The organism is Vreelandella sp. 2A-K22, assembly GCF_054065485.1.
The window spans coordinates 281,362-321,896 of sequence record NZ_JBSUGC010000004.1 but is presented as its reverse complement, the minus strand read 5'-3'; the positions used below and the strand labels follow the sequence as shown (position 1 = coordinate 321,896).

Sequence of the window (40,535 nt, the reverse complement as noted above, 5' to 3'; positions counted from 1 at the left end):
TGTTAATCAGCGTCAGCACCTTCTTCGCCCCCAAACGCTTGGCGAGCAGCGACGACATGATATTGACTTCGTCGTCGTTGGTCAGCGCGCAGAAGATATCGCACTCTTCGATATTCTCCTCTTCCAGCAGACGCTTGCTGGTGGCACTGCCATGGAGCACCACGGTGCGATCCAGCCGCTCAGAGAGGGTAGTGCAGCGCTCCAGGCTGTGCTCGATGATCTTGACCTGGTGGCTATGCTCCAGGTGTTCGGCCAGCCGCTCGCCGATATTGCCACCCCCGGCGATCACTACCCGGCGGAAGTCCCGCTCGACCCGGCGTAGCTCGCTCATTACCGCGCGAATATCCCGGCGGGCGGCAAGGAAGAACACCTCGTCGTCAGCCTCGATGACCGTATCGCCACGGGGGATAATTGGTCGGTTACGACGGTAAATGGCGGCTACGCGGGTATCCACGTTGGGCATATGGCGGCGCAAAAAGGCCAAGTCCTGACCCACCAGCGGGCCACCGTAGAACGCCTTCACCGCCACCAGCTGTACCAGGCCACCGGCAAACTCCAGCACCTGCAGGGCACCGGGATGCTCAATCAGGCGACGTACATGATCGGTGACCACCTGCTCGGGGCTGATCAGTACATCAATGGGGATCGCTTCGTGGGCAAAAAGGCCTTTACGGGTCAAATACGCGGTGGCGCGCACCCGGGCAATTTTGGTCGGGGTGCGAAACAGCGTATGGGCGACCTGGCAGGCGATCATATTGATCTCGTCGCTGTTGGTGACAGCGATCAACATATCGGCGTCTTCACAGCCTGCCTGGCGCAACACAATCGGGTAGGAACCTGCCCCGGTGACCGTGCGGATATCGATTTTGGTGTGCAGCTCGCGCAGTTTTTTGGCGTCAGTGTCAACGACGGTGATGTCGTTCTCCTCGCGGGCGAGGTGTTCTGCCAGTGTGCCGCCGACCTGGCCGGCGCCGAGAATAATAATTTTCATTAGTCGTTAGGTCACTCCGGCGACATGTTAATGCAGATACTCACCTATCCAAGGGGAAGCTGTCGAGGGTAGTGAGCTTCAGATCTACTTTTGGCCGACGAAAAAGGCTTTTTTTACGTCTTTTTGACGGCTAACGCCTTAAACGCCATCGAATTTTTACGCCTGCAATCTCTAAGCTCAAGGTGTCAATCAAAGGAGGCACTTTCATGAATATTGCATTGCTAATTATCGCGACCGGCACAGCGGCGTATCTATTTTACGCACTTATCTGCCCCGAGCGTTTTTAGGAGATCACCATGAACGATATGATCGCTATTTACGCCCTCGTGGCTCTGCTTAGCGTACCACTGGGTATCTACATTGCCCATTCGCTAGGTGCCCAGCCGAACCGTCTCGACACGCTATTTGGCGTGATCGAAAAGCCAATCTATCGGTTGGCGGGCGTTAACAGTCAACATGCCATGACGTGGCAAGTGTACGCGTTAGCCATCCTGAAGCTGCATGTGGGCTTGATACTGCTGGCATGGCTAGTGTTTATGTGTCAGGGCCTACTGCCACTCAACCCGGACGGCATACCTGGCATGCCTTGGGACACGGCGCTGCATACAGCGGTGTCCTTTGCTACCAACACCAACCAGCAGCATTATTCTGGCCAAGCGCAGCTTTCGCATTTAAGCCAAACCTTCGCCATTGTCACGCTGCAGTTCTTAACCCCCGCCACGGGGCTCGCAGTGTTGGTCGCCATTGCCCGCACTTTATTAGTCGCTAAACCTGCCAAGGTGTTAAAAGGCGTTGGCAACTACTACCACGACCTTACCCGTACCCTGGTGCGCGTTATGTTGCCACTGGCAGCGGTAGTCGCACTGTTGCTCACATGGCAGGGCGTACCGGCCAGCTATCAGGCCGCCCACCAGGTAGAGATGCTGGATCCCCAGGTGGAAGAAGTGCAGTCGATTCCCTTAGGCCCGGTGGCGTCCATGGTGGCGATCAAGCAGTTGGGTACCAACGGGGGTGGCTGGTACGGGCCCAACTCAAGCGTGCCGCTTGAGAACCCCACGCCGCTGGCGAACGTTATCGAAACCGCTTCACTGACGATTATCCCCGTGGCGCTGCTCATTGCGATTGCTCTGATTAGTGGCCGACGCCGACTAATGACGGGCATTGGCGCCGTAATGATCGCGTTCTCACTGATCTCCACGTCTGTGGTGGTCTATTCAGAACGCATGCCCAATGCTGCTTTGACCGAGCTCTCTCAGCCGGGGGCCAATTTAGAAGGCAAGGAGCTGCGTTTTGGCACTGACCTTTCCGCCCTGTGGGGCAGTTGGACAACGCAAACCTCCAACGGCTCAGTCAATGCCATGCACGATAGCTTCAATCCCATGGGCGGCATGATGCTGCTGATGGATATGTTCGTGAACGTGACCTTCGGTGGCGTGGGCGTCGGGTTAATTGGTTTCTTCCTCTACCTGATGTTGGCGGCCTTTGTTGGCTCACTGATGGTAGGTAGGTCGCCCGAGCTTTTTGGCAAACCGTTAGAAACCCGCGAGATGCGCTGGATTTCACTGGCGATTCTGGCTCAGCCGCTGGTCATCCTAGGGTTGAGTGCGCTGACCGTGGCGATGCCAAGCGCGGCAGCCAATTCAAACCCGGGGTTTCACGGTTTATCCCAAGTGCTTTACGAATTTACCTCCGCGTTTGCCAATAACGGCTCTGGTTTTGAAGGGCTGGGCGATGACACAACCTGGTGGAATATTGCCTGCGTGGTCGCCCTGTTGATTGGCCGCTTCTTACCCATGCTAGTGCCATTAGCGGTAGCCGGTTGGTTGGCCGCTAAGCGCACGGCACCGGCGGGGCGTGGAACCCTGCCCATGGATAGCCCCGCCTTTATGGGCTTAACCGCAGGGGTGATTGTGATCGTCAACCTGCTTGGCTTCTTACCGGCGTTAGTGCTTGGCCCAATTGCAGAATCCGTCGTGCAAGGCTTCTAGGAGAAAAGAGATGTCACATACAGAGCTTGCTAAACAGCCGCGTCGTTCGCTGCCCATTGGCCAGGTTGTCACCGGCGCGGTGAAAGGGCTTGCGCCCCATCTACTGGCGCGCAACCCGGTTATGGCGGTGGTCGCCATTGGTACGGTGGTGTGTTTCGGGCTAACGCCGATTGCTTTCGCCCAGGGCGAAAACGGCGGCTTTGCGCTCACCATTGCGCTACTGCTGCTCGCCACCGTGCTGTTTGCCACCGGTGCGGAGTCACTGGCCGAGTCCCGGGGTAAGGCTCATGCTGGCGCGCTGCGCAAAACCAAAGGGGAGCTCAAGGCGGCTAAGCTAAACGCTGACGGCACCACCAGCGCCGTGACCGCCGACTCACTGCGTAAAGGCGACCGAGTGAAAGTGGTGGCGGGTGAGCTGATTCCGGCAGATGGCGATATCGTCGAGGGTGCGGCGTCTATCAACGAGTCGGCGGTAACCGGTGAGTCCGCGCCGGTGCTGCGTGAAGCGGGCACCGATAACAGCGGCGTCAGTGCGGGCACCAAAGTGCTCTCGGATCAGCTGATTATTGAAGTCAGTGCCAATCCCGGTGAATCCCTGCTGGATCGTATGATTGCCTTGGTAGAGGGCGCTAGCCGTCAGAAAACGCCTTCCGAGCTGGCGCTTTCGGTGCTGCTGGCGATGCTGACCCTGGTGTTCCTGATCGTGGTGGTCACGCTGGTGCCCATGGCCGCTTTCGTAGGAGTAGAAACCTCGACGGTCATGCTGGTAGCACTATTAGTGTGTTTGATTCCTACCACCATTGGCGGTCTTTTGCCCGCCATTGGTATTGCCGGTATGGAGCGCGCCATGCGGGCCAACCTGGTCGCCAAGTCAGGTAAGGCGGTGGAGATTGCCGGCAGCATCGACACGCTGTTGCTGGATAAAACCGGCACGATTACCCTGGGTGACCGCCGCGCGACGGAGTTCGCACCCTGTCAGCAGGTGCCGCGGGACAAGGTACGCGACGCGGCGTTCCTGACCTCCCTGGAAGACCCCACGCCGGAAGGCCGCTCGATTGTGGCGCTCGCCACCGAGCAGGGTGTGGATATGCAGCTCAGTGAAGAAGCCGATGGCGCTACCTTTGAAGCCTTCAGCGCTGAAACCCGGCTTTCAGGGGTTGACCTAACCAGCGGTAAAAAAATACGTAAAGGTGCCCCTAATGCCATCGCCGAGTGGGTAAGGGCGCAGGGCGGCGATATCCCCAGCGATTATAACCAGGTCATTGAGCGCATATCCCGGGATGGTGCCACCCCCATTGCGGTAGCGGAAAACCAGCAGATCCTGGGCGTGGTAGCGCTGTCTGACGTGATCAAAAGCGGTATCGCGGAGAAGTTTGCCGAGCTGCGTGCCATGGGCATCAAAACCGTGATGATCACCGGTGACAACCCGATTACCGCCTCGGCCATAGCCGCCACGGCAGGAGTCGATGACTACATTGCTGAGGCCACGCCTGAGCGTAAGCTGGCGCTGATTCGCGAAGAGCAAGCCAGTGGCCGACTGGTGGCCATGGTCGGTGACGGCACCAATGACGCACCGGCGCTGGCCCAGGCTGACCTTGGTCTGGCCATGAATTCCGGCACCCAAGCCGCCCGCGAAGCGGCCAATATGGTCGACCTGGACTCCGACCCCGGCAAGCTAATCAGCGCGGTGGAAATTGGTAAGCAGCTGCTGGTGACCCGAGGCGCACTGACCACGTTCTCTTTGGCGAACGATGTCGCTAAGTACTTCGTGATTCTACCGGCGCTATTTGCGGCAAGTTTCCCCGCGCTGGGCGTGCTGGATGTGATGAACCTGCATTCACCCACCACGGCGGTGCTGGCAGCCGTGCTGTTCAATGCGCTGATTATCCCCGCACTGATTCCCTTTGCGCTGCGTGGCGTGTCCGTAAAGGCCGCATCGGCAACGGTGCTATTGCGCCGCAATCTGCTGATCTACGGTCTTGGTGGGCTGCTGCTACCGTTCCCCGCCATCAAGCTGTTCGACATGCTGATTACGCTGTTTATCTAGGAGAAGCGTCATGAATATAGGTATTAAAGATCCCTCGGCGATTAATGACGAAGAGCAGCAGGCACCAACGTTTGAGGCAAAAGCCACTTGGGGCAATGCTCTGCGCTTTATGGTGGTGATGGCCGTTCTGCTTGGGCTGGTGTACCCCTTAGCGACGACAACGGTCGGTGGCTGGTTGTTTCCTGAGCAGGCGCAAGGCAGCTTGGTTCGCGACGCCGATGGTCGGGTAGTGGGTTCAAGCCTGGTGTCGCAAACCTTTGTCAGCGATGAATACTTTATCGGTCGCCCGTCAGCGGCGGGTAACGATGCGGGCGGGGTTTCGGGCTCTAATCTGGCACCTAGCAACGAAGCGCTTCGTGAGCGTGCCCAGGCCGATGCCCTGGCGATTGCCCAGAGGGAAGGCGTCAGCGTCGATCAAATCCCGGTTGATCTGATCACCGCGTCGGGCTCCGGGGTTGACCCGCATATCTCGTTACCAGCCGCTGAATTACAGGTCGCAAGGGTAGCGCAGGCGCGTGAAATCGACGAAGCTAGCGTCACTGAGCTGATCGACCAAGCGCTTGAAAACACGGGCTGGCTGGGGTCGTCAGTGGTCAACGTTTTGCGATTGAATGTGAGTTTGGATGAGCGTTTTCCAGTCGCCACCACCACCACGTCGTCCGTTACCCCTGTGGAGTAGCTAAATGTATTCAGCGGATCAGCGACCCGATCCCAATGCATTGCTAAAAGCCGCGCGCCGAGAGGCGCGCGGCTGTTTGCGTGTATTTTTAGGAGCCGCCCCCGGAGTAGGCAAAACTTACACCATGCTACGCACAGCCCGGGAGCGGGCAGAAGAGGGCGATGATATCGTCATTGGCGTGGTGGAGTCCCACGGGCGCGCCGACACCGAAGCTCTCTGTGAGGGGCTGTCACGTATTCCACTAGCGCCTTTACAGCACCATGGCCGAACATTTTATGAATTCGATATTGATGCGGCCCTAGAGCGGAAGCCCACTATTCTGCTGGTAGACGAGTTGGCTCATCGCAATATCCCCGGCAGCCGACATCCACGGCGTTATCAGGATATCGAGGAGTTGCTGGATGCGGGGGTCGATGTCTGGACAACGGTGAACGTCCAGCATTTGGAAAGCCTCAACGACGATGTGGCCCGGATTACCGGCATTCGCATGCGCGAAACCGTTCCCGATGCACTGCTAGAGCGCGCCCGGGATGTATCGCTGGTGGACTTAACCCCTGAGGAGCTGCTCGAACGCTTAAGACGCGGCAAGGTATATATCCCGGAACAGGCACGCGCCGCCATGGAGGGCTACTTTAATGAGTCGAACCTTAATGCGTTGCGCGAGCTGGCGATTCAAACCATGGCCGAGCGGGTGGATGCCGATGTAAAAGTGGCCATGGATGCCAGCGGCAGAGCAGGCCCTTGGCCGGTAAGGCCGCACCTGCTGGTGGTCGTCAACGGTAGTGAAGACGATGTGTCCCTCGTGCGCTCAGCCCACCGAATGGCCGAGAGGCGCCTGGCCGTGTGGCGGGCGGTCTATGTGGATAAAGGTATCGCCTCGCCCGAGCAGCAGCTAATGGTTGAGAAGATATTTAGCCTGGTTACCCGGCTGGGAGGCGATTCACTTCGCTTGCAGGGGCATAGCCAGCTAGGTGAGGTGCTCAACTACGCCCGCTCGATTAATGCCACCACGATTATGGTGGGACGCGACGCAAAACGTCGCTGGTGGCCCTGGTCACGACCGCTTGCCCAACGCTTGATCGCGCATACCGATGTCTTTGATATCGTGGTAGTGGCTCAGGGAAGCGTGAAGCAAGGTAGGCGTAAGCGGCAGCCTGGCTGGAGAGTGCGTCCACCCCAGCTACTCGCCACCAGCTTGGCGGTAATGGCCTCATTGGCAATAGCCCACCTGCTAGAACCCTGGCTGGAGCTTGCCAATCTGTCGCTGGTGTTTTTAGCCGCCGTGCTGTTCAGTGCTATCTGGGCGGGCACCGCTATGGCCATGTTGAGTGCCGTGGTGGGCTTTTTGGTGTTTAACTTCTTTTTTACAGAGCCGCGTTTGACCTTTGCCATGGTGGAGCGGGGGCAACTATTGACGGTGGTGTTCTTCTTTTTGGTAGCGCTAGTGGTGGGGCAACTGGCGGGTCGTGGACGCCAGCGCTTAGTCGCACTGCGGGCCAGCCGCGACCAGACCCAGCTTCTGTTGCGCTACGCCGAGCAGCTCTCCACCGCCACCGACAGTGCCAGCGCCGCCAAAGTGGGTGTCGATACGCTGGTGCAGTGTTTTGAAGTCCCCGTTATCTTTATTGAAACGGCGGAAAGCGCTAGCGAGGTGCGCCTGGTCTACGCACTTCCGGACGCCGAGCGTTTGGATATGACCGCCAAGCAGGCAGCGGTATGGAGTTGGCAGCACCAAAAACCGAGCGGTCAGGGCACTCAAACGTTGAGCCAGCAGGCGTGGCGCTTACTTCCGCTGGCGGTGCATGGCGAAAAAGTGGGGATGCTGGCGCTCAAACTGTCGGCAAGCCCAAAGGCGCTCAACCATGAGCGTGAGTCGCTGATTGACACCCTGGTGCGCCAACTCAGTATGGCGCTTGAGCGCACACGTTTGGTGGCCGAGTTGAATACAACGCGTGTGTCCGAGGAGAACGAGCGGCTACGCTCCGCGTTACTCTCGTCGGTTTCTCATGACTTGCGCACGCCGCTGTCATCTATTATTGGCGCCACCAGCTCACTAATTGAGCTAAAACCCCAGCTCAGTGAAGACGATCAGCGCGAGTTGCTGGACGGTATCTTATCCGAGAGCGAGCGGCTCAACCGCTATATTCAAAACCTGCTCGATATGACGCGGCTGGGGCACGGCACGCTGAAAATAGAGCGTGACTGGGTGTCGTTTGACGACGTCATCAACTCAGCGCTGAAGCGACTGGGGCAATCGCTAAAACACGTCGTGGTACGCAAACAGTGGCCTACTACGCTGCCGCTGTTGTACGTTCATCCCGCTCTGGTGGAACAGGCGCTGGTTAACGTGCTGGATAACGCCCAGCGCTTCTCGCTACCAGGCGGCGAGCTGCTGATCAAGGCCCACCTTAATGAAGGTGAGCCAGCCACATTGGTAATCACCATTGAAGACCAAGGCCCAGGAATTTCCCCCGAGCTGCGTGAGCAGGTATTTGATATGTTTTATAGCGGCGGCGACGGCGACCGCAGTGCCCATGGCAGTGGCCTCGGTTTGGCCATTTGTCGTGGCATGATTGGCGCCCACGGCGGCACAATTAACGCTGACACCGGCGAAAGCGGGCGGGGCACAGCGATTATTATTACCCTGCCACTGTTGGGCGCAGATATTAGGAGTGTTGATGAAGAGTGAAGGGAATGGGCGCATTCTGATTGTTGACGACGAACAGCAAATACGCCGCTTTCTGCGTATCAGCCTAGCTTCCCAAGGTTACGCTGTGCTGGAGGCAGAGAACGGTGAACAGGCTTTGGCGGCGGTCTATACCCAAGCGCCAGACGTCGTGCTACTCGACCTTGGCCTACCCGATATGGATGGTCATGAGGTGCTACAGGGTATCCGGGAGCACAGCGTTGTACCGGTAATTGTGGTGTCCGTGCGGGATAGGGAGGAGGAGAAAGTTTTATCGCTGGATAACGGCGCCAATGATTACGTTACCAAACCTTTTGGCATCCAAGAACTGCTTGCCCGTATTAGAGCAGTACAGCGTCAGTCGCTGCAAGCGAGGGGAGAGGTGGCCGCTAGCTACTATGTTAGCCAGGGGCTGGTGATCGATCTTGAGTTAAGGCAGGTTTCTCTACACCAGGATCGTGTGCATTTGACCCGCAAAGAGTTCGCCGTGCTTGCCCGTCTTTGCCGCTATGCCGGGCGTGTTGTCACCCAGACCCAGTTGCTTAAAGAAGTATGGGGGCCGACCCATGTAGACGACACCCATTACCTGCGTATTGTGGTCAGCCGTCTGCGCCAAAAGCTCGGCGATGACCCCCAAACACCAGTACTACTGCAAACAGAAGCCGGGGTCGGGTATCGGCTGTTGGTAGAGCCAGCGCAGCAACCTGCAACGTCCTAGGTACCTGAAAAAAACAATAGGTACCTGAAAAAACAATAGTAATCTGAAAGCATTAGCGGCGCCAGAACATCGGCGTCATTAGAACAACTACCGTCAAAATTTCCAGGCGGCCCATCAGCATACCGATACACAGCAGCCATTTTGCCGCCTCGGGTAGCGACGTAAAGTTACCCGCTGGGCCAATAATATCGCCAAGGCCGGGGCCGACGTTGGCCACCGCAGTGGCAGCACCAGAAAGGGCCGTCACTAAATCCAGCCCAAGTGCCGAAAGGCTTAGAGCCAGTGCCGCAATGGTAATAAAGAAGAAGAACGAGAAGGCCACCACGCTTCTGGAGATATCGCTGGTTACCGGCTGGTGGTTGTAGCGAGTAGTAAACACGCCGTTGGCATGAATAAGATAACGCAATTGGTCGAGTAGCATCAGCATGGCAATTTGAAAGCGGAAGATCTTCATACCACCACTGGTAGAGCCACTACAGCCGCCCACAAAAGTGAGGTAGAAAAAAGCAGTCACCGGTAACGCGCCCCATAGCGTGTAGTCATCCGAGGCGTATCCGGTGGTAGTCACCACTGAAATTACGTTAAAAGTGACGTGGGTAAGGGAAACAAACCAATCATCGCCTTGCAGCACCCGCCACCCGCTAAGCACCACTATCGCGGCCAGTAACAGCTTTAAAAGTCCGCGTACCTGTTGGTCTTTCCACAGAGCGGTGCGCGATGTACGAATAAAGCGGATATATAAAACAAACGGCAGCGCCCCGCTTAGCATAAAAAAGCTGCCCATCCACAGTAGCCATGGCTGTTCGGCGTAAGCCCCAAAGGAAGCATCCGAGTTGGCAAAACCACCGGTAGCCAGGGACGTCATGCCGTGGACAACAGCATCAAGCGGTAGCATGCCTCCCGCCCAATAACTCACCATGGCCGCAAGCGTTAGGGCTACATAAATACTTAGTGTCGCTTTGGCAATGCCGCCTGTGCGGGGCATGACTTTGTCCGACCAATCGGAAGACTCGGTATGAAATAGTCGCATACCGCCTACTTTCAGAAACGGTAGAATGGCAATGCCCATGACGATGATGCCGATGCCGCCCATCCACTGCATTAAGCCGCGCCATAGCTTCAATCCGTCGGATAAATGCTCAATCCCTACCATCACCGTCGAGCCGGTGGTGGTGATGGCCGAGACGGATTCAAAGACGGCATTAGTCACGCTGAGCTGGGGTGCGCCTAAAATCAGCGGTAGGCTCGCAAAGCCAGTGATGCTTGTCCAACTGGCCGCTGTGAGCACAAACATTTGCCAGGGCTTTAGCTCTAGCGACACCTTGCGCGTGAGTAGCCAAGTGGCCAGGGTAGCACTAAGAACAATCAGAATAGACACGCCAAAAGCAGGGGCATCCGGGTCATTCTCTACCAGCAACACGATCCAGGGAATCGCCATGAACATGGCAAGCACTAACCACAATACCGCCATGATTTTAAATATTTGCGCCCAGTTACGGTAAGCGTCTCGGTAGTACAGGCCGCTGGGAAAAATGGTCATATTGCCGCTCTTAATTTGCCCTAGTGTTCAGCGTGGTATCTCACCATGGCAATTACTAAAAGTCTGTAAAATTCTCCTAAAAAAATGACGTTAGGCTAAAAAAACGGCCCCAAAGGAGCCGGTTGTCAGCATATCGTCCAAGCGAGAGTAGCTTTGTTGTCACCGGGTATAAAATTAACCTTTAACGCCCCCGGCGGTTAACCCACCAATAATCCAGCGCTGGCAGATCAGGAAGGCGATGGTAATCGGCAGCCCGGAAAGCACGGCAGCGGCGGCGAAGTCGCCCCAACGCTGATTATGGTCGGCCAGGTACTGCTGAGCGCCTACTGCCAGGGTGAGCTTGTGCTCATCCACGAGCAGTACAGACGCCATGGGGTATTCCATGATGCTCATCACAAACGCCAGGATGAACACCACCATTAGAATCGGCACTGACAGCGGCAGCAGGATGTAGCGAAACGCCTGCCAGGTGCTGGCGCCGTCGACCATGGCGGCTTCTTCCAACGAGCCATCAATCGACTCAAAGTAGCCTTTGATCGTCCATATATGCAGCGCCACTGCGCCGAGTGAGGCGACAATCAGCGCGCCGTGAGTATTTATGCCTAACCAGCCCACGAACTGCCCTAGCCGGTCGAACAGGGCGTAGAGCGCCACCAGAGAAAGCACTGCTGGGAACATCTGGAAAATCAGCATGCCTTTTAACAGCGGCTCTTTGCCCTTAAAGCGCATGCGGGCAAAGGCGTAGGCACTGGTGGTGGCAAGCATCAAAATCAGCAGCGAGGACACCACGGCGACTTTGATCGAGTTCCATAGCCACAGCAGCACGGGGAAGGGCGGCTGGATCACGCTGCCGTCGGCGCGCTCCCAGGGAATACCCAAGGCCAGCGCCCAGTGTTCAAGAGAGAAACGCTCGGGGATCAAGCTCCCCGAGGCAAAGTTGCCCTCACGAAACGAAATTGAAATCACCAAAAGCAGCGGAAACACGATCAGTGAAACAAAGCCGATCAGCGCCAAATGGGCGCCCCATCGCCGTGAGCGAATGGAGCGGGGTTGAACCATCGCCATCGTAAACCTCCTAAACCTTAACCTTGGAAAGCCGCAGATTGATGACCGACATGCCCACCACCAGCAGAAAGATCAGCGTGGCAATCGCCGCCGCCAGGCCGAAGTTTTGGCCAGCATCCTGGAAGGCGATTCGGTAGGTGTAGCTCACCAGCAGGTCGGTGGTGCCCGCGGGCGTGCTGGCACCCAGAATGTCCGGGCTGCCCCCGGTGAGCAGGGCAATCAACACGAAATTATTGAAGTTAAAAGCAAAGGCGGCGATTAACAGCGGCGTGAGCGGTTTGATGATCAGCGGCAGGGTGATCTTCATCAGGTTGGTGATCGGCCCGCCGCCGTCTACCGCCGAGGCCTCGTAAAGATCGCCGGGGATCGACTGAATCAGCCCCATGCACAGCAGAAGCATATAGGGGTAGCCCAGCCAGGTGTTGACGATCAGCAGCATGGTTCGGGCCAGCCAGGGGTCGGTAAACCATTCTGGGGAAATGCCGAACAGTGCCTCCAGAATCATGTTCACTTCACCAAAATGCTGATTGAACATGCCTTTGAAAATCAGAATCGAAATAAACGCTGGAACCGCGTAGGGCAGTATCAGTAGCGTCCGATAGACCGCCTTGCCCTTGAGCTGATCCCACTGCAGCAGCGAGGCGAGGACAAACCCCACGGCCAGCGTGAACAGTACGGTGAGCCCGGCAAATACGAAGGTCCAGACAAAAATCTGCATAAACGGCCCGCGAATATCCGGGTCGGTGAAAATCTTGGTGTAGTTGGTGAAGCCCACGTTCACCGGCCACCCGGGGGTGATGCGTTCTCCGTTTTCGGTGACGAAAAAGCCGATATCGTTATCCGGCGTCAGCACCTGACCCTCCTGCTGATCATAAAGGCTGCCGTTGTCACGAATCTCATAGCGGTCGATCATTGGCGCGAACTGGCGCAGGCCCGCCATGCGCAGCTCGGTGCCCCCGGGCGTTTGCAGGCGCAGCGCCTGGAGGGCGTCGCGGGCCTGGATGGCTGCGCGCATGGGAAGCGGCTCACCTTCGGGCGGGGTGTCTACGGCTTGGGTTGGAACGCGACGAACTTCGCTGTTAGTTAGGTTGAGCGCGGCGGATAGTAGCCGGTCGTTGTCGCCCGCAGGGGCGTCGCTTTCCAGGTAAAGGCGCACCAGCTCGCCTTCCTGGTAAAGCGAATAGGAAAAGGCAGCGCCTTCTGCCTGGTAGGTTTGATTGGTCAGTTGTGCGCGTACGCGCTCCTGGCTAAGCAGATTGTCCGAGCTGTAGTTGCTGAAGCTGATGCCGACGGTATACACCAGCGGGAAAATGACAAACACGCCAAGCCCGGCCACGGCAGGGAAAATATACCGGTGGCTCATCAGCGAACGTCGGCTGAACACCACGCCCAGCGACGTGCCAAGCACCAAAAAAAGCAGCGCAAATACCCACTGGCCGTGCATGTAAAAGGCCATCACCAGCCAAAGCAGGGCCAGTACCATCAGCCCGATCAAGCTGCGCATTGCCCAGCGGGAATAGCGTTCGGCCACATGGCGGGAGCGGTGGCGGGGCAAGCCCCGCGAAGCATTCGTGGTAAACATGAAAGATGTCCTGCGAAACTGCCCGGCCTTGCCAGCGGTGTGCCATGGCCGGGCAGTGAAGAAAAGGCGAGTGGCTACTGACGCATACGCCGCGCGGCGGCATCCAACGCTTCTTGGGGTGATTGACGCCCGCTGCCGATGTTTTGCAGCGCGGGCTCCATAGCTGCCCAGAAGGCGCCCATTTCGGGAATGTTCGGCATCGGCATACCGACTTCGGCGTTCTCGAGGGTGGCCGCGATGTTGGGGTTATTGGCCAGTTCCGCCTGATAGTCGATGTGGGCCACGGCCCCCAGCGACCCATCGCTGTTGAAGGTGCGCATACCCTCTTCGCTAAGCAGGTAGTTTTCCAGGAACTCGACGGCCAGAAAGTCATTGGGTGAGGCCGAGTTGATCATTGCCGTCATAACGCCAAACATGGGCTTGGCACGTTCATCGCCCACCTTGGGCAGCAAGGCGACGCCGTAATCAATGCCGCTGCGCTCAAGGTTTGGCCAGGCCCAGGGGCCGCTGATCATGGTTGCTACTTCGCCCTTGTTAAAGCGGTTATCCATGATGCTATAGTCGGTTCCCCGCGGTATCACGTCGCTTTCGATCAGCTCGACTAGCAGCTCTGCACCTTGCACGGCGCCTTCGTTGTTAACGCCAATATCGGTAACGTCGTAGCCTGCGTCAGTTCGTTTAAACGGGTAGCCCCCGTTAGCGGCTAGCAGCGTCCAACCGTAGTAGGGTTCGCTGTAGTCGAACAGGATGGCTTTTTTACCCTCTTGGGAAAGCGTCTCGTCCAGCTGCATTAACTCGGCAAAGCTCTCCGGCGGGGTGTCCACCAGGGCTTTGTTATAAATGAGACCGAGTGATTCCACTGAAATGGGGTAGCCATAGGTTTCGCCATTCCACAGGGCAGCTTCCCAAGAGAAGTCATAAAAAGACTCACGGAAGCTGTCACTAGGCGCTATCTGTTTTAATAGGCCGCTTTGTGCCCACTCGCCAATCCGGTCGTGGGCCCAAATCACGATATCCGGCCCTTGGCCACTGCCTGCCGCCTGTTGAAAACGATCGGTCAGGTTGTCCGGGAAGACTACCTCAACCGCTATCCCCGTCTCTTCAAGAAACTGATCGGCCAGCAGCTGAATGCCTTGCTGGCCCTTGTTGTCGCCCATCCAGATGGTTAAGCGGTCATCTTCGAACGCGAAGGCTGGCAAAGTTGCTCCTGCAAGCAGGGTGGCGGTGATTAAAGGCGTAAATCTGGGCCGATGTCTTGCCATCATTTAAAAAGCCTCAATTTTTGTTATAAAGGATGGTGGCGTTGCCACCTGAACAGGCTTAGCCTCGCCAATTCAGTCGGCAGCCACCTCATCCTTAAGGGGCGTAGTGATGGCGTATATCAGGGGCGTAGAAACATTAAATAGAAGTAGGGGGCTAAAAACCTGTTACAGGCTCTACCAAATGCGCTTTTGAGGGCATGAGCGTTCCCTCGCTCAAGCTAAATGCAAAACATACGCCATGCATAATTAGCCAACTGGAAATTCAGTTGTCGCATATTTGACATGCGATTTGTGACGTACAGTCAGCGTATAACCTAGCGTTAGGGGGCCAAGGCGGCCAATAAGCATTACGGCCATGATAATTAGCTGGCCCGCGGTACCCAGCTCACTTGTAGTGCCACGCGATAATCCTACGGTGCCAAAAGCAGAGACAACCTCGAACGCTATATCTAAGAAGTCGTCTTTTACAAAAATCGTCAGCATAAAAACAGCTATGAAAATGGTTGCCATACCGATAGTCGCGGTAGCTAAAGCTTTTAGTAATGTTTCTCGACTTAGTGAGCGACCAAAGAAGCTTACGTTTAAATTTCCTTGGAGAAAAGATTTTGTCGCCGTGATTAAAATGAAAAAAGTAGAAATCTTAATGCCGCTAGCGGTTGAGTTCGGTGCGCCGCCAATAAACATAAGTAGAAGCATTAGAACACTAGTGCCTGCTGTTAGAGCACCAATCTCGAGCGTGTTGAATCCAGCCGTTCTAGGAGTGACACCTTGAAACCATGCGGCCAGTAGCTTGCTCCAAAAGCCTTCTAGCATGCCTAGCGTGTTGGGGTTGTTAAATTCCAAAATCAAAACCGCCGCGGTAGCGAACAAGTTGAGAAATAAAGTGGTGGTTAAGATAATTTTTACGTATACCGAAAGCCGAGGCCATGAACGCTTTTCCAATAATTCCATAATGACGATATAGCCAAGTCCTCCAGTAACAAAAAGTGCTGTGACAGATAGCGTGATGCCGGGATGAGAAACGTAATTTGATAAGCTATCTGGAGATAGCGCAAAGCCCGCATTATTAAATGCGGAAATGGTATAAAAAAACGCATTATATAGCCCGTCACCCCAGCCGAGTTCGGGAATAAAAAAGTAGCTAAGTACAATAATTCCAATGGCTTCGCTGGCAATGGCAAATAGCGCAATAGAACTTCCCGCTTTTCTGGCCGTTTGAAGGGATACTTCATTAAAGGCTTCTTGTGCCACCAGCTGCTGCTTTAGGCGTAACTTAAAGCCAAGCGCTAGAGCAGTCAGTACTGCAAAAGTCATCAACCCTAGTCCGCCTAATTGAATCAGGCATAGGATGACGAGCTGACCGAAGGTCGTGTACTGACTGCCTGTATCGACAACCACAAGGCCCGTTACCGTCACGGCGGAGGTGGCAGTAAATGCGGCCTCCAGCCAAGAAACCGGAGTGACGGTGGCAAATGGCAGTTTTAGTAAGCATGTTCCAATGAAAATTAATATGAGAAAAGACTCAAGCAATAGCCAAGGGGGCTTAATGCTACGTTTACGCTTTGGCCCTTTGACGATCGTTTGGTGAGGCGTCTGGTCTTGTAAGCTTGCTTTCATAAGTTTTTAACGAGTTTTCTTAATTCATCAAGCCAGCCGCCAAGTACTAAGCGATCACCTCTGCGTATTTCCCAATCGAGGCCAGGGTGTGCATGCACTTCTGTATTTCTTTTGACCACTAAAGCCGCTACATCAACATCTTCGATGATTTTTCCAATGGTTTTTCCAATTAAGTCCTCTGTTGTATGGAATTCTACGACAACATAATCCTTCCCCAGGTTTAAGTAATCATGAACCATTGGGTAATTCAATTCCTGAGAGATTCGTACACCCATTTCATATTCAGGTGCAATAATACGTGTTGCACCAAGCCGTTCAAGGACTCTGTGGTGTTGATTTGTCAGTGCTTTCGTCCATACCTTTGTCACACCTAATTCTTGCAGCTGAAGGGTTGCCAACATCGCTGCCTCTACGTTTCTGCCTATCGCTACCACCGCTGCGTCATAATTGCCCGCATTTAGCTCTATAAGCGCGTTTTCATCTGTTACGTCAGCAATGACTGCGTGAGTGATCTCATCTGCTAATCGATTGACACGCAGCTCATCAGCGTCGATCCCCAAAACCTCATGACCAAGCTGAGTTAGCTCACGGGCAATAGTCGCGCCGAATATGCCCAGACCAATGACGATAAATTGCTGTTTTTCAATCATGATAAAGCGTGGCTCCACAGCTTTGAATTACGTAAATTTATATGCTGTAGCTCTATTGCACAATAGCTGTTTAATCCTACGTTAGCAGACGTAAAAATTGCGTAAAAAAATTGCTTCAATTGAGTCGCATGTCCCTGCATATGGTTAAATTATAAATAAATACTCTTTTAATGGGGCAATAAGACTGTGGGGTTATTTCAAACAAATCCCAATTCGTATTTTCGTATTTTCGTGTTACTCACTTGGCTATGGGGTCTGGCAGTATATAATTATCAGGCGGAAAATCCTGTTATATCCATATTTCCGTATCTTATACCAGTCATTTTGATTGCATGGGGGCATGGTGTTAAGTGGGGATTCGTAGTTGCAGCTTTGGCAACATTGTCTGCTATGTGTGCAGATTATGCGGAAATTTACACTCAAACCGAGCTGATCTATTCTGGTATTGCCACCTATGCGAAATTAACAGGCGCCGCTATTGGTTTCTCTTTGGCAAAAATAATTCATAAAAACATAAACCCAATGTGATGCCTCTACCTTTGGCATCAGCCCAAGCTGATGCTTTATGCATTGCCTGATGAATTAAAGCATACTTCATTATTGGCTCATCTAGCTCGCCTCCTCCTTAGTGGGCGTAGCAGTGGCGTATATCAAGGGCGTAGAGTGAGAGAGGAAATTCCTTCACCAATCACAGCCGTAAACGCATCGAAAGAGAAGCGGTAGATGCTATTTTGTAGTAAAATTACACGAATTATTGCGTACAATACCCGTATTACGGTAAATTTTAGGTAATCTAACTACATTAGATGCCTAATTATAAACAGGAGTGACGATGAGCCAGTCCACTGCTTCCCAAGGTGCACCGCTGGGCGATCCGAATCACGCTATTGATTTAGCGCTGTTTGGGGCGCTGGGTGATCTTGCCATGCGCAAGCTATTTCCTGCCTTATACCATCTTGATCGCGAAGGCTTGATGCCTGAAAGCACGCGCATTATGGGGCTGGCTCGCCATGAGCACGATGCTGCATCGTTCCGGAAAATGGTTAACGATGCGTTGCAGAAACGGCTGAAAAGCAGCGAGCAGGATAAGCAGAGCCTCGAGCGTTTTCTCGCCCGCCTAGATTATTTGAAACTCGATTTTTCCAGCGTTGAAGGTTACGACGCCATTCGCCAGTGGCGAAAGGGCTCACCGCGCCCAATGGTGGTCTATCTTTCCGTTGGGGCACCTATTTATGGCGATATCTGCCGTCACCTGCAGGCCAGTAAAAGCCTGGACGATGAGTCCCGCGTGGTGGTTGAGAAACCCATCGGTTACGACCTGCACTCCTCGGTTGAAATTAACGACGCTATCGGTGAAGTGTTCCCCGAGTCGCGGATTTACCGCATCGACCACTATTTGGGCAAAGAGACCGTACAGAACCTGATTGCCCTGCGTTTTGCCAACCCGCTGTTTGGCACCCAGTGGAATCAGAACAACATTTCCCACGTGGAAATTACCGTTGCCGAAAAGGTCGGTATCGAAGGGCGCTGGGGCTATTTCGATGAGGCGGGTCAGCTACGCGATATGGTGCAAAACCACCTGCTGCAGCTGCTGTGCTTAATCGCCATGGATCCGCCCTCTAACCTGGATGCCGACGCCATCCGTGATGAAAAGGTCAAGGTGCTTAAAGCACTTAAACCGTTTGTGGGCGAGGCGCTTGGTCGCGATGTAGTACGCGGTCAATATATCGCGGGCACCAGCGATGGCCAGTCGGTGCCGGGTTACCTGGAAGAAGAAGGCGCCAACACCCAGAGCCAGACCGAAACCTTTGTGGCCATGAAAACCGAAGTGGCTAACTGGCGCTGGGCAGGCGTGCCGTTCTACCTGCGCACCGGTAAACGGATGCCGGAGAAGCTCTCGCAGATCGTTATTCACTTCCGTCAGCAGCCCCACTATATCTTCGACCCGGATCAGCGCGGCATCGCCTCTAATAAGTTGATTATTCGCCTGCAGCCGGAGGAGGGTATTGCCCTGCAAGTATTGACCAAAGATAGCGGTTTGGATAAAGGCATGCGCCTGCGCCCGGGTCCGCTGCATTTGGACTTCAACAGCGCATTTCCCAAATCGCGGATACCCGATGCTTACGAACGCCTGCTGCTCGAAGTCATGAAAGGCCAGCAGTACCTGTTCGTGCGTCGCGATGAAATTGAACACGCCTGGCGCTGGTGCGACCAGCTCATCGATGGCTGGAAAAAGCGCGACATGCCGCCGCGTCGTTATCCCGCAGGCTCTTGGGGGCCGGTCGCTTCCATCGCCATGATTACCCAGGATGGCCGCAGCTGGTACGAGGATTATTAATATGAGCCAAGCACGCCAACAGTTGGCCGAGCAGCTTGCCGAAGCCGTGTTTCAGGGTCTGCAAGACGATTTAAACCACCAGGAGCGTGTCCTACTGGTGGTTTCTGGTGGCTCTACGCCAGTGCCTTTTTTTAAGGCGCTAGCGGCCAAATCGCTGCCCTGGGAGCGGGTAGATGTAACGCTGGCCGATGAGCGTTGGGTAGACGAGCAGAGCAGCGATAGCAACGCCAAGCTGGTGCGTGAGCATCTGCTACAGGGCGAGGCATCGGCGGCCACTTTTATACCGTTAACTTGTAGCGCGGCTACACCTGAAGAGGGCGTTGATGAAGTTGCCAAGCAAACGGAAACGCTAGCGTGGCCTGCCAGCGTGGTGATTCTAGGCATGGGCGGTGATGGTCATACGGCGTCACTGTTTCCTGACAGCCCTGAATTGACCCTGGCACTTGCCACGGAGGAGCTGTTAGTGGCGGTCAGAACGCCTAGTCAGCCGCAACCCCGGATTACTTTTTCGGCCGATCGCCTCCATCAGGCACGGCGGCATATTCTGCATATTACCGGCGATGATAAACGCGCCGTATTGGCCAAGGCACTAAGTGGCGACGATGTTCGTCAACTGCCTATTCGTGCCTTTTTAACCTGCCCACTGGCCATTTATTGGGCGCCTTGAGCGCTAACTGCCTTAGCCAATAATAAGTTGCTTGGAGACTCACTAATGACTATCGACAAACAGTTACCTTCTACACGCACTGCAGAGCTGGATAGCATCTGCTTGAAAGCCGAGGTGATTCCGGTCATCACTATCGAGCGTTTGGAAGATGCGGTACCGCTAGGCCGCGCCCTGGTAGAGGGTGGCTTAACCGTATTGGAAATTACCCTGCGCACTGACTGCGCGCTTGAAGCAGTGAAGCGTATGCGTGAAGCGTTGCCCGGTGCCAGCATTGGCGTGGGCACGGTACTGACGCCCGCCCAGTACCGCCAGGCCGAGCAGGTTGGCGCTGACTTTGTAGTAACACCAGGCGCAACGGAAGCCCTCTATCGTTACGGCGTTGAAAGCCCGGTGCCCATGCTGCCGGGGGTCTCGACAGTTTCTGAACTAATGACCGGCTGGCAGTACGGTTACCGTCGGTTCAAGTTCTTCCCGGCGGAATCCAGCGGTGGAGCCAAAGCCATCAAAGCGTTTGGCGCGCCGATTCCTGAAGCCCGCTTCTGTCCCACTGGCGGTATCACCGTCGACAACGCCGATGATTATCTATCGCTGCCCAATGTGATGTGCGTAGGTGGCTCCTGGCTAACACCCAAAGCAATGGTGGAAGCGGAAGATTGGGATGGCATCCGTGAGCTGGCCCGCCAGTCCGCGGAGCGCTTTCATCACTAAATAGGCATCCACTAGCAACCCGTCGCGGGCCGCATAAATGCATACCCTAGTTATGGTTTTAACCATTGCTAGGGTTTTTTTATAGTGAAGTTTTGTCATTCGCGTATCGTAACCGCCTGCGTACGACCAAAGACGTATAACGGGCTATATTCAGCTCAATTAAAATGACGGCAAGATTTGTCTGACATTTCGCTATTCGCGCATACATAAAGGTGCGTGCCACTTACAATGATGATGAGGTGAGTCAAAATGCACGCGTTGACCTTGGCGTCCTTCCTGTTTTTTACAGGGCTTGTCGCCTTTATCACTTGGCGGATCACCCGCCGAGATGACCACTCAAGCACCAGCGGCTACTTTCTTGCCGGACGTACGCTAACCTTCCCGCTGATTGCCGGCTCTCTATTGATGACCAACCTCTCCACCGAGCAAATGGTGGGGCTCAATGGGGCGGCCTTTTCTGATGGTTTAAGCGTAATGGCCTGGGAAGTGGTCGCGGTTATCGCCCTAGTGGCGTTGGCGCTATTCTTCCTTCCGCGGTTTTTGAAAAGTGGTATTGCTACGCTGCCGCAGCTTCTCGAAATTCGTTTCGATAAAACGACTCAGCTAATCACCAATATCATCTTCTTGATTGCTTACGCGGTGATTCTGCTACCGATCATTCTCTATTCAGGTGCCATCGGCCTGCAGGGCATGCTCGATCTACAGGGATTAACCGGCATTGAGTCTTCGACGACGCTGCTTTGGCTAACGGTGTGGATCGTCGGTATTATCGGTTCCGTGTATGCCCTGTTTGGTGGCCTGCGCACGGTTGCAGTATCCGACACGCTCAACGGTGTTGGCCTCCTGATCGGCGGTTTTGTGATCGTCTATTTCGGCCTGCAGGCCGTGAGTGACGGCAGCGGCATCATGGAGGGTTGGAACATCCTCAAAGAGAGCGACCCGGATAAGCTGAATTCGATTGGTGGTGCTGATCAGCAGGTGCCGTTCTTTACCCTGTTTACCGGCGTTTTCCTGATTAACCTGTTCTACTGGAGCACCAACCAGCAGATTATTCAGCGTACCTTTGCAGCCAAAAACCTTGCCGAAGGTCAGAAGGGCGTGCTGCTGACCGGTCTCTTCAAGCTGCTGGGACCGCTCTACCTAGTACTGCCCGGCATCATTGCTTATCACCTTTATGCCGATCAGGGCGTGCGTGCCGATGAAGCCTACGGTCATTTGGTTTTTAACGTACTGCCGCCGTACCTCACCGGGTTTTTCGCTGCGGTGATGGTCGGTGCGATCCTGTCGTCGTTTAACTCAGCGCTTAACAGCACCACCACGATTTTCAGCCTGGGCATCTATAAAGGTGTGCTGAATAAAGAGGCCACGGAAGAGCAGGTGGTTAAGTCGGGTAAAGTGTTTGGCTGGATCATGGCCATTCTCACCATGATCATTGCGCCACTGCTGGCAGGTCAGGAGAGCCTGTTTGGCTACCTGCAGAAGATGAACGCGATTTACTTTATTCCGATTCTTGCCGTGGTGCTGGTCGGGCTGCTAACCAAACGTGTTCCGCCAATGGCGGCCAAAATCGCTCTGATCGGCGGCTGTTTATTGATTGCCGCCGGTTACTTTGTGCCACCGTTTACATTGCTGCCGCAGATCATGCACGAGTTCCACTTCGTGGCGCTGGTCTTTGTATTACTGGTGGCGGTGATGCTGATTATCGGCAAGGTGCGCCCAAGGGAAACCGACTGGATTCAGGAGCACAGCGGCGATGTGGATCTAACACCCTGGAAAGGGGCGGTACCCGCCGGTATCGTTTTGGTCGTGTTAGTGATCGTTATGTATATTAGCTTTGCGGGTTAAACGGCTTTCTGAAGCATTTAGCTTGTGTAGCACCTAATTAGTTTGACATCTATGTCATATTTGAACGCCCGCTGCATTGCAGCGGGCGTTCTGTATTTCAGGAGGTAGGTTCGGTTATAGCTTTTGATTGATTCGTTGATCATGTCGCGTGCTTGGTTCAGTATTTTGAGATTCACTGACTTTTCTTAGCCATAATGGACACTAATTTAAGAGTTTAAAAATCATTTAACCGGTGCGTTGCTTGTTTGATCCGGCTGTACCAGCTTTAAAGGCACTTGCCTTAGCCGATAATTGAGGACGAGAGAATGACACAAGCTGGCGGGCCAGCAGCGATAAATGGCTTTCTTTACCAGATTCTTCATCACTTAGGATGGATTACGGAAGTCTCGCTCTCCGGCACTATAGATGGGGCGCTGATCAATGATGCACTTCTGGTTCTTGAGCCGCGCAATGGTGGTGACGCAAGAGCTGAGGCGGCTGGCGTATATCTCGTTGAGCAGTACAAGTCACGTAAAAATGGCACATGGTCCGTCAAGGATATCGTCTCTGTTCTTGCTGATCTGCGAAAGGCAATCCCATCCCAGTATCCAGCTTATGCACGTTATCGATTTGTCACTGATGGTCAGGAAGGCCGTTTAGAGCCTTTAAAACTGTTTCTCATTGATGTTGAGTCAGCAGTGGCACCTGATGATCTAGATCGGTTGATAAAAAGGAAATTCAGCTCTGGGCTAATCTGTACAAATAGCGAATTATTCGACCATATTGTTATGGCTAGCCGCGCACTTAGAAAACTGCGGGAGGACGATGAGCGGATACAAGTATTTCATCTACTTCAGCACCTGCAGCTAGAGTTTGAATCGGATGGCACTAAACAGGCTTATGCTGTAGATAAATTGCTACGCCGCTATGCCCCTAATCTGGGAGATGAAAGAGGTATACGAGAACGGCTTGTAGGTATTCTTGTTGAGAAATTAAGTCAGGGAGAAGCAAAGCTTGATCGCCAAGAGATAAACGAAATGTTTCGCGAGGTAGGGCTCAATCCCGATAGGATTGTTCGTCTTGAGCAACTAGCTGAAACGATGGGTGAGCGGACGCGACGTCGTCTCGAACGTTTGGGTTATCGCTCTGAGCAGGACGTACGGGGTCCACCGGATTGGCCAGATGGCAAGCCCGTTCTGCTTATTGCTGGTAAAAGCGGTATGGGAAAGACCTGGCAACTAGGTCGTCTTCTGGAGACATTAGCGCAGAGTAGGGAGATAGCCACACTGGTTCTTTTTAATAGCGTGCCGGAAACAGTGCTTAGCGAGGCCGCCCGGGACATTTGGCAAACCGGTCTCGGCGAATCATCTGAGAAACAACTTGTTGGTGTTGAGCGGCACCTTCGTGAACTTATGCCTAACGCTGGGGAGTGTAAAGTCACAATCGCCGTTGACGATATTCAGGACGTGGATGTTGCTCGCGCTCTCATTCGACAGGATTGGGCTGAGTGGGGCATGCGTCTTACCATGACCGTATCGAGTAACCTGGCTCACGCGCTAAATTCAACTGACAGCGAGCGTATTCATCTGCATGAAGTCGGTGATTTCTCGATCAATGAGCTTGATTGTCTCTTGAAGCAGAGTGGTAAAAGATGGACTGAACTTCCGCCCGACCTTAAGAAGCTTCTGCGCGTTCCCATTTTGGCTGGCCTTTTTCTCAACCTGCCTTATAGCTCTATACAGCGTGCTCCTCGAAGCGAGTATGAAATCTTCGAATCTTTTTGGACGCGTATTGCTTCAAGGGGATTCCGCCATGACGCGGGCATTTTGCTCGCGCTCGCTGCTTTATACGTCGGAGGAGAGACTTATCCGCTTCCCCGGCAGAGATGGAACGAAATTGGTCTGAACGATGAGAGTCGCGCCCGATTGGAAGCGGCTGGATGGCTTCGAACCACTGAATATGGCGAGGTTGCATTTGCGCATGACCGTCTGCTGAATTGGGCTGTCGCTCAAGAGTTTGTCCGCCAATATCAGGACAATCAACTGAGCGAGGAAAAGCTTGGCGAAATTTTTTCAGGTGGTAGTAATGAAAACCAGTCACGGTGGCGTCGCCTCGGGTATGTGCCGATGGATACAATCTGGTTGCTCGGGGAAAGCAATCAATACGCCAAACCGTTGGGCGCGACCATCGCGCAAATGGAACAAAGCCGTGAGTTCGGAAGCTATGGAGGAGAGCTCTACACAAATCTACTGCCGACATTAGGTCAGCGTGCGGTTTCGATTCTTCTCTCTCGTTTGAATTCTGTAGTTTCTGACAATGTTAGAGATAGGGATTACCGCATAGGATTAATTGGCCAGTCTTTTGCTATTCTGTCTCGACAAGATCATGTCGATCTATCAGAGGTGATCGCATTACTGCTTAGATCAAATTCATGGAGTTACCAAAGAGTAGCGATAGAGGTGCTAACAAAGGTGCCGGTTGCTGCATGGCTCGACAGGCTTTGGGAAATTCACCAAAAGTGCGTCATTGCGCTGGAAGAAAGCAAAAATAGCGAAGGCTATAAGGCCAGTATGGGCGCTCTGCGTTCCGGTGTGGCCCTTAACCCAGAATGGTTGCGGCTACGTATTCTTTCTGTCGATCCCTTCAAGGAGTCAGTATGGGATTTAGGGTATCTGTTAAATAGTCTTGAGCATCCTGATGCACTGGCTATTTGGAAAGAAACAAGGGATCGATTAATTGAGAAGATGCCTGCCAGTAAGCCGCGAAGCCTACTTTATTGCATCGCACGATTTAGCGATCGAGAAAAAATTGATTTCGTTATAAAGCATCTGTCACAAAGGCAAGATTTCGCCAGTGGAGCAGCGCTCAATGCGCTTTCCGCTCTCGATCCAAGCGCCGCAATTGATCGGCTTGAGGAGGTTGGTGAAGCAGAGCGTTACTTCACTCGAAATCAATGGCTCCCTGGCTTGCTTCACGCTGAGCCGGAATTAACGCGGCACCGCTTGCTCGCGCTAGCTAAAGCACAGCCGAAAGGCCGCCACATTATTGAAATACTTTTCGGTGAGCGGCCGAATGAAATCAACGAAGAAATGCTGCGGTTTGTGCTGCGCACCCTTGAGCAAGACTTGCTGGAAGATATCGATGCGGTCACCGTGCGAGATCTGCGCAGGCTTGATCGAGCGCTAAGTTTTTTGGGGGGTATTACGCGCCCTGATCTTCTTTCCATCATAATGGCAGAGGCAGGTGGTGAACTGGAGCAGGTGATTACTACTATTGCCTGTAGCCGTCAGCGGGTTAATAGCAGATCTACGGATCATATTCTTGAGAGCGCACGCCGTATCTTGATTCTGATCAGTGGTGAAGGAATTACGACTTTGCTCAGAACGGAGCTAGAGTCTGAGCACTACTGGGTGCGCCATGGCGGGTTGAAGTGGGCGTTTGTTCGCCTAGACGATGGGATTATCGAGCGGTTGGCCGCCATCGCCCGCAAACCTATTCCACGTAACGCCTCCGGAAACTTAGAATCGCAGCCTTATCAGGAGTTCTACCAAGCGGTGTGCGGGCTAGCGGCACTTGGCGCAGATTCCATCCTGGTCGATACTCTTATCAAAAGCGGAGTGCCAAAAATTCCGAGCGAGCTTGCCAGCCTTAGGGCTCATCAAGGGCCTATGTTGAATGTAATCGTAGAGAGGATTGTCATTACTCTGGCGAATGAGACGGCAGGAGAGGAAGAGCTTTGCGTTGCTCTTGCTATTGCTTGGTTAAGTGGCAATGTCGATCTTATAACCGCCGTTCGCCAAGTGCTGAGTAAGGTTGATCCAGTCAGCAGCATGGCAAGCTATGCCTGCATCACGCTGAATGAGCTTGGTGACCGGTCTGAGGAGTTCGCCCAGCTCGCATATCAGGTCGCCCAAACAAAAGAGAATGTGCAGTGGGGACTCAATGGGTTAGCTAGCCTTGGCGGTCACGGATCTGGTTTGCTTCTGGAGTGGCTGCAAAATTTGAGCATGGATTTATGGGGCTGCTATGAGGTTTTCGTTATCCGTATTCTATATAGGCGTTTGGAGACAAGAGATCGAGCCATAGCCGCGGCAGTAGTAGCCTGCGATCGGGTTAGCTATTTCGATGAGACTCCCTATGACATTGCAGCTGAAGCCAATGATCCGGGGCTGCGGGATAAAATTCTAGAAAAGGCGTTTTCCGAAGCCTCTTTTGTAGTAACAGAGCCACTAAACGCTATCGAAGGCCTGGCCAAATTTAATATGGCGAGCGCTGTTGATGCAATTGAGTTGGCTTTCCAAACCCACCCAAAGATTGAGCGAGAGTTGGCGAGGCTACTCGTTCGCCTCGCACCAGATGTAGCGGCCGAGAAGCTGATTGATGCGGCTGTTATGATTGAGCGGGATTCGATTAGGAGTGCCGTCGGACGAGCTCTGCGACAGCTCGATCCTGCAACAATTGCCCCGCTATTTGCCGAGCGCGTAAAGGGTGCAGATTCCGAGAGAAAGGTCATCGCTGAATTAGCTGCTTGGTTGCCAGTTCCTCAAATTAATAGCGTTCTCGTCGGACTTGCTAACCATGATAGCGCTAGCGAAGTTAGGCATTCGGCTCTGCAGGCGCTCGAATACCATCGTAAGGAAGCAGGCCTAAGAGCGCTGCTAGAGGCCTTTACAACTGCAGGTTATAACAAGCGATGGAGTATTCTCACGGCCATCCTGAATGGTGCTGATGCTCATGTGTTAATGGACAGTAATGACCCGCTTTGGTTAGGTCATATCCTGACGGACGAACTCCCATTTATATTTGAACATCATGCTAATAATGTGCTGAAGCAAAGAATATAGCGTGGCAAGCAGCTTCAATGAAGAAGACCCGTATCTTTTAAGTGGCTGTTCAGATTGATCGCGTAATTAGATCCGTAACGACCGAGTAGGTGATCGATTGCGAGTCAAAAAAGAGATACGCACTCAATAGTAGCCCTGCGACTGCAGGGCTTTCTCATATCTGGTTATATCAAGCGTAGCGGCGGTTCGGCTAGGCCTTTGATGCCGGTTTCGACCACATAGAGCGAGCCTGCGGTGGGCTCTTGGGCCAGCTGCTCAGCACTGAATCCCTCTTGCGCCGTGGTGATATACAGCGTTTTCAGATCAGGGCCTGCAAACGCCGGGCAGGAGGGTTGGCTGACCGGCAGCTCGACGCGGCCTATTATTTCACCGTTAGGATCCAGACGAACGACCTGCCCAGCCCCCCACAGCGCTAGCCATAGGCAGCCTTCGCTATCCATCACCGCGCCATCGGGATTACCTTGGCTGGAGAAAAAGTCCGCCCAAGGCTGCGGCTCGCCTTGCGGCCAGCCGTCGTTATCCAGCGCCCAGCGCATCACCACACCCGTCACGGTATCGGTAAACCACGCAAACTCACCATCTGCGGAGAAGCAGATGGCATTGGGAATCGTCAGGCCTGAACGCAGACGCGAGAGCTCGCTGCGATGCAGGCGGTAAAGGCTTCCAGCGCCTCTTTCAGCGCTTTTACCCATGCTGGAGAGCCACAGGCTGCCGTGGCGATCAATGCGTGCGTCATTGCTGCGGGTGATAGGGTTATCGGCCTCGAAATCACTCAGCTTTTCGATACTGCCGCTGCTTGGGTTGAAGCGGCTTAAGCGGTCTTCACCGACTAACAACAGGCCACCCTCAGCGAGGGGCGCTGCCAGGGACACCCGATGATCGAGCTGATAGTGGCCGCTTTCCCCGGTGGCGGGGGAGAGCCAGTGCAGCTGCTTTCCAAGAATGTCGCACCAATAAAGGCGCTGATGTTTAGCGTCCCACTGCGGGCCTTCACCCAGTGAACAGCGGCAATCGACCGCTAACTCGGCCTGCCACGTTGAAACACTCATATCGGTATTCATTATTGTTGGTTCTCCTTATTGTTCTCCTGCTAACCAGGCATCGACGAGGGCTTGAGCTTGTTTCCCCACCTGAGAGGCGCTTTGGCCAGGTTTGTATAATGCGCTGCCCAGACCTGCACCATCGACACCCGCTGCGCGCCATTCGGCGAAGTTATCGACTCCAGCGCCGCCGACGGCATACAAAAGTGTGCCTGCCGGTAGCACGGCGCGTACTGCTTTCATTCCTTCTAAGCCTACCTGCACCGCGGGGAAGAGTTTAAGCCCGGTAGCACCTGCATCCAGCGCATCGAATGCTTCTGAAGGCGTCACAATGCCCGGCCAGCTGGCCATGCCGAGCTTATGCGTTTCTTCAATCACCGCTGGTCGACAGTTGGGAGAAACGATTAAGCGCCCACCAGCAGCGTGAACTTCACGCACCTGAGCTGGAGTGAGCACCGTGCCTGCTCCAATGACCGCGCGCTCGCCAAATGCGTCGACCAAGCGGCGAATGCTCTCCAGCGGGTTGGGTGAGTTAAGCGGTACCTCAATCTGGGTGATACCCGCAGCCAGCACCGCTTCCGCGATATCCACGGCCTCATCAGGCGTTACACCGCGTAAAATTCCAATCAGTGGCAGTGACATAGCCAATTTCTCCATGCTTAATTTATTTTAACGCGCGATGGGCGAGGCGCAGGCCCGCTAAGACAGCGGTGTCGCCATCCACATGTTTTGTCTGATAGCCGATCGCATTGAGTGCCAACGTGTAGCGCTGGCTCAGCGTTTGGTTGCCAATCAGCGTGATTGGCTTATCGCTGGGGCATTCACGGCAGGCGCCAGCAAGCTCAAGGCCAATGGCGAGCCCAGAGAGCCTGGCCGCAAGAACGGCCCCGCGCGTGTCGCCAGCAGGTAGCCGGCCATCGAGTAAATCTTGCGCGCGCAGGCCGAACAGGCGGCTACTAAAGGTTTCGGGGGCTTGATGAATCTCGCTGACGGCCGAAATAAAAGCTTCACGGCAAGCTGCATCGTTAAGATCATCCTTTGCCGCTGAAGGTGATAAAACGGAATGCTTCAGCACCGACTGGTTGGCGAGCAGTTGGTAAAGCTCGCCGGTCAGGTAGGTCGAAAACCCGCTCACCGCGCCCGCTTCCAGGGTTGCCCATTTGGCGTGAGTGCCGGGCAGGCAGGCGAGGCCAGTAAAATCTGGCGAATCAGCGACGAGCCCTGCCAACTGGGTCTCTTCACCGCGCATCACATCAAAGTGAGTCGCGGTACCACGGGTTTGGCTTAAACCAGGCAGCAGGTAAACAGCTAGCTGGTTACCCGTAAGCGTTGGTGTGACTGCGCCTTGGCTAAGCTGGTCAAGCCGCGTGGGTACCGGTAAATAGGCGGCTTCCAACCAGCCCTGGCGAGCGCCTGCCATACCGCACACCATCACCTTAGTCGTGCCGGTGGCGGGTAGCCAGTCGCCCACCAGTCGCAGCAGCTCGGCTTCGTACTCGTCGGCCTTTAGCGACAGCATGCCCTTGTCACTACTGGCTTGGGCAATCACTTGATCGTGTTGATCCAGCCCCCAGGCACGCAGATTGCTGGAGCCCCAGTCAACGGCAATCCAGGTTAATTGACCTGCAATGTCAGGTGTTTCACTCATCTCGGTTGATCCCATGGCTTACCACTCCGCAATAGAGCCATCTTCATGAGTCCAGACCGGGTTGCGCCAGCGGTGGCCCACCTTGGCGCGCTCCTCAACGAACTCCTCGTTGATCTCGACACCCAGGCCTGGGCCTTGGGGAATGGCGCAGAATCCGTCTTCAATGGCGAGGGCGGATTTATCGACCAGGTAATCGAGGACGTCGTTGCCCTGGTTGTAGTGAATGCCCATGCTCTGCTCTTGGATAAAGGCGTTGTGGCTGACCGCATCCAGCTGTAAAGAGGCGGCCAGGGTTAACGGGCCGAGCGGGCAGTGGGGCGCTAAGGCGACGTCATAAGCGGAGGCTAGGGCGGCGATTTTGAGACCTTCGCTAATGCCACCGCAGTGGGAAATATCCGGCTGGATAATGTCGATCATGCCATCGGCCAGCAGGTCGCGGAACTGAAAACGGGTATGCAGCCGCTCGCCGGTGGCTAGCGGGTAGCCAAGCCCGCCAGCAATATCCTTCAAGCAGGGCAGATGCTCGGGGGCGACCGGCTCTTCCACAAACATGGGGTGAAAGGGTTCCAGCTCGCGTAGCAGCGCTTTGGCCATGGGGCGGTGCACACGGCCGTGGAAGTCGATGCCGATGCCTACATCTGGCCCAACGGCGTTGCGGGCTTCTGCCACCCGGGCAACGGCTTCATCGACCTTGCGGTGTGAGTCGACGATTTGCAGCTCGGGGGTGCCGTTCATTTTAAAAGCCGTGAAGCCTTTGTCGACCAGCGCTTTGGCACCCGCGCCTACGTCGCTTGGGCGGTCGCCACCCGTCCAGGCATACATGCGCATTTTGTCGCGCACGGCACCGCCTAACAACTGATGAACGGGCACACCCAGGTCGCGACCTTTAAGATCCCACAGCGCCTGGTCAATACCGGCAATCGCACTCATCAGAATCGGCCCGCCGCGATAAAAACCGGCGCGATACATGATGTTCCAAAGATGCTCGATGCGGTGCGGGTCTTGGCCGATCAAGTAGTCGGAAAGCTCGTGTACGGCGGCTTCAACGGTTGCCGCGCGGCCTTCAATTACCGGTTCACCCCAGCCGTAACAGCCTTCATCGGTCTCGATCTTGAGAAACAGCCAGCGCGGGGGGACTTGCCAGGTCTTGAGTTTGGTAATTTTCATGTTCAGTCATCCTTCTGAATAGATAGTATTCATTGAGTAATTGTTAGCTGACGATGCCAAGGTCGATGGCCGTGCGGCGCAGCACTTCTCTCGCGGCGGTTTCTGCGGCGCTGGCATCGTGGCTGCGGATAGCGTCAAGTACCTGGCGGTGGCGCGCGAGACTGTCGTCCAGGGTGTCCGTGCGGTGTTGCGAGCGATGTATTAGCGCCATGATCGAAGGGCGCAATAAATGGCCCATTTGCCGCCAGACTAAATTGTGGCTGGCCCGGTAGGTGGCGTCGTGAAAGGCGACATCGTACTCGGCATGCTCAGCACGCGCTTCAACACTGCCGGCGCTGCTCTCCATGCCTGCATAGGCGCTCTCCAGACGTTCTATGTCTTCAGCCTGAGCTGCCTGGGCAGCGAGTCCTGCGACCACCGGTTCAGCAGAAAAACGAAAGGCGTAAATGGCCCTTACCAACTGCGGGTCAAGGTTGACTAGCCCGGTCATCCATTCGCTCATCAGTGGGTCGAGTAGATGCCAATCGCCTACCTCGCGAACCAGCGTGCCACGGCCCGCGGTGCGCTCTAATAAACCCGCAGCGGTGAGACTGGTGAGTGCGTTACGCACTTGGTTACGGCTAACGGCAAAGTGTTTGCCGATATCCAGCTCACGGGGGAAAACATCACCTGGCTGCCAATGGCCTGCCAGCAGGGCCTGGGCGAGTAAACGGGCTAACTGTTCAGCGCCACCCTGGTGGGGCGGTAGAGCGTCCAGCGTCATCGGTTATCTCTTGTTCTTTATTGGATAAACCCTAGTCTAGTAAATGTCTGACATTTCCACAAGCGAGCCGCTTTAGACAAAAGTCCGAATTAGATTGGCGACGAGTCGACCCCTAAGAAGCATAAAAAAAGCGCGCCTGTGTGGGGCGCGCCATTTGTTAATGGGTTATAGCTTTACTTGCTTAGCCAATATCCGCTCGTGTTGGCAGCGCTGCGTAAGCGCCTGGCCGGGTGACCGCATGGGCGCCACAGCGGCAGGCGGTATTCACTGCGCTGAGTAGAAAATCCGTATCGCTCTGCCAGTGTTCATTGATGCCGTGGGCCGAGAGCTCCGCCAACAGCCCGCCAATAAAGGCGTCGCCTCCGGCGGTGGTGTCGACCGCTTCCACTTTGGGTGGCGCAATGCGCTGGTCGATGCCGACGCCTTTGATTACGACATCATTGGGGCCGTCGGTAATCAAAATAACTTTTACCCCTGCCGCAAGCCGCTCTGAAAGCCACGATTCTGCAGGATGATCGGCGCGCAAGTAGTCGAGCTCTTCCTGGGAGAGCTTGAGCAGCTCAGCGCCGTCTAGCAGCTGTGTGACTAAGCTGGCATCGGCTTCGCCGCCGGGCCACAGGTTGTGGCGTAGGTTGGCATCTACACTGACCAGGCAGCCTGCGCGCTTGGCCATGGTGGCCATCGCCAGGGTAACGTCGGCGATCTCTGGGTCGGTTAGGCTGTTACTGCACAAGTGCAGAATGGCAGGGTTCTCGAATACGCCATGGGGTAAATGCTCAAGGCGATAAAGCAGGTCAGCAGCGGGCGGGCGATAGAAATCAAAAGTGCGTTCGCCCACGTCATCCCGGGAAACGAACGCCAGCGCCGTACGGGATTGCTGGGTGTACACAATGCCGCTGGTGTCTACACCGTGGCTATTGAGCTCACGCACCAAAAAATGCCCAAAGGTATCGTCGCCTACCATGCCTAAAAACTGGCTAGGAACACCCAGGCGGGCGCATGCGACCGCCACGTTCGCGGGAGCGCCACCGGCGTAGGGTGTAAAGGTTTCCTGGGCATCTGTAGCCGCCCCTAAACGGCTGGAGAGCATATCAACCAGCGCTTCCCCAAACGCGATAACTGGCGTCATTATTGGCTCCTTAGTGTAATTGTTTGCAAAGACGGGTTTATGCCACGCAGTGGCCGCGGGCGGCTTCCAGCAATTCATACCACACTTCTCGGGGTAGCGTGGCAGGGCCCTTTAGCATGTCGCTGATTCGGTCAGGTTTAATGCTGCCAATCACCGGTACTGGCGAGTTAGGAAGACTACGCAGCCATGCCAGCGCTAAAGCGCTGGGGGAGCTATCAAGCTTTGTCGCCCACTTAGCCAAACATTCGCCAACGGCGCCTTGCATCAGTTGCCCGCCTGCCAGCGGTGACCACGCCATGGGGGCGTGGCCATCGGCGCATAGATCATCAAAGCTGCCGTCAAACAGCGGCGTTGTGTGGGTAATCGAGAGCTCGATTTGGTTGGCTGATAAGCGGTGATGCATGGCGCCCTGCAAGCGCCGCCACTGGCTGGGCAGGTGGTTGGAAACCCCTGCAGCGCCAATTTTGCCTGCTTCAATGGCGTCGTCCAGCGCGCGGCCGGTCGCTTCTGCGTTCATCAGCAGATCGGGACGATGAATCAGGAAATGGTCGAGGCGTTCGACATTCAAACGCACAAGTGAGGCATCAATGGCACTATTAAGATAAGCAGGGCTAGCGTTGTAGTGCTTTACCTTACCCGAACCGGGGGCGGGGTTGTCGTTAGCGATGCTCGCTTTAGTGACGACATTAACCCGCTGAGCCAGGGCAGGGCGCGCCCGTAGCGCGGCGCCAAAAAGCGTCTCCCCTTGGCCGCTGCCGTAAATGTCCGCATGGTCAAACCAGTTAAGGCACTGCTCCAGGCGCGCTTCGATCCATTCTGCTAATCGCTCGGGTTCGTGCATGGCGGGTGTTTCGTGCAGACGCATCATGCCAAGTAAAAACGGCACATCAAAGGTGGCGGCGGGCATAGCAGGTTCCGTATTGATGTTGTTAGAAGTTGTGATCAGAAAACCTCTTCGTTATGCAGTGCTTCGGCGGCACCTAACAGCCCTGTCCAGGGCGCAGTTACCACCCACACGGGGATGTCAGCGTTATAGGCGCCCATACGGCCTTTATTGACAAAGGCGGCGCGCAGCTCGCTTTTTGGCAGCCACTCAAGCAAGCGCGGGAGAATACCACCGCATAGATAAACTCCGCCCCTTGCGCCCATGGTAAGGGTGGCGTCGCCGCACACATCGCCAAGAATTTTTAGAAAGCGCAGCAGGGCAGTCGTGGCGAGGCTGTCACCTTCATTGGCCGCTGTGGTCACCTCTGCTGGGCTAGTTAAGTGCGGCTCAACTCCCTCAAGGGTGCAGTAGGCTTGATAAAGCTCCAATAAACCCTGACCGCATAAGATGCGTTCTACGCTCACCCGTTTGTGGCGCTGCAGAAATACATCCAGCAGTGCCTGCTCGGTACTGTCCGTGGGGGCAAAGGTGACGTGTCCGCCTTCGGTGGGCAGCGGAATCCAGGCGTGTTGTCCAGGAAATACCCCGGCAACGCCCAGCCCAGTGCCTGGGCCGATAATTAAGCGTGTGGAGTGTGCCTGGGTTTGCCCCGGCTGAACTTCGACCAAATCACTGGATGCCACATGGGGAACGCCCAGCGCCTGGGCGGTAAAATCGTTTATGACCTTGAATAGCGCTAGATTCAACTGTTGCTGAACGTCACTTTTCAAAAAATCCCAATGGTTATTGGTCATTTTGACCCGTTCAGCGTGAACGGGGCAGGCGAAGGCTAAACACGCCTCTTGGGGCGCGTTGTCACCGGTGGCGCCCACGCGCCCCAGATAATCCTGCACCGCTTCCACGACGCCAGGGTAGTCGGCGCAGGGTAGGTTCAATATATCGTGCGGGGTTATTTCACCGGGAGAGACCAGCGCCAAGCGTGCGTTGGTTCCCCCGATATCGCCGATGAGTGCCGGTCGCATCAGGCATCCTCTTCTGAGATTTGCCCCTGCTGACGGGCGAGATCATCGGCTTCAAAGCCACCGAATACACCAGCGCCTTCTTCACCGCGCATGGCCAGGTGGCGGAAGCCCCCAAACAGCTCGCGACCCAAGCCCACGTGGTAGTGATCCAGGTTGCCAATGGCCAGTTCCCGTTTAGCCCAGGTGGCGGGGTCGACTTTGGCTTCGAGCGTACCGGCGTTGGCATCCAGACGTACAATATCGCCATCACGCAGTTTGGCCAGCGGGCCGCCGTCCAGGGCTTCGGGGCTCATGTGAATGGAGGCGGGTACTTTGCCTGATGCACCCGACATGCGGCCATCGGTGACCAGTGCCACTTTAAAGCCACGATCCTGCAGTACGCCCAGGAAGGGGGTTAGCTTATGCAGCTCGGGCATGCCGTTGGCTTTGGGTCCCTGGAAGCGAACCACCACAATCACGTCGCGATCCAAGTCGCCGGATTCGAAGGAGGCTTTCATTTCGTTTTGATCTTCGAAGATCTTCACCGGCGCTTCTACCACGCGATGCTCTTCCGTCACTGCGGAGACTTTGATCACACCGCGACCCAGATTGCCTTTCATGACCGTCAAGCCACCCGTCGGCGCGAACGGTGTCGCTACCGGGCTGAGCACGTCTTCATCAAGGCTTTTTTCGGGGCCTTCGTGCCAAACGATTTTGCCATCTTCAAGGAACGGCTCTTGGGTGTAGGCGGTTAGGTCGGTGCCGAATACGGTGGGAATATCGCCGTGAATCAAGCCCGCGCCCAGCAGTTCGCGGAACAGGTAACTCATGCCGCCCGCTGCTTGGAAGTGGTTGATATCTGCCTGGCCGTTGGGGTAAACCCGCATCAGACTGGGGGTGACCGCCGAAAGGTCGGTGAAGTCGTCCCAGTTGAGGGTAATGCCCGCAGCGGCGGCCATGGCGATCAGGTGCATCGTGTGGTTGGTTGAACCACCGGAAGCCAGCAAGCCCACCACGGCGTTAACAATCGCGCGCTCATCAATCTGCTTATAGAACGGGCGGTAGTCGCCACCGGGTTCGGTGTTGCGGATCGCCTGCTCGGTGGCATAGCGCGTCAACGCTTCGCGCATTTCGGTGCCTGGGTTTACAAAAGAAGTGCCGGGCAGGTGTAGGCCCATCATCTCCATCATTAGCTGGTTGGAGTTGGCGGTGCCGTAGAACGTACAGGTGCCGGGGCTGTGGTAAGAGTCAGACTCGGCTTCGAGCAGCTCAGCACGGCCGACCTTGCCCTCGGCATAGAGCTGGCGAATGCGCGCCTTCTCTTTATTGGGTAAGCCGCTGGGCATGGGGCCCGCGGGTACAAACATGGCGGGCAGATGGCCAAAACGCGCCGCGCCAATAAACAGACCCGGCACGATCTTGTCGCACACGCCCAGATACAGCGCGGCATCAAACATATTATGCGAGAGACCTACGGCGGTGGCCATGGCAATCACATCCCGGGAAAACAGCGATAGCTCCATGCCCGGCTGGCCCTGGGTGACACCGTCACACATGGCCGGAACGCCACCGGCAAACTGGGCGGTAGAACCCATGGCACTGGCGGCTGCTTTAATCGTTTCAGGAAACGTCTCAAACGGCTGGTGCGCCGAGAGCATATCGTTGTAGGACGAGATAATGCCCAGGTTGGCGCTATTCATTAGCTTGAGTTCGTTTTTATCACGCGGGTTACAGGCCGCGAAACCGTGAGCCAGGTTGCCGCAGCTTAGCTCAGCACGGTGCACGCCACGTTTGTGCTGGTCAGCCATGCGCCGCTCGTAGAGGGCGCGACGCTCAGCAGAACGCTCACGAATGCGCTGGGTAACCTCAGCAACGGTGGGGTTTAACGTAGCAGGTGTTGAGCTCGGCATAGGGACCTCTGCATGATAGAGACGGTGAGTGAAGCTTGTAGTTATTTTACATTTTTTGGCGTCGGAATAAGAGACTTTACGGCAATAAAAACTACATTTGTAGTTTTATTACTCGAATGTGAGGTGGCAAATACACCACGCGAAAAATCTAAATAAAGCCTTAACATCCTGACAGGGTGGAAGACCCGCTAATGAAATAGCAAGTATAGCACTCAGGCTTTTGCTACCATTTTGCGCTTTGCCTTTGAATGTTTGATGACCCCTAGTGGGCTGGAGCCTGCATGCACGCCATTGTTGACCACATTCAGTCAGTTGATCTCAATGCCGGTGAAGAAACGCATCGTTACTTGGATACGCTGACCAAGCCGCCAGGTAGTTTGGGTGCCTTGGAAGAGCTGGCTATTCAACTGAGCGCCATCACCGGTGAACTCAAGCCCAGCGTGACGCCGCCTGCGGTGGTTGTGTTTGCCGCCGATCACGGGGTTGCTGATGAGGGGGTGTCAGCTTTTCCCCAAGCAGTGACCGCTCAGATGGTGGCCAACTTTGCCAACGGAGGGGCGGCGATTAATGTCTTCGCCCGTCAGATAGGCGCGCTGGTCGAGATTGTGGATGTGGGCGTCGCTTCGCCTTTAACACTGCCTGGGGTGACCTCCGCCAAGGTGCTCCATGGCACCGCCAATATGGTGTTAGAAGACGCGATGCAATGTGATCAAGCCATAGCCGCGATTGATGTGGGTATTGCGGCCGTTAATCGAGCAAAAAGGGCAGGTGCAAAGTGCATTATGGTGGGTGAAATGGGCATCGCCAATACCACTGCCAGCAGCGCAATGTTGGCGGTGCTGACGGGTGAGTCAGTAGCAAACGTGGTGGGCGCCGGAACCGGGATTAACCCTCAGCAGCAGGCGCACAAAGTGGCGGTGATTGAACGCGCTATCGCTGCGCGTAATGCTGACTCCCAAGCTCCTCTAGAGGTGCTGGCCAAGTTGGGTGGTCTGGAAATAGCCGCTATGACCGGTGCTTATCTGGCAGCAGCAGCCCAGCGTTTACCGGCCATTGTGGATGGCTTTATTGCCACCGTCGCAGCGCTAACCGCTTGCCGTCTATGCCCCGCCGTTCGTGGCTATCTGATTTTTGGCCATCGCTCCCAGGAGCCAGGCCATGATGTGGCATTAAAAGCGTTGGAGGCCAAGCCGCTTCTCGATATGGGCATGCGGCTAGGGGAAGGCAGTGGTGCTGCGCTGGCGTATCCATTGCTGCAAGCGGCGACAGCGATGGTGGCGGAAATGGCTACCTTTACCGATGCCGGTGTTAGCGATAAGGCATCACCATGATCCCAGGCGCCACTTTTGGCGGTATTGTTCTGATCATCTTCGCGATCGCCATTGATTTAGTGGTTGGCGATCCGCGCTCATTGCCACACCCGGTGGTGCTGATCGGGCGCTTTATCAGCGCTTTTGAGCGGCTATGGAATCGTGGCACGGCGCAGCAGCGCAAAGTTAGTGGCTTTCTGCTAACCATTATTGTCGTCGGCGGCGTATGGGGTATTAGCTGGCTAACGCTGACGCTGCTGGAACGCTTGCACCCAGGGCTAGCGCTGATCGCCGAGCTTTGGCTGCTCTCTACTACGCTGGCGATCAAAGGCTTGGGCGATGCGGCCCGCGCCGTGATCCAACCGCTTTCTCAAGGCGATTTGCCTGCCGCCCGCAAGGCGCTGGGGATGATTGTTGGCCGCGATACGCAAAATCTAGACGAAGCGGAGATTACCCGGGGCACGGTGGAAACAGTGGCGGAAAATACCGTTGACGGCATTACTGCGCCGCTATTTTTCGCGCTGATCGGCGGGGCGCCGCTAGCGCTGGCGTACAAGGCAGTCAATACTCTTGATTCGATGGTAGGCTACAAAAACCAGCGCTATGCCAATTTTGGCTTTGCCTCTGCCAAGCTGGACGATCTAGCTAATTGGGTACCGGCACGCTTAACCGCGCTGTGTCTATGGCTCGCAGGCTTGCTATTAAGCCTTTCAGGTGTTGTACGATTGCGCTGGCAAGGCGCACTGTGGGGCACCTTCCGCGATGCACCGCGCCACCCCAGCCCCAACGCCGGTTGGCCAGAAGCCATAGTGGCCCGTTTGCTCGGCGTGCAGCTGGGCGGCACCAATTTCTATGCAGGCGAGGCCTCACACCGTGCGACCTTGGGCGAGCCGCTTGAGCAACTGCGTGTTGCCCATATCAGCACCACACTTTGTTTAATGTACGGCGCCTGGATACTGTTTATGTTGCTGCTTGCTGGGGTAATAGCTGGATTGATGTTTATGCTGCGAGGATCGCTATGAGTACTCCTCTATTGCCCAACGCTCCATGGCCCAGGCATGGCGGCCAGGCCGAGACGCTGCTGGCCCATTTCGGCTTGCCCGCCGATCACCGCCTGGACGACTTTAGTGCCAATCTTAACCCCTTGGGGCCTCCGGCGTGGGTTAGCGATTGGCTGGCTAAGCAACTGGCAGGTCTTGAGCGCTACCCCGCGCCGAATTACGCCGCTGCACGCCAGGCCATCGCCACCCATCACCAGCTTCAGCCCGAACAGGTATTGCTCACCAACGGTGGCGCTGAGGCTATTTTCCTCGCCGCCGCGCTGCATGCGGGTAAGCGAGCGGCGATTATTACCCCAAGCTTTGGCGAGTATGCCCGCGCTTGCCGCGCCCATCGGCTTTCAATCAGCGAGATCGCGCTGCCCGCGCCGCACTTCACGCTGGACATAGACGCGCTAACGGCTGGGCTTAACGACATCGATGTGCTGTTTCTATGCCGCCCCAATAATCCGACCGCTACGCTTATCGATATTTCAGCAATGGAAGACCTGTTGAATTACACCGCTGTGATGGATTGTCGCGTTGTGGTCGACGAAGCCTTTATCGATATGGTGGGTGAGACGCTGGGCGAGACGTCACAAGAGGCGTCGCTGGCACCGCTACTGGCGCGCTACCCGCATCTGCTGCTGCTCCACTCAATGACCAAGTTTTATACCCTGCCGGGGCTCCGGCTGGGCTACCTGCTGGCGGATGCGACCACGGTTCAAGCGGCACAGGATCATCAGCCACCCTGGAGTGTCAACCACCTCGCGGCTGAACTGGTGGCGCCACTATTGGCAGATGATGCCTTTGCCCGGCGCACCCAGCGGTGGTTGGCTAGCGAGCGCTCGCGCATGGCTGAGGCGCTTGCTCAACTAGGGCTGGAAGTCGTGCCCAGCCAGGCGTGTTTTTTTCTTATCCGGCCCAGTGCCGCGCAGGCAATCACCAGCGATGCGTTATTTGAGCAGCTGCTACGCCGGGGTATTTTAGTGCGTCATACCCATAATTTTGCCGGGCTCAATGGTGATTGGCTGCGGGTAGCGCTGCGCGATGCCCCTGCTAATCGACGGCTGATAAGCGTGTTGAAGCATGTTTTGGAAAATATTTTGGAAAAAGGAACTGCATGATTGTCTTCGTTAGCGGCGGGGCGCGTTCCGGCAAAAGTGATATCGCCGAGCAGCTAGCAGTTAGTGCAGCAGGCAGTTCGCCCTGTTACTACTTAGCCACCGCAGACATATACGACGACGAGATGGCTGAGCGGGTGGAGCGTCATCGTCAATCCAGGCAAGGGCAGTGGCACACCGTTCAATGGAAAACGCTAGAGGCACCGCTGCATATTGATCAATCGATTGCCAAGGTGCCTGATGGTGGCGCCGTGCTGCTGGATTGCTTAACGCTATGGGCCAGCCAAGTCCTGTACGCCAGTAAACTAAGCGAA

General features: G+C 55.3%; 32 protein-coding genes (1 of these 32 running past the window's edge). 16 read left to right on the top strand and 16 right to left on the bottom strand.

Going from position 1 to position 40,535, the window contains the following annotated elements:
- On the bottom strand, positions 1-991 hold a 991-nt coding region (gene trkA, locus ACW17M_RS07850), incomplete at its 3' end, for a Trk system potassium transporter TrkA (protein ID WP_457547188.1).
- A gap of 206 nt (positions 992-1,197) precedes the next feature.
- Here trkA and kdpF point away from each other — a divergent pair.
- From kdpF to ACW17M_RS07820, 6 genes are read left to right on the top strand one after another with little or no spacing between them, the layout of a single operon-like run.
- Complete coding sequence (gene kdpF, locus ACW17M_RS07845) at positions 1,198-1,278, top strand: K(+)-transporting ATPase subunit F (RefSeq protein WP_081742537.1); 81 nt, start codon at positions 1,198-1,200, stop codon at positions 1,276-1,278.
- Between the two features lie 9 nt (positions 1,279-1,287).
- Positions 1,288-2,979, top strand: coding sequence for a potassium-transporting ATPase subunit KdpA (gene kdpA / locus ACW17M_RS07840; protein ID WP_400671150.1), 1,692 nt, complete (start codon positions 1,288-1,290; stop codon positions 2,977-2,979).
- Positions 2,980-2,989: 10 nt separating this feature from the next.
- A complete protein-coding gene (gene kdpB, locus ACW17M_RS07835; protein ID WP_342585290.1) occupies positions 2,990-5,026 on the top strand; it encodes a potassium-transporting ATPase subunit KdpB in 2,037 nt (678 codons plus the stop codon).
- Between the two features lie 10 nt (positions 5,027-5,036).
- Positions 5,037-5,705, top strand: coding sequence for a potassium-transporting ATPase subunit KdpC (kdpC, locus tag ACW17M_RS07830; RefSeq protein WP_342585291.1), 669 nt, complete (start codon positions 5,037-5,039; stop codon positions 5,703-5,705).
- A 4-nt stretch (positions 5,706-5,709) separates the two neighbouring features.
- Positions 5,710-8,394, top strand: a complete 2,685-nt coding sequence (locus tag ACW17M_RS07825) for an ATP-binding protein (protein ID WP_457547187.1) — start codon at positions 5,710-5,712, stop codon at positions 8,392-8,394.
- On the top strand, positions 8,384-9,109 hold the full coding sequence (locus tag ACW17M_RS07820) for a response regulator transcription factor (protein WP_342585293.1): 726 nt from the start codon (positions 8,384-8,386) through the stop codon (positions 9,107-9,109). The genes ACW17M_RS07825 and ACW17M_RS07820 overlap by 11 nt, the downstream gene beginning before the upstream one ends.
- A 52-nt stretch (positions 9,110-9,161) precedes the next feature.
- Here ACW17M_RS07820 and ACW17M_RS07815 read toward each other — a convergent pair whose 3' ends face one another.
- From ACW17M_RS07815 to ACW17M_RS07790, 6 genes are all read right to left on the bottom strand, one after another.
- On the bottom strand, positions 9,162-10,649 hold the full coding sequence (locus tag ACW17M_RS07815; protein ID WP_342585294.1) for a TrkH family potassium uptake protein: 1,488 nt from the start codon (positions 10,647-10,649) through the stop codon (positions 9,162-9,164).
- A gap of 174 nt (positions 10,650-10,823) precedes the next feature.
- Positions 10,824-11,714: a maltose ABC transporter permease MalG gene (gene malG / locus ACW17M_RS07810; RefSeq protein ID WP_457547186.1), complete on the bottom strand. Its 891-nt coding sequence runs from the start codon at positions 11,712-11,714 to the stop codon at positions 10,824-10,826.
- Positions 11,715-11,724: 10 nt separating this feature from the next.
- Positions 11,725-13,296 (bottom strand): maltose ABC transporter permease MalF, encoded by a 1,572-nt coding sequence (malF, locus tag ACW17M_RS07805; RefSeq protein WP_457547185.1) that lies wholly within the window; start codon positions 13,294-13,296, stop codon positions 11,725-11,727.
- Positions 13,297-13,370: 74 nt separating this feature from the next.
- On the bottom strand, positions 13,371-14,558 hold the full coding sequence (malE, locus tag ACW17M_RS07800; protein WP_457547192.1) for a maltose/maltodextrin ABC transporter substrate-binding protein MalE: 1,188 nt from the start codon (positions 14,556-14,558) through the stop codon (positions 13,371-13,373).
- Between the two features lie 246 nt (positions 14,559-14,804).
- Entirely contained in the window at positions 14,805-16,175 is a 1,371-nt protein-coding gene (locus tag ACW17M_RS07795) for a TrkH family potassium uptake protein (protein ID WP_457547184.1), read from the bottom strand.
- Positions 16,172-16,825, bottom strand: a complete 654-nt coding sequence (locus ACW17M_RS07790) for a potassium channel family protein (RefSeq protein ID WP_027957646.1) — start codon at positions 16,823-16,825, stop codon at positions 16,172-16,174. Before ACW17M_RS07790 ends, ACW17M_RS07795 begins: the two co-directional genes overlap by 4 nt.
- Positions 16,826-17,011: 186 nt before the next feature.
- Between ACW17M_RS07790 and ACW17M_RS07785 the strand changes: the two genes are divergently transcribed.
- The 6 genes from ACW17M_RS07785 to ACW17M_RS07760 all read left to right on the top strand — a co-directional run bounded on the left by ACW17M_RS07785 (position 17,012) and on the right by ACW17M_RS07760 (position 27,206).
- On the top strand, positions 17,012-17,353 hold the full coding sequence (locus tag ACW17M_RS07785) for a hypothetical protein (protein WP_155705938.1): 342 nt from the start codon (positions 17,012-17,014) through the stop codon (positions 17,351-17,353).
- Between the two features lie 304 nt (positions 17,354-17,657).
- Complete coding sequence (zwf, locus tag ACW17M_RS07780) at positions 17,658-19,163, top strand: glucose-6-phosphate dehydrogenase (RefSeq protein ID WP_022523034.1); 1,506 nt, start codon at positions 17,658-17,660, stop codon at positions 19,161-19,163.
- A gap of 1 nt (position 19,164) precedes the next feature.
- Positions 19,165-19,830, top strand: a complete 666-nt coding sequence (gene pgl, locus ACW17M_RS07775) for a 6-phosphogluconolactonase (RefSeq protein WP_457547183.1) — start codon at positions 19,165-19,167, stop codon at positions 19,828-19,830.
- Positions 19,831-19,875: 45 nt separating this feature from the next.
- The gene (locus tag ACW17M_RS07770; protein WP_022523036.1) at positions 19,876-20,538 is read left to right on the top strand and encodes a bifunctional 4-hydroxy-2-oxoglutarate aldolase/2-dehydro-3-deoxy-phosphogluconate aldolase; all 663 of its coding nucleotides are present in this window, start codon (positions 19,876-19,878) and stop codon (positions 20,536-20,538) included.
- Between the two features lie 249 nt (positions 20,539-20,787).
- The gene (locus ACW17M_RS07765) at positions 20,788-22,383 is read left to right on the top strand and encodes a solute:sodium symporter family transporter (protein WP_009287074.1); all 1,596 of its coding nucleotides are present in this window, start codon (positions 20,788-20,790) and stop codon (positions 22,381-22,383) included.
- A gap of 305 nt (positions 22,384-22,688) precedes the next feature.
- A complete protein-coding gene (locus tag ACW17M_RS07760; RefSeq protein ID WP_457547182.1) occupies positions 22,689-27,206 on the top strand; it encodes a HEAT repeat domain-containing protein in 4,518 nt (1,505 codons plus the stop codon).
- A 164-nt stretch (positions 27,207-27,370) separates the two neighbouring features.
- On the opposite strand, the gene ACW17M_RS07755 is transcribed toward ACW17M_RS07760, so the two are convergent.
- The 9 genes from ACW17M_RS07755 to edd all read right to left on the bottom strand — a co-directional run bounded on the left by ACW17M_RS07755 (position 27,371) and on the right by edd (position 36,750).
- On the bottom strand, positions 27,371-28,267 hold the full coding sequence (locus tag ACW17M_RS07755) for an SMP-30/gluconolactonase/LRE family protein (protein ID WP_457547181.1): 897 nt from the start codon (positions 28,265-28,267) through the stop codon (positions 27,371-27,373).
- Between the two features lie 15 nt (positions 28,268-28,282).
- Complete coding sequence (locus ACW17M_RS07750; RefSeq protein ID WP_009287073.1) at positions 28,283-28,903, bottom strand: 2-dehydro-3-deoxy-6-phosphogalactonate aldolase; 621 nt, start codon at positions 28,901-28,903, stop codon at positions 28,283-28,285.
- A 7-nt stretch (positions 28,904-28,910) separates the two neighbouring features.
- Positions 28,911-29,909 (bottom strand): 2-dehydro-3-deoxygalactonokinase, encoded by a 999-nt coding sequence (locus ACW17M_RS07745; protein WP_457547180.1) that lies wholly within the window; start codon positions 29,907-29,909, stop codon positions 28,911-28,913.
- Between the two features lie 3 nt (positions 29,910-29,912).
- Entirely contained in the window at positions 29,913-31,061 is a 1,149-nt protein-coding gene (gene dgoD / locus ACW17M_RS07740; RefSeq protein WP_009287071.1) for a galactonate dehydratase, read from the bottom strand.
- Between the two features lie 43 nt (positions 31,062-31,104).
- Complete coding sequence (locus ACW17M_RS07735; RefSeq protein ID WP_039859179.1) at positions 31,105-31,824, bottom strand: FadR/GntR family transcriptional regulator; 720 nt, start codon at positions 31,822-31,824, stop codon at positions 31,105-31,107.
- 181 nt (positions 31,825-32,005) lie between these two features.
- Positions 32,006-32,953 (bottom strand): carbohydrate kinase family protein, encoded by a 948-nt coding sequence (locus ACW17M_RS07730; protein ID WP_427769819.1) that lies wholly within the window; start codon positions 32,951-32,953, stop codon positions 32,006-32,008.
- A gap of 37 nt (positions 32,954-32,990) precedes the next feature.
- Positions 32,991-33,860, bottom strand: a complete 870-nt coding sequence (locus tag ACW17M_RS07725; RefSeq protein ID WP_190373039.1) for an aldo/keto reductase — start codon at positions 33,858-33,860, stop codon at positions 32,991-32,993.
- Positions 33,861-33,895: 35 nt separating this feature from the next.
- Positions 33,896-34,861, bottom strand: coding sequence for a glucokinase (gene glk / locus ACW17M_RS07720; protein WP_041158613.1), 966 nt, complete (start codon positions 34,859-34,861; stop codon positions 33,896-33,898).
- Positions 34,861-36,750 (bottom strand): phosphogluconate dehydratase, encoded by a 1,890-nt coding sequence (gene edd, locus ACW17M_RS07715; RefSeq protein WP_022523045.1) that lies wholly within the window; start codon positions 36,748-36,750, stop codon positions 34,861-34,863. Before edd ends, glk begins: the two co-directional genes overlap by 1 nt.
- A gap of 281 nt (positions 36,751-37,031) precedes the next feature.
- Between edd and cobT the strand changes: the two genes are divergently transcribed.
- The 4 genes in view from cobT to ACW17M_RS07695 are tightly spaced (each overlapping or abutting the next) and all read left to right on the top strand, a layout consistent with a single transcriptional unit that may run on beyond the window.
- Positions 37,032-38,081: a nicotinate-nucleotide--dimethylbenzimidazole phosphoribosyltransferase gene (gene cobT, locus ACW17M_RS07710; RefSeq protein ID WP_138800807.1), complete on the top strand. Its 1,050-nt coding sequence runs from the start codon at positions 37,032-37,034 to the stop codon at positions 38,079-38,081.
- On the top strand, positions 38,078-39,082 hold the full coding sequence (cbiB, locus tag ACW17M_RS07705; RefSeq protein ID WP_414123614.1) for an adenosylcobinamide-phosphate synthase CbiB: 1,005 nt from the start codon (positions 38,078-38,080) through the stop codon (positions 39,080-39,082). Before cobT ends, cbiB begins: the two co-directional genes overlap by 4 nt.
- Complete coding sequence (gene cobD, locus ACW17M_RS07700; protein ID WP_138800805.1) at positions 39,079-40,224, top strand: threonine-phosphate decarboxylase CobD; 1,146 nt, start codon at positions 39,079-39,081, stop codon at positions 40,222-40,224. The genes cbiB and cobD overlap by 4 nt, the downstream gene beginning before the upstream one ends.
- A protein-coding gene (locus ACW17M_RS07695) for a bifunctional adenosylcobinamide kinase/adenosylcobinamide-phosphate guanylyltransferase (RefSeq protein ID WP_457547179.1) crosses the window boundary here: on the top strand, positions 40,221-40,535 show its 5' portion. Its footprint extends 255 nt past the window's final position; 315 of the gene's 570 nt are visible here — the first part of the coding sequence; the start codon lies at positions 40,221-40,223; the stop codon falls past the right edge of the window. Before cobD ends, ACW17M_RS07695 begins: the two co-directional genes overlap by 4 nt.

Bases quoted from the DNA above. Each gene is read 5' to 3' on its own strand.
- kdpF (WP_081742537.1), top strand. From the start codon at position 1,198: ATGAATATTGCATTGCTAATTATCGCGACCGGCACAGCGGCGTATCTA.
- kdpA (WP_400671150.1), top strand. From the start codon at position 1,288: ATGAACGATATGATCGCTATTTACGCCCTCGTGGCTCTGCTTAGCGTA.
- kdpB (WP_342585290.1), top strand. From the start codon at position 2,990: ATGTCACATACAGAGCTTGCTAAACAGCCGCGTCGTTCGCTGCCCATT.
- kdpC (WP_342585291.1), top strand. From the start codon at position 5,037: ATGAATATAGGTATTAAAGATCCCTCGGCGATTAATGACGAAGAGCAG.
- ACW17M_RS07825 (WP_457547187.1), top strand. From the start codon at position 5,710: ATGTATTCAGCGGATCAGCGACCCGATCCCAATGCATTGCTAAAAGCC.
- ACW17M_RS07820 (WP_342585293.1), top strand. From the start codon at position 8,384: ATGAAGAGTGAAGGGAATGGGCGCATTCTGATTGTTGACGACGAACAG.
- ACW17M_RS07815 (WP_342585294.1), bottom strand. From the start codon at position 10,649: ATGACCATTTTTCCCAGCGGCCTGTACTACCGAGACGCTTACCGTAAC.
- malG (WP_457547186.1), bottom strand. From the start codon at position 11,714: ATGGCGATGGTTCAACCCCGCTCCATTCGCTCACGGCGATGGGGCGCC.
- malF (WP_457547185.1), bottom strand. From the start codon at position 13,296: ATGTTTACCACGAATGCTTCGCGGGGCTTGCCCCGCCACCGCTCCCGC.
- malE (WP_457547192.1), bottom strand. From the start codon at position 14,558: ATGGCAAGACATCGGCCCAGATTTACGCCTTTAATCACCGCCACCCTG.
- ACW17M_RS07795 (WP_457547184.1), bottom strand. From the start codon at position 16,175: ATGAAAGCAAGCTTACAAGACCAGACGCCTCACCAAACGATCGTCAAA.
- ACW17M_RS07790 (WP_027957646.1), bottom strand. From the start codon at position 16,825: ATGATTGAAAAACAGCAATTTATCGTCATTGGTCTGGGCATATTCGGC.
- zwf (WP_022523034.1), top strand. From the start codon at position 17,658: ATGAGCCAGTCCACTGCTTCCCAAGGTGCACCGCTGGGCGATCCGAAT.
- pgl (WP_457547183.1), top strand. From the start codon at position 19,165: ATGAGCCAAGCACGCCAACAGTTGGCCGAGCAGCTTGCCGAAGCCGTG.
- ACW17M_RS07770 (WP_022523036.1), top strand. From the start codon at position 19,876: ATGACTATCGACAAACAGTTACCTTCTACACGCACTGCAGAGCTGGAT.
- ACW17M_RS07765 (WP_009287074.1), top strand. From the start codon at position 20,788: ATGCACGCGTTGACCTTGGCGTCCTTCCTGTTTTTTACAGGGCTTGTC.
- ACW17M_RS07760 (WP_457547182.1), top strand. From the start codon at position 22,689: ATGACACAAGCTGGCGGGCCAGCAGCGATAAATGGCTTTCTTTACCAG.
- ACW17M_RS07755 (WP_457547181.1), bottom strand. From the start codon at position 28,267: ATGAATACCGATATGAGTGTTTCAACGTGGCAGGCCGAGTTAGCGGTC.
- ACW17M_RS07750 (WP_009287073.1), bottom strand. From the start codon at position 28,903: ATGGAGAAATTGGCTATGTCACTGCCACTGATTGGAATTTTACGCGGT.
- ACW17M_RS07745 (WP_457547180.1), bottom strand. From the start codon at position 29,909: ATGGGATCAACCGAGATGAGTGAAACACCTGACATTGCAGGTCAATTA.
- dgoD (WP_009287071.1), bottom strand. From the start codon at position 31,061: ATGAAAATTACCAAACTCAAGACCTGGCAAGTCCCCCCGCGCTGGCTG.
- ACW17M_RS07735 (WP_039859179.1), bottom strand. From the start codon at position 31,824: ATGACGCTGGACGCTCTACCGCCCCACCAGGGTGGCGCTGAACAGTTA.
- ACW17M_RS07730 (WP_427769819.1), bottom strand. From the start codon at position 32,953: ATGACGCCAGTTATCGCGTTTGGGGAAGCGCTGGTTGATATGCTCTCC.
- ACW17M_RS07725 (WP_190373039.1), bottom strand. From the start codon at position 33,860: ATGCCCGCCGCCACCTTTGATGTGCCGTTTTTACTTGGCATGATGCGT.
- glk (WP_041158613.1), bottom strand. From the start codon at position 34,861: ATGCGACCGGCACTCATCGGCGATATCGGGGGAACCAACGCACGCTTG.
- edd (WP_022523045.1), bottom strand. From the start codon at position 36,750: ATGCCGAGCTCAACACCTGCTACGTTAAACCCCACCGTTGCTGAGGTT.
- cobT (WP_138800807.1), top strand. From the start codon at position 37,032: ATGCACGCCATTGTTGACCACATTCAGTCAGTTGATCTCAATGCCGGT.
- cbiB (WP_414123614.1), top strand. From the start codon at position 38,078: ATGATCCCAGGCGCCACTTTTGGCGGTATTGTTCTGATCATCTTCGCG.
- cobD (WP_138800805.1), top strand. From the start codon at position 39,079: ATGAGTACTCCTCTATTGCCCAACGCTCCATGGCCCAGGCATGGCGGC.